Genomic DNA, 57,671 nt, shown 5'->3' with positions numbered 1-57,671 from the left:
AACTGCCATGCGTTGTTGAGGGTCAGCGCGTTGCCCAGCGGGACGAAGGTGACCCCGTCGGTGCTGTACGAGAACCGCGCCTGGCGGCCCGAGCCGGGCCGGACGTCGGCGTTGGCCCGCAACCAGATCCGCCCGCCGGAGACCGGGGCGCTGGCGATCTCGGTTCCGGTGCCGGTGGTGTTCCAGTTGTCGGTACCCATGGTCAGGCCGTTGGTCATGACCACGCGGGCAGCCCCGTTGTCCCGCTTGATGCCGATCCACGCCGAGGTGTCACGCAGCATCGCCAACCCGGCCCGGTCGCCGTCACGCATCGTGGAGTAGTCGAGTTCGATGGTGCCCGTCGAGGTCGGACCCTGGATCCGGTGGGTCAAGGTGTTGCGCGCCCGGTAGAGGTCGTTGGTCACCGACGCGGTCTGCAGGCGCAGCCCGTCGTTCACCGACCACCGGCTGTTGTCCGGGTTGTGGTTCCACTCGTACTGGACGCCGAGGGTGGTGCCGGGGAAGGTGTCGGTCCCGGTCAGTGGTTTGACGGGACGCAACGGCAGCGGGTTCGGGTAGTTGACGCCCCAGGAACCGTTGACCGTCTGCACCTGGGGCCAACCGTCGCTGGTCCAGGTGATCGGGGCCAGCGTCGGCATCCGGCCGCCGGGGTACGCGTCGGTGAACGCCATGTAGTACCAGGCGCCGTTCTGGGTCTGCACCAGCCCGCCCTGGTGCGGCACCCCACCGCCGGCGATCGGGCCCGGCATGTTGAGCAGCACCTGTCGCTGCTCGTACGGGCCGAACGGGCCGTTGGTCGACTTCAGCACGTACTGGCCGTTGGCCGGGCGGGTGAGCCAGATGTAGTACGCGCCGTTGCGCTTGTAGAAGCGCGCCCCCTCCAGCGTGCCGATGTTCGACGGCGTCTGGTACACCTGCTGGGCCCGCACCTGGGTGCGCCCGTCGGCCGACAACTGGGCCACGCTGATCGTGCCGTTGCCGTACGCGACGTACATGGTGTCGTTGTCGTCGATCAGCATCCCGGCGTCGTAGTAGCAGTTGGGGATCGTGGTGTGCCGGCTCCACGCACCGTCGACGGCGGAGGCGGTGTAGATGTGCGTCTGGGCGAAGTCGATGCAGCCGGCCCAGTAGAAGGTCCGGTTGCTCGGCCGGTAGTTCAGCGTGGACGCCCAGATGCCGTCGACGTATCCGTGGCTGCCGTTGGCCATGTCGTACTTCGTGCCGAAGTCCAGCCGGGGCACCGAGTGCCCGGCGAACTCCCAGTTCACCAGGTCCCACGACCGCAGCACGGGGGCACCGGGCGAGTAGTGCATGGTGGAGGCCGACATGTAGTAGACGTCGCCGACCCGGATGATGTCGACGTCGGCGAAGTCCTGCCAGACGACCGGGTTGGTGAAGGTGCCGCCGGGGTTGCCACCGTCGCCGACGCGGACCAACTGCCACTGCTGATGGCTGCCGTTGAAGTCGTCGTACTGCACGATGTTGCCGCCGTCAGCGGTGGAGGCGTTCTGCACCTCGACCACCTTGTTCGAGTTCCGGTTGATCAACCGCACGTACCCGTCGGCTGAGTCCGCCAGCCGGAACTGCTGGTTCGTCCCGTTGCCGTCGCTCCACTGCACGATGCTCGCGCCGTTGGCCGTGGAGAAGTTGTACACGTCGAGCACCTTGCCCGAGTGCCGGGACTTCAACCGGTAGTACCCGCCGCCGGAGTCGACGAACTGCCACTGCTGCCCGTTGCCGTTGTTGCGCGACCACTGCGTGATCCGCGCCCCGTCGTTCGTGGCCCCGTTGTACAGGTCCAGCACCTTGCCACTGTTGCGGTTCACCAACACGTACCACGCATTGGTGTCCACCGTCGCCGCCGAAGCCGGCGTCGGGGACACCGCGAAGAGGGCGCCTCCCACCAGCACCGCCACCACGGCGGCGGCAACCCGGGACAACCACTGGGGGCGCCTTGACGCAGCCCCGGCCGAACCACCGACGAAAACCATGATCCTCCTTAGGACTCGGCCGGAAGCGGAGCCGGCCGGCCACGCGGTCGTCTCAGCCACCAGACGTCCGGCGATTCCGATCCACCGCGCGTCGTGTTCGACGACGAGACGGCGCACCCGTGGGACAGGGGCGCAGCCTGGACCAGCTCTCCCGGGAGTGGTCGTCGCAAGATTGTTAGCGCTAACATTCGAGGCCGCTTGATGCCCACACAAACGACCCGTGACCCCGAGTTCCCTGAACCCGATCCGCAGGAGCCGAACCGAGGACTGCCCGTATTCCTCGTCCCACCTGACTCCACAAGCGTTTCGAGTATTGAACGAAACAGTTTCGTTGGCAAGCCGGGACGGGGCGCAAACATCGATGACCTTGCCGACGAACATCGCCCACGTGAGGCGAGCGGCCGAGCCCTCACCGGCCAAGAAAGCCGTCCGGGCCGCCCACGCACCGCCAGTGTCGCCCACGGCACCTAGGGACGCCGGGCACCCACCGACCCGGGCGCACGGACAGCCACGCCGCCCGGACCGCCACCGGCGGACCGTCCAGGCGGAGGCTCACCACCCGGCGAATGAGCGGACCACCGCGACTTGACGAACGACATGTTATCGCTCACAGTCGATGGCCAGGGACGGCACTCGGGGCTTACCGGGCGAGCCTGCGTCGTCACCGTCGAATACGCCGTGCGCCGGGCATGCGGACGTCGCAACCGTGCCCGCCGTCCGATGCCGTCGGCGGTAGTTCACGCTGGGCCGTTTCCCCGGCTGAGGGAGACGGCATCGAACTTCACCTTCCACGTAGGAGAGTCTCGTGAAGAAACGCAGGGTGACCAGTGCCGCCCTGGTGTCGGCTGGCGCTGTCGTGCTCGCCTCGACCGCGGTCGCCGGGGCACTGCCTGCCGGGGCCGCCTCCGCCGGCTGCTCGGTGGACCACACGATCTCGTCGCAATGGCCGGGCGGCTTCGGCGCCAACGTCGTCATCACCAATCTCGGTGATCCACTCACCAGTTGGACGCTGACCTGGAGCTACAGTGCCGGCCAGACCGTCACGCAGGCCTGGAACACGGCTCTCACCCAGAGCGGTACCGCGGTCACCGCCAGGAACGTCAGCCACAACGGCGCCATCCCGACGAACGGCACCACCTCGTTCGGCTTCAACGGCTCGTGGGCCGGCAGCAACCCCGATCCCACCGACTTCGCCCTGAACGGGGTGGCCTGCACCGGCGGCACGGCTCCGACCACCCCGCCGACCACGCCACCGTCCACCACGCCTCCCCCCAGCGGGCCGGCGGACATCACCGTCAACGGCACGACCAGATACCAGACGATCGACGGGTTCGGGGCCGCCACCCCGATCTGGGGTGGCACCTGGTCGGCAGCCGAGACGCAGACCCTGGTCGGGATGGGCGCCAACCAGCTGGGCCTGTCGATCGTGCGTACCGGTATCTCGCCGGTCTCCGGTGAGTGGCCGACACAGGTGAACGCCCTGAAGACGGCGAAGTCGTACGGGTCGGGTGTGAAGATCCTCGGATCGCCGTGGACAGCGCCGGCAGCGTGGAAGACCAACAACAGTCGGACCAACGGCGGCAAGTTGAAGACCGACTACTACGACGACTACGCGAACCACCTGAACGGCTATGTCCAGTACATGCGTGGCCAGGGGGTGACGGTCGATGTCACCTCGGTGCAGAACGAGCCGGACTGGCACCCGAACTACGACTCGATGGACTGGAGCGGCACCGAGCTGCGGAACTTCGTTCGCGACCAGGGCACGAAGGTGCAGAACACCAGGCTGATGGTCGCCGAGGCGGTGAACCTGAACTACGACTACACCGACCCGACGCTCAACGACACGACCGCCCGGAACAACATCGGCTACATCGGCGGGCACCTGTACGGCACCGAGGACTCCGGTCGACTGAAGCCGTACGCCCTGGCCAGCCAGCACAACAAGCCGGTGTGGATGACCGAGTGGAACCACCACGAGGCCGACGGCAGTGGCTCCAACATCTGGGGTGATCCGGGCAACCAGGCGGTCTGGAACGAGACGCTCGACGACATCATGCGCACGGTGCACAAGTCGATGGAGGCGAACTGGAGTGCCTACATCTGGTGGTACGGCAAGCGGTACTACTCCTTCATCGGCGACGGAGAGTCCGCCTACGGCACGACCGCCGGTGCTCCGCTCAAGCGCGGGTACGCGTTCTCGCAGTACGCCAAGTACGTCCGCCCCGGCTACCAGCGGGTCGCCCTGACCAAGAGCTCCAAGGCCGCACCGCTGGAGGTCACCGCGTACCAGGGCGACGGCAAGATCACGCTGGTGATCCTCAACCGCTCGGCGAGCGCGGTCGACGGTGCCGTGATCCAGGCACCGCAGAACGTGACGAGGGCGGAGCACTACCTCACCTCGCAGAATGCCAATGCGGCCGGTCGACCGACCAGCGTGAACGGAGGACAGGTCAGAGTCGACGTCGCCGCACGCAGCATCTCCACGGTCGTGCTCACCCTCTGAAGGTGCCGCACCGCGCCCGTCGCGTCGGGCGCCGTCCCTCCGCAGGACCCGGCGGCGGCGCCCCAGTGCACGAATCACGAAGGGAGTACAGCGCGTGAAACTCTATCGACGGCTCACCGCCGGCCTCGCCACCGCCCTCATGGCGGCCGGTCTGGCACTGGCGGCACCCGCCCTCACCCGACCGGCGTCGGCAGCCTCGTTGACCCAGGTCACCAACTTCGGCGACAACCCGGGCGGCATGCTGATGCACATCTACGTGCCCGACGTACGCCCGGCCGATCCGGCGATCGTGGTCGCCATGCACGGCTGCGGCGGCTCCGGCCCGGCCTTCCATTCGAGCAGCGAGTTCGCCTCGGTGGCCGACCGGCACGGCTTCATCGTCATCTATCCGAGCGCGACCCAGCAGGCCGGCTTCGGAAACTGCTTCGACACCTGGTCGGAGGCGGCCAAGCAGCGCGGCGGCGGCAGTGATCCGGTCTCGATCATCTCGATGGTGACCTACGCCCAGCGGCAGTACGGCGGTGACCCGAACCGGGTCTACGCCACCGGCAGCTCGTCCGGCGGCATGATGACCAACCACATGCTCGCCCTCTACCCGGACGTGTTCAAGGCCGGCGCCGCCTTCATGGGCGTGCCCTTCAACTGCTTCGCCAACGCGGCCGACTACCCGCCAGGAGCCAGCAGGTGCACCGGCGGAAGCATGGACCGCACCCCGCAGCAGTGGGGCGACGCGGTGCGGCAGGCCTATCCCGGCTACAGCGGCGTCCGACCCCGGGTGCAACTGTGGCACGGCACCAACGACACCCTCGTGCCGTACCAGTTGCTGCAGGAGTCGATCGAGCAGTGGACCGACGTGTTCGGCCTCAGCCAGACGCCGACGTCCACGGACACCCCACAGCCCGGCTGGAACCGCCGTCGCTACGCCAGCGCCTCCGGAGTCGCGGTCGAGGCGTACAGCATCCAGGGGGCCGGCCACAGCCTTCCCTCGGGCGGTATGGCCGCGGCCGCGATCGCGTTCTTCGGCATCACCGGACCGCCGCCGACCACCTCGCCCCCGGCCACCACCGCGCCGCCGACGAGCCCGCCGCCCAGCGGCGCCTGCTCGGCAAGCTACCGGCAGGTCGGCTCCTGGCCGGGCGGCTTCCAGGGCGAGGTCACCGTCCACGCCGGGACCACGGCCCTCAACGGCTGGACCGTCGGCATGGGCTTCCCCGGTGGCACCGCCGTGACCCAACTGTGGAACGGCACGCTCTCCGGCGCCGGATCGAACTACGCCGTCAGGAACGTCTCCTGGAACGGCGCGGTCGGCGCCAACGGCTCCACCGTCTTCGGCTTCCTCGCCAGTGGGTCGGGCGCAGCCCCGACCCTCACGTGCGCCAGCCCCTGACCGGCCGGCCGTGACGAGGGCACGCCCGGCGGTCACGACGCTCGTCCCGCCGGCGGCCCCGCCGTTCCGGCCGGTCGCCACCGACCGGCGCCCCCGACCCATTCCCACAAGGAGAACACATGTCCGGACCAAGGAGATGGCTGGCCGCCGTCCTGGGCGCCGTGGCGGTCGCGGCCGCCGTCGGCGGCGGTGTGGTCACACCACGACCGGCGCAGGCGCTGGACAACGGCGTCGCCCGCACACCGCCGATGGGCTGGAACACCTGGAACACCTTCGGCTGCAACATCAACGAGACACTCATCCGCCAGACGGCCGACGCGATCGTCGCCAACGGGCTGCGCGACCTCGGGTACAGGTACGTCGTCGTCGACGACTGCTGGTTCAACCCGGACCGGGACGCCCAGGGCAACCTGCAAGCCCACCCGCAGCGCTTTCCGAGCGGGATGAAGGCCCTCGGCGACTACCTGCACGCACGCGGTCTGCTGTTCGGCATCTACCAGGCGCCGCTCGACCAGACCTGCGCCCAGTACTTCGACGCCTTTCCCGGCTCCACCGGCAGCCTCGGCCACGAGTACCAGGACGCCCGACAGTTCGCCGCCTGGGGCGTGGACTACCTGAAGTACGACTGGTGCTCCCCCACCGGCACCATCAACGACCAGGTCGCCAGGTTCGGCATCATGCGCGACGCCCTGGCGGCCACCGGCCGGCCGATCGTCTACAGCATCAACCCGAACAGCATCCACGAGAAGACCGGGCCGCAGCGCGACTGGAGCGACGTGGCAAACCTCTGGCGGACCACCGAGGACATCACCAACGCGTGGAACACCGGCCAGAGCAACGGCTACCCGATGGGCATCCAGAACATCGTCGACGTCAACGTGCCGCTGGCCGGCTACGCCGCACCGGGCGGTTTCAACGACCCGGACATGCTGGAGGTCGGCAACGGCGGCATGACCGACACCGAGATGCGCAGCCACTTCGCGCTCTGGTCGATCATGTCGGCGCCGCTCATGATGGGCAACGACCTGCGTTCGCCCAGTTCGGCCACGATGGCCATCCTCAAGAACCAGAACCTGGTCGCCGTCAACCAGGACCCGCTCGGCCTCCAGGCCGTCCAGGTCACCCACGACGGCACCCGGCGTGTCCTGGCCAAGCGGCTGGCCAACGGAGATGTCGCGGTCGCGCTGCTCAACCAGGGCGGCACGACCACGACGATCTCCACGACCGCGGCGGCGATCGGCAAGACCGGCAACTCGTTCACCCTCCTCGACGCGTGGACGAACGGCACCTCGACGACGGCCGGAGGCATCTCTGCGAGCGTTCCGGCGCACGGCACCGTGGTGTACCGGGTCAGCGGCGGCGGCACCACCAACCCCCCGCCCCCCACCACGTTCCGGCTCCGCAGCGAGTCAGCCGGTCGGTGCCTCGACCTGGACAACTCCCAGACGGCCAACGGCACCGGAACCCTGATCTGGGACTGCCACGGCAACCCCAACCAGCAGATCAGTCAGAACGGCCAGACGCTGCGGATCCTCGGCAAGTGCCTGGACGTCCCGACGAACGCCACCAACGGCACCCGGGTGCAGATCTGGGACTGCAACGGCGGCACCAACCAGCAATGGACGTCGAACGGCAACGGCACCGTCAGCAACGTCCGCTTCCCGTCGCTCTGTCTCGACGTCAACAACGGCGGCACGGCCAACGGCACGGCGGTCATCCTCTGGTCCTGCCACGGCAACACCAACCAGCGGTGGAGCCGGGTGTGACCGCGACCGTCGACCACCGCTGGACAATCCTGGGGAGCACGTCGTGAAACTGGAAGTTGCGCCACGGGCCCGCAAAGGGCTCCGCCGCTCGATCGCCGCCATCGCGAGCCTCGCCTGCGCGGTCGCCCTGCTGCCGGGCACCGCACAGGCCGACAACCCGATCGTCCAGAACATCTACACCGCCGATCCGGCACCGATCGTGCACAACGGCCGGGTCTACGTCTACACCGGACACGACGAGGACGGGTCGACGTACTTCACGATGCGGGAGTGGCGGGTGTACTCGTCCGCCGACATGGTCAACTGGACCGATCACGGCGTACCCATGAGCCTCGCGACCTTCGCCTGGGCGGACGCGAACGCGTGGGCCGGCCACGTCGTACCCCGCAACGGGAAGTTCTACTGGTACGTGCCGGTGCGCCAGCGCTCGAACGGGCAGATGGTCATCGGAGTCGGCGTGGCGGAGAGCCCGACCGGTCCGTTCCGGGACGCGCTCGGTCGTCCACTGGTCGGCAACGGCGAGATCGACCCGCACGCCCTCATCGACGACAACGGGCAGGCGTATCTGTACTGGGGCAACCCGAACCTGTGGTACGTCCGGCTCAACCCCGACATGATCTCGTTCTCCGGCGGCCCGACGCAGATCCCACTCACGACCGCCGGTTTCGGCACCCGCACCGGCAACCCCAGCCGCCCGACCCTCTATGAGGAAGGCCCCTGGGTCTACAAGCGCAACGGCCTCTACTACAACGTGTTCGCGGCCCAGTGCTGCTCCGAATTCATCGCCTACTCGACCGCGCCCGGTCCCACGGGACCGTGGACGTACCGCGGGACCGTCATGCCCAGGCAGGGCAGCAGCTTCACCAACCACCCCGGTGTCATCGACTTCAACGGCGGGTCGTACTTCTTCTACCACAACGGCGCGCTGCCCGGCGGTGGCGGCTACACCCGCTCCGTCGCCGTGGAGCGGTTCACCTACAACTCCGACGGCACCCTTCCCACGATCAACATGACCACTGCCGGCCCTCCCCAGGTCGGCACGCTCAACCCGTACGTCCGGCAGGAAGCCGAGACCATCGCCTGGGGCTCCGGCATCGAGACCGAGCCGTCCAGCGAGGGCGGCGTGAACGTCGGATACATCGAGAACGGCGACCACATCAAGGTGAGGGGCGTCGCCTTCGGGTCCGGTGCCACGTCCTTCACCGCACGGGTCGCCTCCAACACCGGTGGCGGTCGGATCGAACTGCGACTGGACGGTACGAACGGCCCGATCGTCGGCACCTGCACCGTGGGCGGCACCGGAGGCTGGCAGAACTGGACGAGCACCACCTGCGCGGTGGGCGGGGCCACCGGTACGCGCGACCTCTACCTGCGCTTCACCGGCGGCAGCGGCTACCTGTTCAACGTGAACTGGTGGCAGTTCGGCGGTGGCGGCGCGGTGCCGTCGCACGGATGATCACCGAGCCGGGCCGGACGCCACGGGGTTGCGCGCCGGGTGGCGACGCCACGGCGGACGGGTCGCGACGTCACCGCGTCGCGCCGCCGACCCCGCTCGCCCGGTCGTGGGCCGGCTGACCGGCCGGACGGTCCCAGAACGGGTCGTCGCCGTCGTCGTCGGTGATCCGGGCCCGGGCCGCCAACGCCTGCCGCCGAGCCCGGCGGCGGGCCACGGCTGCGCCCAGCGCGCGGACCGGAGGCGGCAGCAGGTACGCCAGGAGCACCACGACGGCCAGGCCGACCGCGACCCAGGTCAGCACCCGGCTCAGCGTCCCCAGGCCGCTGGACGGCGTCTCGACCTCGGCGTTCACGCCCACTCCGCCGGGCAGCGGTGTCGTGACGGCGGCGACCGGGTCGACCAGGCGCTGGGCGGCGGTGTCCCGCACCTGCCTGGTCACGTCGGCGGCGTGCAGCGTGGGGTGGGCCGAGCGGACCAGGGCGACGGTGCCGGCCACGAAAGCGGCCGCGTACTCGGCGCCGGTGCCGGTGCGACCGATGCTCGCCACGTCGACGCCGGGCGCCAGCAGGTCGACCGCGTCGTCGGGCTGGTTCCCGGCCGGTTGCCGGTCGGCTCCGAGGGCACCGACCCGCAGCAGGCCGTCCATCGGGGCGACGCCGGCCGTCGCCGGCACCACCACCACGACGTTGCGCCCGATCGCGTCGCTGACGGCGGCGCGGATCGCGGGGTCGGTGGCGTCGACGCCGGCGTCGATCAGGACGACCTGGGCGCCGGACCCGGTGGCGACGTCGACGGCGGTCGCCGCGGTGCGGGCCCCGGTCCCCGCCCTGATCGGCACGATGCGGGCCGCCGGGGCCACGCCGAAGTTCCTGCCGTCGGCGCCGTCGTCGCCGGCGACGATTCCCGCCAGGGCGGTGCCGGCGCCCTCGCAGCCGGTGTCGGCGCGGCCGGTGCCGGCGGCGACGTCGGTGCCCGTGGAGACCCGGCCGGCCAGTTCGGGGGCCGAGCCGTCCACGCCGGAGCCGATCACCGCGACCCTGACGCCCGAGCCGTCCGCCTCGGGCCAGGCCCGGTTCGGCGCCAGCAGGGTCTGGCCCCACGCGGCCGTGGCCGCGACGGCTTCCTCGCGGGGGCAGGCCGAGGACTTCCCGTCGGCCGTCGGGAGCGGGCCGTGGCGCAGCCCGGTGCCCACCGCGTCCCACGGCAGGACCAGGTGCCAGCCGGCCCGCAGGCGACTCGGGTCCGAGAGGCGACCGCCGTCCGGCTGGACGCGGCCCGCGTTGAGGTCGAGGATCTCCCCCGCCCGGCCGGCGTCGCCGAGGAAGCGGGCCGAGATCTCCCAGAGGTTCTCGGGCGCGCCCTGGTAGGAGGAGGTCACGGTGTAATAGAACTGGTTGGCGGCGGCGCCCGGCGGCGGGGCCGCCCCGGCGGGGACCGTGACCACGCCGGTCACGGCGGCCACCAGCGTGGCCGTCAGTACGGCTCGACGGAGCATCATCGTCCTCGGCACCTCATCAGTCGAACTTCTTGACGAGCGCCCACTCGTGGTCGTCGCCGGAGCTGCACGGAAAGAGCGTCAGCGGCGCCTTGGGGTCCGCGTTGCCCTGGCTGGGGATGTCGAGGCACATGCCGGACTTCGTGGCACGCAGCCAGTAGTACTGCAACCCGCCGGAGTCGCGCTTCGGCTCCAGCCGGAAGTACTGGTTGTCGTGGTCGCGGCACTCGTACTGCTGCACGGCGGTGTTGGCCTCGACCTTCCCGCTGCCGGGGAGATCGATGCAGAGCCGGTCGTCGATGTTGCGGATCCAGTACAGCTGGTAGCCACCGGAGCTGTCGACGCCGCGCGGCTCGAACGTCCACTGCTGGTTGTCGTCCCGGTTCCTGGCGCACTCGAACTGGCCCACCGGGCCCTCGGACCGGCCCGGACCGAAGTTCGGCACGTCGACGCAGACCTTGTAACGGAGGTTGTAGATGAAGTACGGCCCGTAGCTGTTGCCCGGCCCGTCGCCCGCGACCGCCTTGACCGGCGGCTGGTCGCCCTGCGGGGCCTTGGTGCCGGCGGCCGGGTCCGGGGTCGGGGTGGCGGACGCCGCCGGCTTGTCGACGGGGAGGGCCCTGGGCGCCTGGAGGCGCGTGTCCTTGGCGTACTCCGCCTGCGTCTTCGCCACGATCTCGGCGAGCGGGGTGGCGCGCTCGCGGTCACCGGTGAAGGCGGCCAGGGCTGCCGGGTACTGGCCGCCGGACTTCTCGACCAGCTTGCACATCGTGCGGCCGAGCGCGGGGATCGCGACCGACGGGTCCCACGGCGTACGCTTCGCGGCCGACTTCCCGGTGGTCGTCCAGACCCGGGGCAGGAACTGCGCGATGCCCTGTTCGCCGGCGGGACCGAGCTTGTCGGGGTCGAAGCCGGACGTCGCCATGATCTGCGCCGCGATCCGGTCCGGCGGCATCTCGGGGCAGACCTTCCCGGCGGCGGTGACGGCGGCCACGTACGGCTCGGGCACCGGGACCACCGCGCCGCCGACGGCCGGGCCCGTGCTGGCCGGGGCCGCCGGAACGCCGCCGAAGGCGGGTTGCAGGGCGTACCAGCTGGCGTACCGGTCGACGGCGTCCACGTAGTCGCGCGCCCCGGACGGGACGGCGCCGGCCGCGATCACCTGGTCCATGCCGAGCCGGTGCGCCGCCAGCGCGACCCGCCAGGGGTCCTCGTCGATCTTCAGCGCCCGGGACTGGCCGACCAGCTGGCACATGCCGTGCGCGAGGGCCGTGATGCCGGCCTCGCGGTCGGACGGGTCGGCACCGGTCCACGGCGCGTACCTCTGCCACTGCTCGGGGGTCAGCGCCGCGACCCCGGTCGCACCGCCCTTGCGCATCTCGGCCACCGGCTCGTCGCGGAAGTTGGAGGCGACCATGACCTGACCGGCCAGCCGGGCCGGGGTGAGCGCCGGGCAGGAGGACGCCGCGCGTACGAGGATCCGCACGTCCGACGCGGCGACCCGGTTGCCCTCCAGCGGCTCGGCCGCGTTGGCCACCTGCCGCGCCGCGAACGCGCCGGCCCCGAGCAGGACGACCAGGGCCAGGGCGATGCCCAGGACCACCGGGCGACGCAACTTCGGCATCCCGAACATCTGGTACCGCTTTCCTTCCATCAGTCGGTGAACACCCGTGCGAGCACCTCGTCCTCGGTGGGTACGTCGACGCGGTCGGCCCAGCGCAGGGTGCCGACCACCGCGTCGAACAGCAGGACGATCGCCTGCACCAGCTCGTCCTCGACGTCGCCGTCGGTCAGCACGGTGAAGCTCAGCAGTCCCCAGACCCCGGGGGCGTCGGGGGCTGCCACGTAGTAGTTGACCCGCACGGACGGTGCCGTACGCCCGATGCGGTCGCTCTCGATGACCGTGCGGACCCGGGCGGCCGGGCAGCCGCCGACATCCAGGAGCATCCCCTCGGCACCGGCGTCGGCGACGATCGAGTCCAGCAGCGCCTTCGGGTCCTGCGGGTCGTCCGGGTCCTCGATGACGGTCAGCACCAGCGTGCCGGGCAGGCGTACGCCGTTGAACTCCGCCAGCGGCATCACGACCGCCCGCGCACCCTGCCGGCCGGCCTCGTCGGTCGCCTCGGTGAGTTCCCGGCGCAGCATCCGCCGCCACGGGCCCGCCTTGTCCCGGGGCAGCGAGTCGGGCAGGTGGTGCCGGATGATCTCGTCGATGATCCGGGTCCGGAGCCGGGCCGTCTCGGGAGTGGTGGGGATGTGCACCCAACCGTCGGGCACGGCGAGCTGAAAATCGATCACGAGAGTGCCCGCCCGGCCGAGAGGTCGAACCGCAGCTCGGCACTCTGTCCGGCGATCATGTGCATCAGCGCCTCGATCCCGTGGCCGATCGCCGCCATCTGCTCCAGGCCGAAGACCCGGGTCCGGAGCAGGACGTCCACGTCGACGTCCGCCTCCAGGCGCAGCGCCGCGTCGAGGCGGCCGTACGCCCCCTCCTCCTCGGAGCCGGCCAGCGCGAACACCCGGACGCCGTCACCGCGCTCGGTGCTCACGTAGTCCACCGTCGGCTCCCGGACGTCCCCGTCGAGCCCTTCGGCGCCGACCTCGGCCAACAGGTAGGCCGGGTCGTCGGCGCGGGCCCGCAGGAACTCGGCGACGACGAGCAGGGGCATCCAGCGCACCTTCTCGCCGGTGAACGCCGCGCCCCAGAGCAGGCGGGAGTTGCCGGCCAGGGCGTCGGCGCGCGCCAGCAGGTCGTGCGCCACCGCCTCGCCCAGTTCGCCGGCCGTGAAGGGGAACTCCTCCGGGGCGTCGGCGGGCCAGTCGGCGCGCGCGGCGGCGACCTTCTCGCCCGCCCAGGCGTCGACGAGGCCCGCCACGTACCCGGTCCACCGCTGCCGCTGCGTGTCGTCGCGCCCGGCGGCCGGCACCCAGTCCCAGAACCACGACACCTCGACGTCGGGCTCACTCGTCATCGTCCTGGCCTCCGACGTCGTCGATCACCTCGGTCTGGCGGCCACCCGCGAAGGCCAGGCCGGCGCCGATGCTGAAGAAGATGTTCGACCCGGCCCAGATCAACCACACCGGCTTGAGCTTCGCGCCCCCGGTGAAGAGGCCGACGAGGTCCTTGAAGCCGCTGATGCCCAGGAGCTTGGACTTGAAGTCGAAGACGAACTGGCGGAAGTTGCCGGTCCTGAAGAGGTTCGCCCAGACCGACCCGGCGCCCTTGAGGTTGGCCCAGTCCAGGCTGAAGAACCCTGGTCGGGGGGCCGAGGTGATGATCTGCCCCCAGTTGGGCAGCGGGATCGGGCCGCCCGGTCCCCAGACGCCCGGCTTGAACTTGAACGACCCCAGCAGCTTCGTGACGTTCCCGATCTGCTTGCCGAACTTGGCGAGGGCGAGGCCGACGCCGCCGAGGAAGAGCGCGAACGCCCCGAAGGCGACGTCGAGCGCGGTCCCCTCCCCGTACGCCAGCAGCACGCTGTCCGCTATCAGCGCGACGGCGCCGGCGGCTATGCCGGCGATCACGAGCAGGTTCACCCCGGGCAGCAGGAGGGCGAACGCGGTCAGGATCATGCCGAGGATCCCGAAGACCTTGCTGATGATGCTGAAGACGGCCTTGATCTTGTCGCTCGTGGAGTCGGTCAGGCCGTCGTCGTACCGGTTGCAGTTGACCGCGTCGCCGAAGCGCTTGCCGGCCACGTCGAGGGCGTCCAGCGCGCCCGTCAGCCGGTTCTTCGCGGCGGTCAGCTGCGCCGCCGCCTCGTCCTTGGCGCGCTGCTTGTCGGCGCCCTTCTGCTGCTCCTCCGGCCCGATCGTGCCGTCGGGGCCCTCCTGCGGGTCCGGCATGGCCTTCGCCCGGGACTCGGCGTGCTCCGCCTCGCCCTCGTCGCGCTGGGCGGCGGCGACCTCGGTCTTGGCGCGTTCGAGTTCGGGCTCGTACCTGCCGATCTCGGTGGCGACGTCCTCGTACCGCACGGCCGCCTTGGCGAGCTTGTCCTTGATCTTCTCGGCGTCCTCCTTGAGCGGCTCGACGTACTTGCCCCGCAGCCCGTCGCTGCCCGCGTCGACGATCTTGGCGAGCTTGGCGATCGCGTCGTCGATGGTGGTGGCGATGTGCGCGTACCGCTTCTGGGCCGCGTGGATCTCCTCGGTGTCGGCCCGGCTGAGGGTCTTCAGCCGCCCGTCGCTCACGGCTGCTTCTTCCTGAGGGACTCGGCCAACTGGCGCTCCGCGTCGGCCCAGTTCTCCTCGGCCGCCTCGATCTTCCCGCGGAACTCCTTCATCGCCTTGACCATCTTGTCCCGGCGGTGGACCCAGTTGTGGGCGAAGTCGCCCATCGACAGGTTGGCGTTGTGCTGCCCCCACTGGCCCTTGTAGTCGTTCTGGAAGTCCAGCGCCCCCTCGAACTGGCTGATCAGTTCGTTCAGGTCCCGGACCAGACCCGCCAGGTCCTTCACCACGATGTCGGCCATCACATCACCGTTCCCTCTCGGGTTCCGCCTCGAGCAGAGGTATCTGGACGGTCTGGAGTTCGCCGTCGCCCAGGTGCACCCGGGCGACGCCGGGCACCACCCGGTCGGCCAGCGCGGCCCGGCCCAGGCGGACCCCGACCAGGTCGCCCGCGCTGAGCGTCGGCGGGGACAGCAGCGCGCCGCGCCGGTTCTTCTTGACCTCGACCTGCCAGCCGGAGAAGCCCATGGCCACCGACGCGACGTCACCGGCGATGACGACCGCCCGCCGGCTCCCGGCGGCGCGGCGTACCAGCTGGCGCAGCCAGTCCCGGGCGGGCACGTCCCGCCACACCTCGGCGTCGTCGACCAGCAGGGCGACGGGGCCGTCGCCGGGGTCGACGAGGGCGGCGAACTCCTCCTCGGCCGGGCTGTCGCCGGTGAGGACCCCCCGGACGCCGGAGCGGCCGTCGAGGTCCCGCAGCGGCGACCGCATCGGGGCGCCGATGACCAGCTCGGTGCCGTAGCGCAGCAGCGACTCCGCCATCACGGCGAGCGCGGTGCTGCGCCCGGACCGGGATGGACCGGCGATCAGGAAGGTCGGCTGATCGCCGAGCAGGTCGGCGCCCACCGGCTCCAGTTCGTCGCCGCCGACGCCCAGCAGCGCCCACATCGGAGCCGGCGTGCCGACGAACTCCCACGCCTGGTCGAGCGTCAACCTGCTGGGCAGCACCGCGATCCGGGCGGGACGCTGCGCCTTCGGCACCGCCGCCTCGCGCTCGGTCAGCGTCGCGGCGAGCGCGTGCATCGCGGCGACCTGGGCCGGGCCCGCCGGGTCGGCGGCCACCAGGGCGACCTGCACCTCGATCGCGCTGACCGCGCGGTAGCCGCGCCCCGGCGGCATGCTCTCCGGGATCTTGCGGGGGTTCAGCCCGGCCAGGGTGGCGTCGGTGCGGTCCGAGAGTCGCAACACCAGCTTGTCCTCGCACAGGGAGCTGATCCGGCCGCTGAGCAGCATGTGGTCACCGGCCACGACCAGGTGTACGCCGGCGCTGGCGCCCTCCCGCATCAGGGTGTGCACGAGGTCGGTCAGCGCCCCGCCGTCGTGTTCGCTGAGGGTGCCCATGAACCCCTCCCAGCGGTCGAGCAGCAGGAGGATGTGCGGCAGGCGCTTGTCGGCGGGGCTGGCCGCGCGCTGTTCGGTCAGGTCGGCGAACCCGCCCTCGCCCAGTACGCGCTGGCGGCGCAGCACCTCCGCGTGCAGGCGGTGCAGCAGGCGGCTGGCGCGCTCGGTGTCCGCCCGCTGCACGACCGCCCCGCAGTGCGGGAACCGGGTGATCGGCAGCAGCGCGCCGTTGCCGCAGTCCAGCCCGTACAGGTGCAGGTCCGCCACGCTCGTCGCGGCGGCCGCCGCGGTGGCGATCGTGCGCAGCGCCTGTGACCGGCCCGACCGGGGGGCGCCGACGATGTGCAGGTGGCCGAACGTGGACAGGTCGATGGTCAGCGGCACCTGCTGCTGGGTGCGCGGCAGGTCCTGCACGGCCCAGGCGAACGACGGCTCCCCCCGCCCGTCGCGCAGCGGCTCGGTGGGCAGCTCCACGACCGGCGCGGTCGGCAGCGGCGGCAGCCAGGGGCGCCGCTGCGCCGGCACACCCAGCATGTCGCTCGTCTGCCGGATCGCCGCCACCAGCACCGACAGGTCGGTGGCCTCGTCGGTCTCGGCCGCGGCGCGCGGGCGCTGCGGCACCGGACGGCCCAGGTCGAGCCAGCCCACGGGATGCAGGAACGGCGCGGCCACGGCGTGGGCCGGGTCCTGCTGCGGACGGCGGCCACCGACCCGGCCGGTCTGGAACGGGATGAGCGAGCTGTGACCGAGCCGTGCGTAGGCGCGGCCGGGGTGCGCGGCGGAGATGCTCGCCGCCTCGCGGGCGTCGATGACGTCGGCGCTCTCCCCCGCGTCGGTCACCCGCAGCGCGACCCGCAGGTTGGTGTTGGCCCGGATCTCCGCGGACACCACGCCGGACGGGCGCTGGGTGGCCAGGATCAGGTGGATGCCCAGCGAGCGGCCCCGCTGGGCCACGTTGACCAGGCCGGTCACGAAGTCGGGCAGCTCCCGCGCCATCGAGGCGAACTCGTCGATGACGATGAGCAGGCGCGGGATCGGCTCCGGCACCGGCCGGCGGGTGGCGTAGTCGAGGTAGTCCTCCAGGTCCTTGGCGCCGACCGCGGCGAGCAGGTGCTCGCGGTGGGTCAGCTCCGCGGCGAGCGAGGTGAGGGCGCGCTCGACCAGGTGGGTGTCGAGGTCGGTCACCATGCCGACGGTGTGTGGCAGGTCGACGCAGTCCTTGAACGCGGCGCCGCCCTTGTAGTCGACGAGCACGAAGTTCATGGCGTCGGGGCGGTTCGCGACGGCGAGCGAGGCCACCACCGTCTGGAGGAACTCCGACTTGCCGGAGCCGGTGGTGCCGGCGACGAGGCCGTGCGGTCCGTGGTGGACGAGGTCGAGCGCGAACGGGCCGTCCAGGGTGTAGCCGACCACCGCGCGGGTGCTGCGCGGCGAGGTGGTCCACCGGGCGCTGATCGCGGCCACCGACGGGTCCTGGAGGTTCAGCACCTCGAGCAGGCGCGCGGCGGGCGGCAGCGCGGCCTCGCCGTGGCTGTCGCTCACGTCGCGCACCGGCGCGAGCCGGCGGCCCGTGGTGGCGAACCAGTCGTCGATCACCTCGTCGACCCGGATGCCGTCGATCTGCGCGGCCCGTTGCTGGCGCAGCGTGGTGGGCAGCCCGTCCCCGCCGACGACCACTGTCGTGCACTCCTCCGGCAGGGTGCGCTCGTCGGTGTCGACGCAGATGAAGTAGACGCCGACGGCCGGGCCGGCGAGCAGGATGGAGACGACGCCGGGCAACGCGCGCAGCCGCCGGGCGCCGTCCAGGACGACGACCACGTCGGGGTCGTTCGTCACGGCGTGGGAGCCGGCGTTCAGGCGGGCCTGCCGCCGGGCCTCGATCAGCTCGATCAGCTCGGCGATGCGGCGGGCGCTCGTCTCGGCGTCCGTGCCGAGCAGGGTGAGGGTCTGCTGCCCGAGGGACGGCCGGGTGTGCGGCAGCCAGGCGGCCCACTCCCACAGCGTGCCGCCCGCCGGGTCGGTGAGCACGTAGAGCTGCACGTCACGGGGGCTCTGCATGACGGCGAGCTGCCCGGTCAGCCAGCGGGCCAGGCGACGCGGCCACTCGTCGCGGCCGGCGATGCCGACGACGCCGGCCTGCACGATGGAGAAGGCGACCGGAACGTCGTACAGCAGCCGGGTCTCCACCCGGCGGCCGACGCCCTCCGCCTCGACGCTGATCGCGCTGGGCAGGTCGGCGGTGCCGACCCGGACCACGAGATGGTCGGGATCGGTACGGCGGCGCTCCCAGAGCCGGGCCCGCGGGCCCGTCGCGACGATCAGCAACTCGGCCGGGTCCGGGGCGCTGACGCGGCGGTCGTAGCGCTCCAGCACCAGCGTCTCGCTGATCTCGGCCTCGATCGCGGCGACCCGTTCCTCGTGCTCGGCCAGCTGGCTGCGGTGGCTGCGGCTGCCCTGCCGCCGGGAGGAGTACCAGTTGGCGACGACCATCAGCGGCGACATCGCCGCGAACATCAGGTACATCGGGTTGCGCAGCACGAGCGCCATGACGCCGCCGAACACCGCCGGCACCGCGGCCGCCAGCCAGGGCAGGGCGTTGGTGTGCGGCGCCTTCGGCGCGGCGGGGATGCGGAACTTGTCCGGCCGGATCGGCGGAAGCAGCCGCGGCGGGCGGTTGTAGTCGAGGTACTCGCTCTCCGGCGACGGCTCGACGACCGCGTCGGGGCAGCGCACCGGGTGCGCCTCCAGGATCGTACCGCCGGCGGCGAGCTGTGCCGTCTCCCGCCAGGTGACCTCCTCGCCGGGCAGCGCCTCGCGGTCCAGCAGCAGGTCGTCGGCGAGGCCCCGGACGTGCACCTCGGCGTCGAAGGTGACCCGGACGACGGCCGCCACCGGCGCCACGTCGTCGCCCAGGCGTACGGCGCAGGTCGCCGACGAGCCGACGCGGTGCTCGCCCGGGCCGAGCGACCAGACCCGCCCGGCGCCGACACCGACGACGGCCCGGATCGTCACCAGGCCGCCGGTGGTGTACGGAGCCGGGCCCGGCCCGCCGAGCCACAGCACCGAACCGTCGTGCACACCGCTGGCGGACAGCGGCAGGTCGGGATCGAGCAGCCGGTCGTCGAGGTGGACCAGCCCGGCGTCGGGGACGGGACCGTGCGGGCGGTACGACGGGTCGAGGTTGTCCAGCAGGTTCTTGACGATGTCCCGCACCGGGGTGGCGGGGTCGGCGTCCACGACCACGTCGGCCGACCACGCCTGCGGGGACGCCAGGGTGATCAGCATGCGCACGGCGTACCCCTGATTACTTGTTCAGCGAGCCGGCGAGCTGGGTGTCCATGTCGCGCAGCGCCTGGACGGCCTTGTCGAGCCACTCGGAGAGCTGGTCGAGGGTGTCCATGACCTGGCCGGCGGCGTTGACGAACTCGGTGTGCACCTCGTCGAACCTGCCGGACGCCTGGTCGGTGACGAAGCCTGAGGCGGTCAGGTTGTCCACGATCGACTTGCACTCGGTCAGCCGGGAGTCGATCTCGTTCTTGTTGTTGCGCATCCGGGTCGCGCTGTCCGACATCTCCGTGTAGGTGATGTTGAGGTTCGCCATGGGGTCGTCCCTTCGAATGGTGCGAGCACGAGCTGCCCGCCCGGCCCGCGCTCGGCAACGCGGACCAACGTAGGAACCAGGCGCGGTCACAGTCCAGAGCGGAGTCCCCGTCCTGGGTCCCTGGGCCCAGCGCCCTCGTTGACAGCCGCCGGCGCGCCACCGACGATTCCAGGGCCCGAGAACGAGGAGTGGACGATGACCTGGCTGGGACGTTCCCCCGGTGACCGCCGCTCGCCCGAGCCGGCCGCCCACGAGCGGGCCGGCGCCTGGACGGTCGACCGGGCGGTACGCGTCCTCGCCACCGGGTGCGCCGAGCGGCAGCGCCCCGTCCCCGCGGTCGGCGCCGTGCTCCTGGGCCCGGAGGCCGTCGTACTGCGGTTGACCACCCCCGACGAGGCCCCGCCGCCCGGGTGGACGGCCGGGGACCACGGCCGTACGTGGCAGGCCTCCCTGCGGTGGTTGGCGCACGCGGCGGTGGACGACCGGCTGCCGGACCCGCTCCCGCTGCTCGTGTCGCTCGGCGTGACCGAGGGCGGGCGGCTGCTGCTCAACCTCGCGCGGGCGGACGGGATCGTCGGTGTCGGCGGCGACCTCGCGCTGGCCCACAGCCTCGTCCGGTCGTGGTCGCGGCGGCTCACCACCGGGCCGTGGTCGACCGGCATCCGGGTCGTCCGGGTCGGCTTCGAGCCCGAGCCCGACTTCGCCGGGCTGGACGTGTCGCGGCTGGTCGAGGCGGTGCCCGTGCTGGACGCGCCGGAGGGCGGGGTCCTGCTGTTCGCCGGCCCGCCCGCGGGCCGCGACGCCTACCAGGTCGAACGACTGCTGGCCGAGCCGGTACGACGCTGGTCCGTGGTGGCCGTCGGCGCCGAGGACGCGACCTGGCGGTTCACCATCGGCATGGACGGAACCGTCGACACGGGCATCCTGGCCGACCCGGTGCGGCTGCGCCCGTAACCCTGCCGCGCGCCGCCGGTCGCCTGCCGCCGGTCGCCCGCCGCCGGAATGTTCGGGCAGCGCCGGGGCGTCTGGAGCAGCCGTGTGGAGCGGACGTGAAGCGATCGTGAAGCGATCGTGAAGCGGGCTGCACCAGACTGAGCGTCATGATCACGATTCCCGGGAAGCCGGGGGCGGCCGGTGGCCGGGTACGCATCGCGATCTCCAGCCCGGAGATCCTCGCCCACATCCGCCGCGAGTTCGCCCGTAAGGGCCTGAACGTGGAGATCGACGGCCTGCCCTCGGTCGACGTGGTCGTCACCCCGGGCGGCGGCGCCCCGCCGGCGACGGGTGCGCTCGCCGACGCCCTGAACGGGCTGGCCGGAAAGCGCACCCGGCACCAGGGCCCGGCCACGGCCCGCTACCGCCTGGCGCTGGTACCGCGCGACCGCCGACCGGCCCCCGCGCCCGGCTGCGGACGCGGCCCGGTCGCCGCACCGTCGCGGGCGCACGGGCACCCGCCGCTGTCGCCACGCGAGGCCGAGGTGATGGACTCGATCAGCAGGGGGATGCGCAACGCCGACATCGCCGCGTCGCTGCGGATCCAGCAGAAGACCGTGAAGAACCACGTGAACCGCATCTTCACCAAGCTCGGCGCCCGCACCCGGATCGAGGCGGTGCTGATCTGGCAGCGCGAGCGGGCGTCCGGCTAGATCTCCAGGCCCGCCAGGAAGGCGCGCACCTCGGCCGCCTCCTCGGCGTCCAACTGTTCCAGCCGCGCGAGGGCCCGGCGGGCGAGGTCGGCCGCGCGTACGCCGTCGTCCGGGACCCCGCCCGGAGCGCTCGCCCGCGCCAACCCGAACAGGGCGAGTCCCTCGTGGTAGAGGTCCCCGACGTCCTGGCTGATCCGCAGCGCCTCGCCGAACGACTCCTCGGCCGCGGCCTGCTGCCCGAGGCCGTGCTGCGCCAGCCCGATGTTGATCAGCAGGTTGGCCTCGATGATGTGGTTGTGGGACCGGCGGGCGTACTCCAGGCCCGGCAGCCCGTCCCGCATCGCCTCCTCCCACCGCCCGGTCTCGGCGTTCAGCTCGCAGAGGACGTCGTGCGTCGCCGCCACGTAGTAGTCGATCCCCTCCCGGTACGCGAGCGTCAACGCCTCGCGGGCCGGGCCACGCGCGGCGTCGTACTCCTTCGCCTCGCGCAGCGTCGACGCCAGGTTGCCGAGCAGGCTGATCCGGTGCTTCCAGTCGGCCGGGTCGTCGAGGAGCTCCAGCCCACGGTGCAGCTGCCGCACCGCGACCTCGTTCTGCCCGAGCCGCGAGTACGCGACGCTGCAATGGTTGAACAGGATCGCGCGGGCGACGTGGTTGCCGGCCGCCTCGGCGGAACGCATCGCCACGCGCAGCAGGTCCAGCCACTCCAGCGGCTGGCCCGCCACGTAGAAGTAGTCGAACATCAGGCACGTCAGGTGCCAGGCCGAATCATGCTCCCCGTCGGGGTGCGCGGCCCGGACGAGCGCGACGACGTTCGTCCGTTCCGCCTCGCACCACCGCAGGCGGTCCTGCTGGCCCTCGAACCGGATCGGCGGGACGTCGCTGCGCGGCGGCTCGACGGGCACGTCGCGGCGGGAGCTGCCGCTGCCGCCCCACGTCGACAGCGTGACGCGGTACCAGGCCAGGACCCGCGCCAGGGCGTCGCGCCGCTCGCCCGGCGTCAGCCCGCCGGAGAGTTCGGCGGCGTACACGCGGGTGAGGTCGTGCATGGTGAACCGGTCGCCCTCCTGTTCCAGCAGGCAAAGCGCGCCGAGCCTGCCGAGCAGGACCTCGGCGGACCCCACCGGGAGGCCGAACAGGGCCGCCGCCGTGTGCCGGGTCACGCTCGTGCCGGGGAACACGCCGAGGAGCCGGAACGCCCAGGCCGCGTCCTCGCCGAGCGCGGCGAACGACCAGGACAGCACGGCGCGTACGGAGCAGAGCGGGTCGTCGGCCAGTTGCAGCCCGTCCAGCCGGTGCTGGACGTTCTCGAGCTGACCCACGAGGTCCCCGATGCGCGCGCCCGCCGTCGACACGACCTGCTCGGCCGCGATCTGGAGGGCGAACGGCGACCGGTCGCAGAGCGCCATGAGCCGGCGGGCGGGTTCCGGTTCGGCGCGTACGCGGTCCTCCCCGATCGCCGTGCAGAGCAGGCTCAACGACTCCTGGTCGCTCAGGGCCCCGAGCGGGATCCGGCGCGCGGCGTGCCGGACGGCCAGCCCCGAGAGACGGTTGCGGCTGGTCACGATGACGAAGCAGGTGCCGGCGCCGGGCAGCAGGTCCTCGACCTGGTCGGCGGACTTGGCGTTGTCGAGGACCAGCAGCATGCGCTTGTCGGCCAGCAGGCTGCGCCACAGCGCGACGCGCTCCTCGCGCCCGCTCGGGATGTGCCGGACGCCGACGGAGGCGAGCAACTGGTGCAGGGCGTCGTCGGGCGTCAGGGCGGCGTGCGACGGGTCGAACCCACGGAGGTTGATGTAGATCTGCCCGTCCGGGTAGCCGTCGCGCAGCATGTGCCCGCCGCGTACCGCCAGCGCGGTCTTCCCGATGCCCCCGACGCCCACGATCATGACGATCCGCCGCCGTGGCCCGCCGCCCCCGGTGGAGCTCTGCAACACGGTGAGCAGCTCGGCGGTCCGCCCCACGAAGGCGTCGTTGTCCGGCGGCAGCTGGGCGGGCCGCACCAGCTCCTCGGTCCGGCGCTCGTCGGCCCGGCGCTCGTTTGCCCTGCGCTCGTCGGCCCGACGCTCTTCGGCACGGCGCTCTTCGGTTCGTCGGTCGTCGGTCAGGATCTTGGCGTAGACGTCCTGGATGGCCGGCGACGGGCTGATGCCCAGGTCGGCGGCCAGCGCGCGGCGCAGGTTCTCGTACTGGGCCAGGGCCTCGGCGGTGCGCCCGCTGCGGTGGAGCGCTCTCATGAGGACGCCGCGGAGCCGCTCGTCGAAGGGATGGGCGGGTACCTCGGCGAGCAGCCGGCCCACCATGTCGGGGAGCGCGTCGAAACCGGCGATCTCGGCGTGCTCGACCAGGAGTTGCAGCCGCAGCTCGGCGAAGCGGTCGCGGGCCCGCGCGACGAACGGTCCCGGCACCCCCGCGAGGAGGGTCCCGGCGTTCCACACCGCCAGGGCTTTCTCGTACGCGTGCAGGGCACCCGGGGTGTCACGGGCCGCCCGCGCCCGCTCGGCCAGATCGTGGGCGTGGGCGGCGTCGAAACTGTCCCGGTCGAGCCGCAGGCAGTAGCCGGTACGGTCGCTGGCCAACACGTCCTTCGTCGGCCCGAGCGCCCGGCGCAGCCCGGAGACGTACGTGTGCAGGCTTCCGGCTGCCGTGGCGGGAGCCGACTCGCCCCAGACCCGATCGACGAGTTCGCCCCGGGAAACGGTCTTCCCCGCGCAGAGGGCCAACACGGCGAAGGCGGCGCGCTGCTTGGGCGGGCCGAGTTCGATCTCTTCGCCGTCGACGTGGGCGCGGAGCGGTCCGATGCCCTGAACCCTCAACCTGCCGTCACTCACGCGGCCCTTTCCGTACGGGCCCGCCGTCGTCGTCGCGGCCAACAGGTAACTCCTCGCGGTCGGCGGTCCCGACCCGGACTCCGCGTCGGCGCCGGACGAACCGGACGGCCGTAACGATAGCGGGTCATCGGCGCCGCCCTCACAGGACGGCGGGTCGCGCCGGGCGGCTCACCCAACGAATCTCGACGCCATCCAGCTCGCCACCGCCCAGGTTCTGACCGACGGGTCCGGCACGACACTCATCGCCTTCGTCAGGCTGGACGTGGGGTCCGCCATCGCATGAGAACCACACGTGATCATGCTGCGTCTGCTACGTCATCGCTCTCGCGATGGGATATCCAGGATGGCGTCGCGCGACGAACGCCTCGTACGCCTCCCGATCGTCCGGGTTGGAATCGTCGCCGGACAGACCGGCCTCGAAGGCGGAGACAAGGGTCTCCAGCCATGCCTCGAGGCTGGGGTAACGGATGTAACGGTGATGGTCCTCGGCCTTGAACTCGATGATCTGCCCGGGTGCGCCGCCGGGACCGCCGGCGGTGTCGACGCACAGATGGTCGCCGTAGATGTTGCCCAGGAACGGAACCCAGCCGTCGCCCCACAGACCGGCGAAGTCGTCGTTCTCGACCAGCCAGGCCATGTCGTCGAGGGTGTCGAGAATGGTCCGGGCGGACATCAACGACCACAGGTGCTCCAGGTGGTCGTCGCTGTCGTCGGGCTGGCCGTCCCGCCAGGTCAGCAGCTCCCGCAGCAGGGCGGGAAGTTCGCCGCCGGCACGGCGCGCGATCTCGTCGATGACGTCAGAGGATGCACCGGGTTGCAAGCTCGCGTGGTAAGTGGGCCGGTTGGCCTGGAGCCACCGGTCGAGTCGTGCGATGAGGGGGTGCATCCGGCCAGCCTAGGAGTTTTCCGGACTCGGCTTCGCGATCGATGCCAAGATCCGATCGCGGTCCGCCATGAACCGACCATCGAGTTACGAGACGTCCCTTACGACCTCGTGCACAGTTGCGAATCCTTGGGCATCGATGATCGTTGTTTGTGCCACGGCTGGCGCCACGGTGGCAGGCCCGCCACCGTGACCGGCCGACCGGCAGGGGTTCGTGGTGCGCCCGCCGCCGGGTGGTGGAGCGGACCCTGGCCTGCGCCGGCATGCTCGGCCGCCTCACTTGAGGCGGCCCTGCCACCGCTAACAACGCCGAACCTTCAACACGCCCGACTGACAGACACGCGAAACGCTCTCTCAGCCACCAGTGTTCGGCAGTGCCGCCCACTCCGCACGAATCGCTGTCGCACCGGTCGGGCCGGACTTGTTCACAATCAACGTGAAGCCGTTCTGAGTCACGTACTTGGCGCCCACGTGATAGAACGAGTTGGCGCCGGACGACTGCGACACGAGCACGACGGGAGGCGAGTCGAACGGCGTCTTGAAAGCCACCGGCGTTTCCACGGGATCGGTGCTCGAGCCGACCTGCACGACGCGCTTGCCGGTCTGGATGTCCTGGTTCATTACGTCTCCTGACTCCGTCCATGAGAAAAGCCGCCTCCGGAATGCACCATTGACCTTGTCGACGATTCCGAGGGTGAGGGTCGCACGCCCAGTGGCGTCGCGGAAGAGGCTTATTCCCTCGGGTTCGTGGTACGCGGTCGCGCCGCCAACGGCGCTGATATCCCTCGGGGGGCGCGCGAGCGTGCCGTCAGACCAACGGAACTCCTTGAGAACGTTGTTGGATCCGTCGGAAGCGCCGTACAGCATGAAAAATGTGTCGCCATAGTCGCAGAATCCCTGGAAGCCAGGATTGTTGGGAAACTCCCACGGGACATCGATCGGACCCGCAAGAATGTTGTCGATACCGGCGGTGACCTCGGAAAGCCGTCGCTTGACGAGGACGTCGCCGGCGAAGCCGGTCCGGTTCCCCCGGAACGTCATAAGGTCGTTGTACTCGTCGATAGCGGGGATCGTGTACATCGTCGAGAACTTGTTGATCACCTGTGCGTCGCTGAATGGTCGTGTCGCGCCGGCCGCATACGGGATGCGCACGAGCTGCGAGCCGCCGGTGCGTGTCCACGCGAGCCAGACGTAGAGGGTCGCCCCGTCGTGTTGCAGGGCGAACGACGTGCCGTGACCAGCCTGTGTGAGTCGCATCGAACTCACCAGTGTCCCGTCGGCTCGGTGTCGCGAGACGATGCAATCCGACGGCGTCCCCGCCGGTGCAGCCGTCGGTTCGGAGACATACCAGTCTCCGGTCGACGTATCCTTGACCGCGCACTGTGAAACGGTGCCGAGTGGCGTATCGAGGTCGTTCACGTACGCGGGAGTGGTGAAGATGTTGATGGGATTGAACGGCCCTGCGGCGGCGGCCGCGGTTGCGCCGAGTGCAGGTGAAGTCGCGATCGATAATGGTGCGGCTCCAACGGCGGCAGCGAGCACGCCCCCGGCGCCGAGCCGCAGCGCATTTCTTCGCGACCAGTCGCGACGCTCAGGCATGCGGAATGACCTCCTTCAACGAGAGTGCTGTACGAATGGCTGACAGATCGGGCGGGTTCGCTGTCCTTATAGGATGCCGCGCTTCGCTGCGGACCCGCCGGTGGCAACAAGAGTGACGGCAGCAGTCCCCGCTCCGATGGCAGCCCGACGGCTAAATTTCTCCACTGATTTCAGCTCCGATCTTCTCACCTGCTGGCCCTCTGTGAAGCCGGTCAACCCTTCGACGAAGATGCCCGCTATGAGGGTAGGCGAGCTGAATTCTTTGTGGACCACGCCAGCCTGGTCAAGGTAGTCAGCGATAATGTGCTCGCAATGTACGCACAATGTGCCCACCTCGGGACTGGCCGGTGGCCGCCGATGGCGCTATCCAGGGCCGTGACAGGCGGCCACCTCCGCTCCAACTAATGGAGAGGGATCAGGTGTCGGCGTGCGAAGAACCGTGGCGCCAGTTCCGCGACCAGGCCCGTAATCACCTACCGAGACAAGCCTGTCATTCGAGGGTTCATCATGATCGCAGCGCCAGCCGTGGCACAGACGACGATCATCGATGTTCAAGGATTCGCAACTGTGCACGAGGTCGTTAGCCTCGCAGTGGGAACCTCCTCGATCAGTGACGTCCGGCGCCCGCTTCCTTCATTTCACAGGTGGCTGTCCGCCTTAAGGCTGCCTACAAAGGCGTCCCACGCTGCCGGTTCGAAGGTCAGCGTCCCGGCTGCCGGGGCCTTCGAGTCGCGGACGTCCACCCGAGCGCCCCGGTCGCGCACCTCCACGCACTGGCCGTTGCTGCCGGAACGGCTCGACTTGCGCCAGACGTTACGCTCCATCCGCGCTCAACTCCCTGATGAACTTGATCGACTCGGCCGGCGACATCGCCAGCATCGTCAGATTGTCGTACGCCGCCGACAACCGTGCCAGATCACGGCTCGACTCGAGGAACAGCTCGCCCGCCAGGGTCTCGATGTAGCCCAGGGGCGGCTCGTCGCGCTCGAAGCTGAGCAGCGCAAAGCCGCTGCTGTCTGCCAAGTGCGCCCCAGCTTCGAAGCGCAGCACCTGGATAGTGACGTTAGGCAGCCGACTCAGCGTGACCAGGTGGTCGAGCTGCTCGCGCAGCACGTCCGGGCCGCCGACCTCCGTCCGCAGGGACGCCTCGGACAGGATGGCGTGCATCCGCAGCGGTCTCGGCTGCCGGCGCAGCACCTCCTGCCGGGTGATCCGGGCGGCGACCCGCTGGTCGACCGTTTCCGGGTCATCCTCCCGGCCGATGACGTTGACCTCGCGCGCGTAGCGCTCGGTCTGAAGTAGACCGGGCACCAGCATCGGCTCGAAGTTCCTGAGTTCGACGGCCTCGGTCTCGTACGCGATGTAGGTCGCGTACTTGCCGCCGACGCGCTGCCACCAGCCCTCCTCGCGCAGGCCACGTGCCTGCTCCAGCAGCGAGGTGCCAGGCTCCTCGTCAATCTTGACGCCATACGCGACAAGTAGCTCCATGACGTCACCGACGCGAGGCTTGATCTCGCCCGACTCGATCCGACTGATCCGTGACGGCGAGCAACGGACGACCTCCGCCGTCCCCTCGCCGGTCAGTCCCCTTGCTTCACGAAGCTTGCGCAGCTCCCGGCCGAGTCGGCGCGATCGCGGTGTCGCGGGCGTGAATCGAGGCATGCCCTGATTCTGCGTCAGCCCGCCTGGGATCCGTTGTCCCGACTCACATGTGAATCCGACACTCGCCCATCACGGAGCTTGCCCAGCATCACTTGATGCGGCAGAGTGATTACCGTACGCAACCAACCGCTCTCACAGCTCGCATGGCCGGTTGTGGGCTACGGGCGCGGCCCGGTCCCGCCTTCCACCTCGTCAGAAAGCGAGGTCCTGGTGATCTCCGAAGTGCTGTCCATCGTGTTCGGTGGTCTGATGCCGGGCTTCCTGCTCGGGCTCGTCGCGTTCAAGGTCAAGTCCCGGTGGTGTCCGCGCTGCGGGGAGTCGACCGAGGCGATGCGGCCGGTGGAGCGGGAGTGGTGACCGGGCCGGAACGGCGCAACGGCAACGAGCTGCCGATCGGGCGGCGGGTGGCACAGCTGCGGGCCCGTCGGGGAATGAGCCAGCAGGTCTTCGCCGACCGGATCCGCAGGTCGAAGAGTTGGGTGGACAAGGTGGAGCGCGGCGTGCGTACCCTCGATCGACTTTCGGTGATCGAGACGGTCGCCGGGGCCCTCGGCGTCGCCCCGGGCGTCCTGCTCGCCGGCACGGTCCGGCGGGCAGCCGGCGCCGACACCGGCGGCGCCGTGGATGAGGTACGGGCGGCGCTGGCCCGCTACGACTTCCCCGGCGCCGGCAGCGACGGCCAGCCGCCGTCAGTGCAGGATCTTGACCACCAGGCAGGGTACGCGTGGACGGCGTACCGCAACGGCCATCACCCCCAGGTGTCGCGGATGCTGCCCGACCTGCTCGACGGCAGCCGCCGGGCCTGCCACCCGCAGTCGGGGAACGCGCCCGCCGCCGACCTGCTGGTACGGGTGTACCGGCTCGCCGCCCAGGTGCTCGTCAAGCTCGGCGAGGCCGACCTGGCCTGGCTGGCCGCCGACCGGGCGATGAGCGCCGCCGCCGGCGACCCACGCCGTGCCGGCCTCGCGGCGGTCTCCCTCGCACAGGCGCTCCGGGCCCTGCGGCGGGGCCGGCTGGCGATGACCGCCACCCGCACCGCCGTACACCATCTCGACCTGGCCCGGTCCCCCGACTGCCCGGCAGGCGGGCCCGCCCTGGCGGGAACCCTGCTGACCGAGGCCGCCCTCGCCGCCGCCGCGTGCGCGGACGCCGTCGCCGCCGGCGACCTCATCGGGCGTACGGCTCACCTCGCCGCCGCCCACGACGGGCGGCACCACGCTGACCTCGACGGCATCGGGTTCAGCCCGATCACCGTCGAACTCGCCCGTGCCCTGATCGCCATGCACCTCGGCGACCATCGCCAGGCCGTCACCATCCACCGGGAGGCCACCGGTGACGACGCCTGGCACCTGCTCCCCGCCGAGCACCGGGCCGCTCACCTGATCGACATCACCCGCGCCCACCTCGACCTCGGCGACCCCGGCGCCGCCGGCCGCGCCCTGGTCGCCGCCGACGCCATCGCCCCCGCCGAGATCCGGCTGCGCCCCGCCGCCCGAGTCGCGCTGACCGCAGTGCTCCGCGCCGGCTCTCCCGCCGCCGACGTGACCCGCCTCGCCGCCACCATCGGCCTGAGCTGACCTGGTGCAGCGGCGTCTCAGCTGCTTACTGAATGGCGGCACACCGCCGAGATCCACTCGGACCCCGACCTGCACCGGATCCTGGGCACATCCAGCACCACCAGCCATGGTTGGAAGCCGGTCAGCAAAGTCCCTGCGTTTGCTTGGTTGCGCCCTTCGATGAAGGCCACGACGCTGGCGAAGTCATCTCGGATGAGCCACATCCTGGGGCGTGCGCGGATGTTGGCGAACAGGTCCCGGTAGCGTGATCATGATCGTCACCGCCGAATTGTGCCTGGCCGTTGGCTATTCACGCACCCTCGCGGTGTGCGGTCTCCTCGGCCGGGCATGCTCGCTCCTGCCCGAGGTTCGCGCCGTCATCCTGGCTGACCAGGGTTTCTGTATGGTGGGCCGGAGGTACCACCATGCGAACCACACCGCCACGATCGCTGGTGACCCGCTACCCCTCCGTTTGCCCAGCTCACGGGCATCGGAGGGTGCCCGATGAACCCGGCCCGACCGACCGATCCACCGGTGCGATTCGCCGATGCGGAAGAGATCAACCCGTTCCAACTCCTTCTCAATCTTCCCGACCATGCCGTCGCTCGGACGCCGGGATCCGGACTCGATGATGTCCTGGCGGAGCTGGCGTTGTCTGGTGCGATGGTGTTTTGGTGGACTCGCTGGCAACCCTCGATGATCCACGCTGCCCTGCGGGCGGGCGCGGACCTACCGGACATCGTGAGAGCGACCGGCCGCGGCGCGAGCGACGTCGGCCGACGGTGGCGGCGATGGGCTGATGTCCAGACGCGGCTGGACATCGGCGGACGTCCGTCCGTGGGTCCCGTCGAGGTCCGGGCCATCGAGCGACGTTTCGGGCTGGGGGTGGTTCGATGACGCCGACCCGGCTTGCCCGAGACGTGAGCACGGTGGCGGTGGCCGGGATCGCTGCCTGGTCGTCGTGGAGTCACATGGTCGCCGTGGCGTTGAGGTTCGGGGAGCGTCCCGAGGTCGCCTATGTGCTGCCGCTGTCGGTCGACGGGATGCTGGTTGTCGCGTCGGCGGCCATGGTCGAGGATAAGCGCGCCGGTCGTCGGGTGCGCTGGTCGGCTCGGACGGCGTTCGCCGTTGGGGTGGCGGCCAGCGTGGCGGCGAACATCGCCGCCGCCGAGCCAAGCCTCGGAGCGCGGATCGTGGCGGCGTGGCCGGCGGTGGCGCTGCTGCTGGTCGTGGAGATGCTGACCAGAGCGCAACCGGTCTCACGTGACAGCCAAGGCGGGACGAGGGCTGCTTACCCGCAGAAAGAGCCGCTGGCCTCCGGCGCCGCGCCCGTGCCATCGAAGTCGCGCCTAACGGACCTCTTGCCTCCGGTCGGGAACGCGCAGGCTGGCGCCGTCGGCGGTTCGGCGACTCGTCAGGTGCCAGGATCTGCGCCCCAGCGCACTGGACGACGGAAGCGAACGGCCGAGCGCGGGCAGCGAACGGTAGATGTTGTAGCCCGGCTGCGCGCCGAGCGCCCGCAGGCCAGCCTGCCGGAGTTGGCGTCGGCCGCGGGGGTATCCGAACGTCATGTCCGACGCCTCGTTGTTGCAGCCAAGGCCGGGGAGGCGGAAGACGAAGCAGGTCGTCCTTGACTAGTGGGGACCGTTGCCTCAGTCGCTAGGGGCCCGGCCTACGACCTGCCCGATCAACCCACAGTCCAGCGCGTCCAACTACTTCAGCTCGACCGGCTGGGCTTCCTCAACCGCCTCCAAGAGACGATGACGTCGTTCATCAGGTGCTACTTCCATGATCGGGAGTTACACGTTGACCGTACAGACGCTCTCCTGGTGATCGCCGGTTGTCGACACGGGACCGTACGATCGCGCGGTAGCCGAATCACTCGCGATCCGTGAGACCGGGGAGAACCGTGCCCATCATCAACGTTCCGCTCGACGTGCCGGATGACATCTTCGCGGGTATCACGGCCGGTGAACTGACCAGGCACGGCGGTGTGGTGCGGAACCATGCGGGTGCCATCTTGGTGCACCTGAAGGACGGGCTACGTTCGGCGGAGACGCAGCGAGCGGTCTCGAAGGGTGCCGCGACAGTTCGGAAAAGCTCCAAGGTCACCGCTGTCGGGCTGGGCGTCGCGGCGGTGGCGGCGGTCGGTGTCGCGGTGTTGGCGGCTGCAACGAGAGTAAAGAAGCAGGGCAGTCCCCAGGGTGCCGAGCTGGAGATGCCGATCTGCATCCAGAGGTTCACCGTCTCGCTGCGTGCGTACTTGGACGCGGCTCGCGACGGACGCCTCGGCGAGAAGGACGTCGAACGCCTGGTTTCGGATCTGGATGCGGTCGAAGCGGAATCCGATAGTGGCAGAATCACCGTTGATTTCTCAATCGGCCAATGGAAGGCGCTCGTTCAACTGGTGGCCGATTACACGAGGAGACTCGCCGAAGCGAATCGGGTCGAGACGAGCGATCTTCGAGAGCTGGCCCACCCGCCTGACGGCGATGTTGTCTTGGGCCTACGTCGCCACCTCGAACTCCAAAAGCAAATCTTCAAGAACGCCGCATAGCCAACAGCGCGAAAGTGACTACCGCGTCAGGCAACTCGAGCGGGCCGACCGGGATGGATATGCAGCCGTTCTCCGCGATGCGACATGACACCGCGGTGGCGGGATAAATAGTTATTACGATGCAGCCCTGCCAATTATACAAAGCTGCAGGTAGGCGGCAGGAAGTCCACCGCTGGTTGACATTGGCGACTTGGGGCTCTACCGACGCTTACCCAGACCGACCGGGCCGGCGTTCGGCACATAGCCATCGCGAGCCATCCTCTCACGGCGCCAAACCTCATCACGGCGCCGCCTCTCAAGCCGCTGGCGCCGCTTCTGCTCACACTCCTCGCACACTGTAAGCGCGCCGCGCAGTTTGGAGCCAGACACAAGGGTGGCATCCGAGATGCCCACGCCGCAGACTGCAGACATGGACAGCTTATTAAGTCTGTGTGCGACAGGCGGCGATCCTCCGTTCCCATCCGAGCTGGGTGCCGAAGGAGGGATGATAGCCCAATCCATCTACGCAATGTACACGTCAACGTCCCGCTGAGCGATCCTACGAACGGTTGTAGACGGGTCCGAGCATGGTGCGTTTCGGGCATCGTGATAGGCGGACGTGGCTGCCGTTGCTGCTGCTCTGGCCGCGTCCATTGGGTCAATTGGTCTGCCCGGTCGGTAGGTGCCGGCCGATGTAGCCGACATAGATCTGTCCGCTCTGCGCCGTGTCGTCGTAGTAGTGCATGCGGGGGCTGATCATCGCGAACTGAACGATCTTGAAGTGTGCACCCATGAAGATCCTGCCCGCTTGAACAACGGAGGTTGGTACGGGGAGAAGCCGCTTCCTCCGGAACGCCGGGTTGGTTCGGACCTCCTCGCTCTCGTCACGGGCGTGTCGTCGCGTCGGCCACTCGTGGCAGCCATCTGGAGTGTTCTCCAGGAAGCCATGCACGTCTCGAGCCCAGCGCCCGTCTGCCTTCGCCGCTGCATAATCCTGGAGCACCAACAACGCGTCCCAGGTCTTCGAAGCCCAGGCGCCCAGGGGGTCGTTGCTGTCGAGTTCCTCAGCGCAGTCAGGATCGCCCGTGAACACGACGTGCTGGAGTCTTGGCAGCCAACGGAGCAACTCACCGAAGCTGTCCGGCCGGGAGACGTCCGCTTCCGATGGCTGTGCCGTCCAGGCCACCTCTGCTTGCCCCATAGAGGCGAGCCGGTGGCGCAGCGTCCGTTCAGTTTCCGCGGACCGGGTCAGGCGTTCAACCGCGTCCCGGTTCTCGATCTGCTCATCATCCAGCTGCCATTTGACGTCGTGATACGCCTTCTGTGTCTCATCGAGTTCGGCCTGGAGCTGCGCGAATCGGGATGCGATGTCTTTCTGCGCCTCCTGCGATGACCGACCGACCTCCATCAGACGCACGATCTCGTCGATCCGGTCGACGGTCAGGTCATCGACCCCTACCTTGATCTTCAGGTAGTCCAGCAACATGCTTTGCTGCGCGCTGGCGTCATCTTGCCGGCGGTCACTCTCTCGCGTCTCGACGGCCGCTGCCTGGGGTTGCGACGGAACGAGTGATGGCCGCTTCGAACTGACGTCGCCGAGCCGGTGCACCAACATGTCGTCGGCGATACGTTCCAGCATTCGGTGTACCCGCGCCACCGATGCGGGTAGCGGTTGTTCGAGAGCCTGCAGTTGGGCGTTGGAGGCGAGGACCCGCGCGAGTCGGGGCTGTTCGTTGTCGTCGGCGATCCGTTCGGCGCTCAGCACCCGGTGCCGCAGCCCGTCGACGACGGAGTCCGGGTGCACCTGGGAGCGATAGGTACGAAGCCGGCCGGGCAGTACGGCGTGGGCCTGGCCGAGCCGGTCGTTGAGCAACTGTGTGGCCTCCCCGTCCAGCACGTAGCACGAGGCCATGCCGTTGGTGAACCGGGTCAGATTGGCGATCCGGTTAGTCCATGGGACTGACGGCAGCGAGTCGTCGTTGCCTGCGACGAAGACGACACCTCGTCGGTCGGTGTCGATGAGGGCTCGGTGGACCTCGTCGACTTCGTCGCCGCGGATGACGATTGGTCGCGTCGTCAGGCGTGCGGCACCGTCCCAGGCATCGATGATTTCGAGCATGGGGGCGAGAAAGCGGGGGGTGCCTGCGAGGCGGGGGCGGCTGCGTGGGTCCTCGCTGTCGGGGTCGGGGGATTCGATGTCGATCCAGGCCCAAGCCGCCCGCTCTCTCGCGTTCGGCGAGTGTACGGTCAGTTGGATGATCCACTGCCCGTCTAGCTTCGTTTCGACGATCCGTACGCGCGTTGACGTCGATCCATCCTGCCCCTCGTGCTGCAGTAGGAGGGCCCTGACGTTGTCGCCGATGGTCGTCCACCGATTCTCATGAAGCGCAGACGGATCCCAGCCCTTGGGTCCCGCGATCCAGCGGTCGAGTTGTTCCCGTACCAGTGGCTGCAGATGGTTCCGTTCGCGGTGGGTCGTAAACACAGACCTAAAACCGAGCATTGCGCCGTCCCGAGGGGTTACAGGCGAGAGGGCTGCGCCGAACGCGTCGCCGCACTCGCTCGATGCGGCCCCGCTGACCTCCGTCTGCTACTCCAGCACCTGGTCTTGGTTCGGAAGCTGGAGTAGCAGCGGCGGTGTCGAGGCCGGCATCTGGACAAGGAGAGGTCAATCCGCTTGCTTGCTGATCACCGAGATGAGCTGTTGGTCATGGTGCGGATTCCAGGTCATTGAGGAGCGCGTGTACAGGTGCCCAGCACATCCGCACCGTGTCCAGATCGGGCACGAGCCCGTAGTCGATCTGGTGACGAGGGTGCACGAAGTTGCGGTAGTCCCGGACCTTCTCCATGAAGTCCTTGGCGTCGGTCTGGACCCACTTCTGTCGGTGCGCGTACTCGAGGAGCAGGTGAAGGCCCGCTCGTTCGGCCCGAACCCGTCGGCCGTTCCGGTCGACCAGGCCGCTCCTGCGCACGGTCTTGTCGCGATCAGTCACCACGACGTGCAGCAGGCCTTCTACGAAGCTGCCGATGCCGATGATCGCCAGTGCGTAGGCTCCGTTGTTCTGGCAGATCGACGCTTCGTCGGCGCGCGCCATGAGGATGTCGGTCGCCTTGCTGTTGGGGGATAGTCGTCGCACTCGCTCGTGGAGGTCCGGCGGCGGCCCGTACAGGGGAACGTCGCTGCTCTGGCTGATCTGACCGAGCACGGGGCGCCCGCCGACGTAGGTGATGGTGAGCTGCTCGGGAGCCAGAAGGCGGTTCAGCTCTTGCGCGATCGGTTCGGCGGCCTCGACGCCGCCGTCGTACTCCAGCGGATCACCGATGCGACAGAGCAGCCGGTCGAGGGCGGCGGCATCATCGGCATGGCAATTGAGTACTTCAGTCAGCCAGGGGATGCGCGGAGAGCCGTCGTACTGCGGATCGCCAGGCCACCGGACCCGGTGCAGGAACCGCTCGACCTGCGTACCGGTCCGCTCGTAGGGACCATCGACGTCGCAGATCAGGCGGGCGACGCGTTCCAGAGTGAGCGGGTCGAGGGCAATCATCGGGATACCTCCCGGTCGGCGCGCTGCTGCGCGATGTCGAGTGCTTCGGTCAGGCGCTGGAGAATGATTGAGCCGCGCTTGCGGAAGCCAAGTTCGCTCATGGCCTCCTGGAGGCGCTCATCCCGATCACGCTGAAGCTGGTCGCTCACAAGCCAGGTGCAGATCTGTACCAGCTGTTCCCGCGTGTATTCGGTGATCCGCAGACCGATCGGCACGTCGGGGCGGGGGCCACGGCGGGTCGCCGGCGGCGTCGATGGCTCGGCGGGCCGGCGTGCCGGCGGTACGGGGTGGCTCTTCGCGGCGTGGTTGGCGCGGTCGACCGCCTGCTTCCAGCGGGCGATGAGTCGGGCTGTCTGGCCTGCCGGATCCACGTACCAGTCGGTCGACCAGATGCGGTGGAACTCCCACCCGAGGCGCTCGAGGTGTTGCTGGCGCAGCCGGTCCCGGTCCCGGGCGCTGTGTGCCTGGTGGTACGAGTGACCGTCGGTCTCCACAGCGAGGACCATGCGGCCGGGCTGGTCTGGGTGGGCGAGGGCCAGGTCGATGCGGTAGCCGGAGACGCCCCACTGCGGCACGGCGTTGATGCCCTGCTGCTGGAGAGCCTTCAGGACGCTGCGTTCAAGGCCGTTGAGCTCGACCCCGGTGTGCTGTCGCGCGCCCAGGTCGCCGCCGAGGTCGACGAACTCGAGGTAGCGGCGGAGCAGTTCGGGTCCGCAGTTCCGTGTTGCCGCGGTCTGGTTCGGGTCCATGTCGTGGTGGGAGAAGGCGCTCACCACGGTCATCCGACTCCGCGCTCGAGTGACCGCGACGTTGAGGCGCCGCTCACCACCCTCCTGGTTGAGCGGTCCGAAGCGCAGCGGAAGTCGACCGTCTCTGGTCTTGGCGTAGCCGATACTCAGGATGATGGCGTCCCGCTCGTCGCCTTGGACGTTCTCCAGGCTCTTGATGAAGAACCGCTGGCTCGCGGCCCGGTCCTGGGAGAAGAAGTCGTCGAGGTGCTCATGCTCTCGGCGTCGGCTGCGCAAGGTCGCCTCGATCCGCAGGGCGTGCTTCTGCCCCATCGTGATGACCCCGAGGCTCTCGTTCGGTCGCTGCTCGGCATGCTCGAGAATCAGCTCGACCGCCCGGTTGACCTCCTCCGTTGATGAGCCGCCCTGCCCAGGGGCGACACGGCCATCCACCGTCTCCAAGCGCAGCGGGCTGTCGACCTGCACGCCGGGGAACGTAACGAGGGACCGGTTGTAGATCTCGACGTTCGAGAACGCGATCAGGCGCTCGTCTCGGCTGCGGTAATGCCAGGTCAAGCGGTACCGGTCCGAGATGAGGCCGCCGAGGACGTCAAGAACGGACTCGTAGTCCTCAAGGCTCTCGTCGCCGAGATCATCGTCTTCGCCAGCCGGGCTCTGCTGAACGAGGCGCCGGAAGAACGGCGTGGGTGGGAGCTGCTTCGGGTCGCCGGCCACTACGAGCTGGGTGCCCCGCATGATCGAGGCGACCGCGTCGTGCGGCTCGATCTGGCTCGCCTCGTCAAAGATCACCACGTCGAACGACCGCTCGGGCGGCAGGATGCGGCTGACCACCAGTGGTGACATGGCCCAGCACGGGAACGCGGCGAGGAGCACCTCCGGTGCGCTGCTGAGCAGCTTCCGGAGAGAGAGGTGCCGGCTCTTCTTGGCCGCCTCCCGCCGGACGAGGCCGTTCTGGTCGGGATGGGCGTCTCGGGCCTTCCGCAGGTTCACTGCCACGTTGCGGCGCACGTGCCGGGCGGCCATCTCGATGTGCCGGCTGTCCGCAGCGCGGAAGTCCTGGACCACCGCGGCGTGCTGCTGCCCGACGAACTGACCGAGGTACGGGACCCGCATGCGCATCTCGTCGAGGACCACCTGCAACCAGGAGCGCAACAGGGTGTCGGCTGCCTCGTCGCTTGAGACCTGCCGGTGGGCCAGGTCATCGAGCATGTGGCTCAGCCCCAACGAGCGGAACAGCTGCTGCTGTTTGTTCAGGTCGGGCATCAGGAACAACGTCTCGCGGTCGGCGTTCAACTCGGCGAGCGTGTTGGCCGCAGTGGTCGTGGTTCCACGCTCAAGGCCGTCGATCCGGGCACATGCCGCCACCGCGGCGAGGTGGTTACGCACCTGTGTGAAGGACGACATGCACAGGTCGGCGTCCGCCAGAGCAGTGGGTGCGCTGTCCTGACGGCTGAGCTTCCGCCACCGCTCGCGCTGGTCCACTGCGGCGACCAGGCCCTGATACATCTCGGATCGGCTCTTGGGAGGGGCCGGACAGGTCCGTCGCAGCTCGCGGCGCAGTTGGAACCGGCGGAAGATCCCGAGCGGCTCCGAGCGGCGCGGCCGGGATCGCCCTGGTGCTGTCGCGTAGACGAGATCGTCCAGATCCGGGCCGAAGACCTGCTCGCCGTAGCTGGCGATGGTGCGGTCGACCTCGCTGAGCAGGTCGAACAGATCCTTCCACGCAGCGAGGTCGTCCGGCACGTCCAGCCCCGCGCGGTCGACCAAGTTCCGGATCTGGCGCTGTGCGCCCTGCAGGGCGCCGGCCGCGAGTTCGTCGAGATGCACCAGCACCCTGCCGACATCGTCTGGAGTGCGGATGGCGGCCTTCGCCCACGGCGACTCTCCGCGCCAGATCCTCAGCCCGCCACGATCCACGAAGGTCCGAAGGTCCTCCCGCGCGGACTCAAGCCTTGACCGGTCAAGGTTTCGCAGCTCGGAGGCGCGCAGGTTGTAGCCGCTGACATCGAGAGTCGGAAGCGCGAGGAGCTGCTCGATGACCTGAAACGCACTCACCCCCCAGGGCTGCCGTACTTCGTGCAGCTCGGCCGGGTGCCGTTTCGCCGCGGCCCGGCGGCTGTGCAGGCGGCGGTGCAGATCGTCGGTGTCGACGGGTGGTTCAGCGCCGGCTTGAGTGAGGACATTGGCGATGCGCTGGGCGACCTGCCGCTTGCTGATCTTGCGGTCGTGCAGGTCGAACACCAGGTTGTCGAGCCCGACGTCGCCAAGGCGGTTCATCACCGCTTCGATGGCAGCCCGCTTCTCGGAGACGAACAGCACGCTGCGGCCCATCGCGGCCATGTACGCGATGACGTTCGCGATCGTCTGACTCTTACCCGTGCCGGGTGGACCCTCGATGACCACATGCCGGCCAGACAGCACCGCGTCGATCGCCGACTGCTGAGACGAATCCGCGTCGTGGACCAGGAACTCCTTGGCCGGATCAATCCGATCGGCACTGGAGCTGGACCCCTGAGATGGCTCAGTGCGCAACTGTTGCCGAGCGTCGCGGTCGCCCGCCATCGCGCCGATCACTGGGTGCGATGCCAGCAGCTCGGCCGAGTTACGCAGATCCTTGACCATGGCGAGCTTGTCGAAGCTGAAGACGCCGGCAACAACTGCGGGCTCGAGCCGGAGAGACAGGCCGCTGGGAGCGGCTGCCTCGGCGATCAGCTCGTAGGCGGCACTGAGCTGCTGGTCCGGATCAGCGATCTCGGACAGCATCGCGCTCAGCTTCTCGCCGAGGACGCTGATGTCCGCCTCCACGCCGTACTGCCGTTCCAGCGCGTACAGGAGTACGGGATTGATCTCGGGTGACTCCGATAGCTCCAGCGTGAAGTCGTTCTCGGTCGCCGTCCTACTGTCCAGCGCAAGCTGCTGCAGGATCAACGGCGCCCGCAGCGGTTGCATCGGCACGGAGCCGCGGGTGTACGGACCGACCATGCAAAGCAGACCGCGGGTCACCCAACCAGCCTGGATGCCCTGCTCCTCCTCCAGCTCGACCAGCTTCCGGCGGAGACTGCGGGCAGTGTTGCAGGCGGTGGTGTGCCGGTCCTGGTCCGGGAACAGCGTCCGTAGGCGAACCTTCTGTCCCCGGAGCAGATCGGCGACCACTTCAGCAGCCGCCTCGGCGAGATCGAGGGTGGTGGTCTGTCGCTCCTTGAAGTAGAGCAGCGTGTTGCGCGGGCCGAAGTCGATCAGTTGGTCTGCCCATCGGCCGGCGGCCTGTTGAACGAGGTGGAGCACATCCGGTTGGGTCAACAGCATCTCGTCTCCAAGTCAGTCGACGTACACCAGTGCTGATCCGCCGGGCCGTCGGCCCGAGGCAAAGCCCTCCAGGATAGGGCGCATGACACGTTCATCTATGCATCAGATTTCCGACACCGACGTCATCGGGACGACCCCACTGAGTAACCTCCACCTCCTTGCCCGGAGTGCGGCCGCGCCTCGTCGGCACATCGAGCAGGCCGAGATGTTGCAGTGCCGGGGCGCGGCTTGGCGCAGCTGAAGGCCAACTCGAACAGGTGCTGCGTGGCGCGGGAGAGGCCGTAGCGGGCGATCCTCGCCGGGACGTGGTCTTCGATTCATCGATGGAGCAAGTCAGGGTCAGCGGGGGACGGCGACCGACGACTTCGGCGGCTCCTGAGCGCGAAGAAAGTTGGTGGCATCGACGGTGGCACTGACCAGGGCGCACGTCGTCGCGGTGAGGGCGAGCCAGAACGCCACGGTGCTCTTCCAGTCCTCGGCGATCTTCACCGTCACCACCTCGGTGACCTCGGTAGCCTCGGTAGACCGGCTCCGCCGACTGCTCGGGTCAGGCTGACGACGCCAGCCGAAGCGGGCGAAGAACTTTACCCAGGTGTGGTTCGACCGGCCGCAGCCGAAGATCACTCCGTTGACCTTGCGTCCGCACCGGCCGCCGTTCTGGGTGGTCACGCCGCACGTCGTCGGCGCCTTCACGGCGAGCAGCCAGGCCGGGATGGCGATCGCGATCGACGCCGACCAGGCGAGGCTGATGAGGTCGAGCGTGATGAGGTAGTAGACGACGCCGACGATGGCCAGCGCTTCAACGACGAGGATCAGCATGGCCTGATCTCGCTTCAGCATTTAGGGGCCTCCGAGTGGTCAAGGAGCGCGACAAGGTCGAGGAGTTCGGCGCGGAGCCGGGTCAGCTCGGCGGCGGTGACGCCGAGTTCGTAGTGGTGGTGGTGACCGGCGCGGGACAGCGCCCACCACAGGTAGCTGGCCCGGCGCCCAAGGTCGGGGCCGGCGTAGTGGGCGAGCAGCAGCAGCTTCGGTCGCTGCACCCGGGTCCGTCCGATCTCGGGGCAGACGCGAGCCCAGTACCGGTCCATCGCTGCTTCCAGTTCGTGGCGAAGCAGCCACGCGCACGCACGGGGCCAGGCTCCACGGGTGCCTCGGATGACGCTGCTGAGCATCCGGTCGGCGGTGGCGAGGTACAGGGACGTCGTCATCGCAACCGCCCCACGAGCGCAGCGGTGTTGGCGACCATCGCCCGGACGGGCATGCTCCGGTGGCCGTGGACCGCATCCGCCACCGCTTTGACCGTCCGGGTGGCCTGCGTGCCGTAGTCACGGTCGAGACGAGCGAAGAGCTCCGGTCGGGGTACGAGGCGGCCGAAGAGCCCGAGGCTGAGCCGGTCCTTGACGGTGTGCGCCCGGCTTAGCCCTTCCTGGATCTGCTGGTAGGGCGTGCCGCGCCGATGCTCGGCGGCCCGGTAGCGATCCATACTCACCGACTCGATCGCGGACCGGCAGAACCCGGCGACCATCAGGTACTTCGCCTCGTCCGCGATGTCCGCGGCGACCAGGGCGCGGGCATCGTCGAGGTAGCGGTCCGCTGGGTCGCAGACCTTGCGGACCTCGACGATCGAGCCCTGGCGGCGAGTGACCTCCCGGACGTCGGCCTCGATGTCGAGGCGGCGGATCGCTTCCGGCAGCCGATCGTCGTGGGTGAACACGATGACCTGCCGGGTCAGGGCGATCTCCCGCAACACCTCGGCCAGGCCGTCGATCTTGGTGGGGTCCATGCTCTGCACCGGGTCGTCGATGATCACGAACCGGTACGGGCTGGTGTCGGCGCAGGCACGGGGCAGGAAGACCGCCAAGCCGAGGGCATGCAGCTCACCCTGGCTCATCACAGCGAGCGCGCTGGACTCGACGCCGTCGGCGGCTACGGGGAACAGGACCCGGCGGGTGTTGTTCACCCCTTCCATCCGCAGCCGGCGCAGCTCGACGTTGCTCTCCTGCCGCAGCTTCTGCCAGATCCGGTCCGACTGCGCGGCGAAGCTGCCCAGTCGGTCGGCCCGGATCGCCTTCTCGGCGGTGTCGAGAGCCGCACGAGCCTTGGTGAGCAGAGCCAGGGCCGGCGCCTCGGCGCGGACCATGGCCGCGGCGTCGACCCACCGGCGGATCGCGGCACTGGGCTCGCGCCAGGCGTCGTGGCGCTGGGCGAGCCAGCCGGCCGCCGCCTTCACGAGGGTGGTGTACGCCGCGACGACACTGTCCCAAGCGGCCCGATCGGGGCCGAGCCCGGCGAGAGCTTCGCGCATCGCCACGCTCTCCCCAGGGATGTGGGGCGCCAGCGCCGCAGCGGCCGGTTCCAGCAGCCGGTGGATGTCACCGAGCAGCCCGTCGACCGTACGCCGGGCGTGCGTGTGAGCCTGCTGGGCCGCGCGTGCCGCCGCAGCGACCGCGGCCATCGTGGCGAGTTCCTCCTCGACCTGCGTACGCCAGTCCTGGTCCAGGGTCCCGACGCGGCACACCGGGCAAGGGCCGTTCCCGCGATCGTGGTGCACGTCGAGCGCGGCCCGCAGCAGCCGAGCGCTCCGATCCGCGGCGCCGCTGTCGGTCGCGGTCGCCTCACGCATCGCCGCCGCAGACTCGGCGAGGGCAACCAGCGCCCCACCCAGGTCGGGCAAGTCCTGCTCAGCGAGCCGCCGGGCGGCTGCCGCTGCAGGTTCCTCCGACGTGGCGGTGTCGCCGCAGGCGAGGTCAGCCAGCAGGGTCAGGTTTGCGCGGAGCGGACGGGCACCGAGCGCGCTCAGGGCGTCGCGGGCGCGGTCATCGTCGATCTGGCCGAGCTGTTCGCGCAGCTCGGTGAAGGCCGCCTTGACCGCCTTGGCTCGGTCGAAGTAGACCTTGCGCCGCTGCTGCAGCCGGGCGTCGGTGTCGCGTAGCGGGCCCAGGCCGAGGATCGGCGCGATCGCGTCGTACAGTTCGGCCGGCTTCGCGGTGATGACCCGTTCGAGGTCGCGGGCGGACAGGAACGGCCGGTACCTGGCGGCCTGACCGACCCACTGCGGCACCTGATCGGGCGGCATCGCGGCGCCGCCCGTGGTCGTGGTGACCGTCGCGGAGGTCAGATCCGTGGCCCCAGCCGGCCAAGTGCGGTGGGTCGTCACCTGCTGGCCGGAGTCGAGCCGAAGGCTGAGGCGGATCTCCGATGCGCCGTCCTGGTGCAGGTTCCGCCAGCCCTCGCGGAAGGCCGGCGGGCGCTGCGCCCAGCGCAGAGAATCCTCGGTCAGCGCGTACTCGACGGCCTCGGCGATGCTGGACTTCCCGGAGCCGTTGCGACCCACGAACACGGTCAGCCCGGTCTTGGGCAGCCGCCCGACCGTGACCTGCTGGCCGATCCCGCGGAAGCCGGCAACCCGGACCTCTTCCAGGAATGCCAGCGGTGTTGCACCGCCCGTCTCACCCGGCTCGGGCGATGGCGGAAGGGCCTCGCCTCGCAGTACGTCATCGAGAACCTGCTCGCCGTGGAAGGCGGCAAGAACCAGGTCGCTGACCGGGCCGGGCACCTGGGACCGCTGAAGGCGGTCGGTGAGCTCCTGGTAGAGCGTGAGCGTGTCGTTCATCAGACCCCCTGATGTCGTTGGCGCATCGAGGGAACCGCAGATTGGTCGCTTACACTGCCCTACACAGTGTTATCCCGGGATAACAGATTTGCGTTCTTCTCTGGGAATCCGGGACTCGTACTGTGACCGCCAGAGCGAGGAGGTGAGCCATGGAGGCGGAGTTGATGTCGCAGCGCGAGATCGCGCTGCTCGCGCGAGTCAGAAAGCCTGCGGTCACAACTTGGCGCCGGCGGCACCCCGACTTCCCTGCACCGGTGCCGGGCAACCACGGCCAGCCCCTCTTTCCCGCAGACGCTGTCGTGGCTTGGCTACTCCGGACCGGGCTCGGCCACGCCGACCCGGACACCCTGCGCGCCGAGCGGTCCATGCACACGCTGGCGGCGTACGCCCGGCGGCACGGCGGCCGACGCACGATCGTTGTCCTCGGCGCCGCGCTCTGCCTCCGCCACCTCACCGGCCAGGCACTGCCCGCCGATCCTCTGCCGCTGGCTCGGCGCCTCGATCCCGAGGACGAGTTTCTGCTGCACGAGCTGGCCGATGCCCCGGAACCTACCGGGCTCGCGCAACTGGTCGAGCAACTGATCGAGGGTGCCTTCGACCCCTGGCACAGCTGTCAGTTCCTGCTCAGCTCCGCCAACCGCCTCGGCTGGCCCGACCTGACAGCGGATGCACTCACTCCGGAGACGGTGGCTCTGATCTGCCGGGTGGCCGACGTGCCGACCCGGCTGCGGACCCACCGTGCCCTCACCATCGCCGACGGCAACGCAGGCGTCGGCGACCTACTGACAGCGCTGGTGACCGACCAGGACCGCGACAATCTGCGAGTCAACGCATCCGTCGCCGACGAGGAATTCGCCCGCCTGGTGCGCCGGCAGTTACTCCTCGCCGAGTTGCCCGAGTTCCAGTTCGAAGTGCGCGCCGATGAGCTGAACGAGGAGTTCGCCGAACCGGACCTCATCGTCACTCGGCTCCCCTACCAACCGGCGGAGAGCCGAGAAGCCCTCGCCGACCTCGACCGGGTTGAAGCGATCGCCGATCTGCTCGGTCCTGGCCGCACGGCCATCGTCGTCGGCCCTGCCAGCAGCCTCGTTGACCAATTACGGGACGGGCCAGCGGCGTTGCGCCGGTCCGCGCTGCTGAGCAGCGGCATCGTCGAGGCAGTTGTGCAACTGCCGGGCGGCGTCTACCCGGCCAAGCCAGGTCATCGCGCCGCCCTGTGGCTGCTGACCCGAGACCCGCTCCCCACCACCAAGGGCCGCGTGCTACTCGCCGACCTCAGCGGTCACGCGCTTGACCAATCCACTGTCGAGTCCGCGGCCGAGGACATCCTCCTCTGGCGCGCGGAGGGGCACCGCAGCGACGGCCACGACCCGCGCACCGGCCGAATCGTTCCACTGGAGAGCCTCGACCTGCGCCGGGCTGCCGCGCTCCGGCTGCCCGGACCAGCATCAGTCACCCTGCGCGCCCGCCTAGCCGCCGACCGCCCCGCACTCGTCGGCGAGGTCGAGGGGCGTCTCACCGACGCTGAGCAAGAGGCCGTCCGGTACGGGAACGAGAACGGCTTCCTGAACACCGGAGCGGTGCAGCGCGAGGGAACCAGGCCGAAGGAGCTTTCTTGCGAGGCGCTACGAACGGCTCGCCGAATCCGCTCCCTCACCGGGCATCGCCTGGACCCCGAGCATGTCGGACCGCGAGGTCACCATCGGGTAATCGGCGCGGCAGAGGCACTCGGGCAGGGGTCCAAGCGCTGGATGGACCGCCTCACTCTCGCCGCGCAGTATCCGCAGGTCGCCCTCACCGAGCCTGGTGACGTCGTGGTCACCAGCGTTCCTCGATTCGGGGTCCTCCTCGACGACGACGGCTTCTCGGTGATCGAGTTCCCGGCCCGCGGCCTGCGCATCTCTTCTGGCGACCCGCTCACCCCCCGGGTGCTGGCTGCACTCCTGAGTACCGCCCGCAACATGGCACGCAGCCCTGGTGCAGTGCGGGGCCCGACACTGATGGACGCCACGATCCCCGACCTGGCCCGGGAAGAGGCAGCCCGCCTAGACGACGTGCTGCGCCGTCTGGAGGAACGCGAACATCTACTGCAACGGCAGGCCGACCTCTTGGCGACGTTGCGTGAACTTATCGTGACCGGGTTTGCCGATGGCACTCTCACGACTCTGTACGGTACGAACTCCTGAACGAGAGAACGGAACACATAGTGCCCCCACGTAAACGCGCCAACGGCCAGGCCGAGCTGTTCGGCGTGTCCAGCACCAAGCAGATCCAGGACATCCTGTGGAAGGCCGCCGACAAGCTGCGCGGCTCCATGGACGCCGCGCAGTACAAGGAGTTCGTCCTCGGCCTGGTCTTCCTCAAGTACGTCTCCGACGCGTTCGCCGAGCGCCGCGACCAGATCGCGGACAGCCTCGCCGACATCCCGGAGAATCGCCGTGCCGAGTTCCTCGACGAACGGGACGAGTACACCAGCGCCAACGTCTTCTGGGTGCCGGAAAACGCTCGTTGGGACTATCTGGTGGAGAACGCCCCCAGCGGCGTCGGCGAACTGCTCGACAACGCCATGGACGCGATCATGCAGGAGAACAGGGCGCTGACCGGCGTCCTCCCGAAGATCTTCAATCGGGACAACGTCGACCAGAAGCGGTTGAAGGAACTCGTCGACCTGATCAGCGACGCCCGCTTCACCGGCCACGGCGACCGCAAGGCACAGGACGTCCTCGGCGAGGTGTACGAGTACTTCCTGGAGCGCTTCGCCCGCGCCGAAGGCAAGCGCGCCGGTGAGTTCTACACCCCGTCCAGCGTGGTGCGGGTTCTTGTCGAGGTGTTGGAGCCTTACGAGGGCCGGGTCTACGACCCGTGCTGCGGATCCGGCGGCATGTTTGTACAGTCCAAGAAGTTCGTCGAGGCCCGCGCCGGCCGCGACCACACCCACGACATCGCCGTCTACGGGCAGGAAGCCAACGAGCGCACCTGGCGGCTGGCGAAGATGAACCTCGCCATCCACGGCATGGACCCGGTCGGCATCGGCGACCGCTGGGCCGACACATTCGCCGACGACAAGCACCCCGACCGGCGGGCCGACTTCATCATGGCGAACCCGCCGTTCAACATGAGCGACTGGGCGCGCAAGGTGGGTGACCCGCGCTGGCGCTACGGGACGCCGCCGCAGAGCAACGCCAACTACGCCTGGCTCCAGCACATCCTCTTCAAGCTCGGTGACCGGGGCAGTGCCGGCGTCGTCCTTGCCAACGGCTCGATGTCCTCGAAGCAGTCCGGAGAAGGCGAGATCCGGCGCGCGATGGTTGAAGCCGACCTCGTGGCCTGCATGGTCGCTCTCCCACCGAACCTGTTCCGCACCACCGCTATTCCGGCCTGCCTCTGGTTCCTGACCAAGGACAAGACCCCGCAGGGCGCGAAGGCGCTGACCGACCGGCACGGCGAAATCCTCTTCATCAACGCCAACGCCCTCGGCACCATGGTCGACCGAACCGAACGCATTCTCACCGACGACGACATCGCCAAGATCGCCCACACCTACCAAGCCTGGCGCGGAACCAAGTCCGCGAAGACCAAGGGCCAGATGTACGAGAACGTCCCCGGCTTCTGTTACTCGGCGAAGCTCGACGAGGTGGCCGCCAACGACTACGTCCTCACCCCTGGCCGCTACGTGGGCGCTGCGGAAGCCGAAGAGGACCCGGACGCCGAGCCGCTCGCAGACCGCATCGAACGCCTCACCAAGGAGCTGTACGCCCACTTCGACGAGTCCACCCGCCTCGAAACTGCCGTTCGCGACCAGCTCGGGAGGCTTGATGTCTGACTGGCCCTTCGTAGAATATCGAACCCTCTCGTCGTCAGAGCGATCTGCCTTCTCAATGGGCCCATTCGGCTCGAAGATCACCAAGGAAAACTACGTCGCCGCAGGGGTACCGGTAGTGCGTGGCGTAAATCTCGCCCGCGGCATCTTCGTGGATGACGATTTCGTCTTCATTGATCAAGAAAAAGCTGATGAACTTATTGCCGCGAACGTAAAACCTGGTGATCTGATATTCACCCATCGGGGGACCATTGGCCAAGTCTCAATGCTGCCGAGAAAGCCGCGGTTTGACCGCTACGTTATCGGTTCAAGCCAGGTCAAAACCCGACTAGACGAGTCGGTCGCGCTGCCCGAGTTCTACTATTACTGGTTCATGTCCCCCGAGGGCCAGAGGTCTATCCTCGCTAATACTTCGACAGTCGGAGTGCCTGGAATCGCCACCCCTTTGACATCGATCAAGGGATTGCGCGTCCCGCTGCCGCCGTTTTCGGTGCAGCAGGCGTTAGCAGCAGTATTGGGAGCACTGGACGACAAGATCGCGGTCAACGACCGCGTCGCCGAATGTTCGCTGGCGCTCGCTGATGCGCACTTTGATCTTGCAGTGAAAGGACTCCCCACCGGGCCGGAGACTTTCGGCTCCATTGCTCAGGTAGGTGGAGGCGGGACGCCAAGCACCAAGGTTCCGGAGTACTGGGAAGGCACCATCCCTTGGGCGACGCCGTCGGACGTAACAGCGCTAGGAGCACCGTATCTCCTCGGCACAAGCCGGAGGATCACGGTTGCGGGCCTCGACAACTGCGCATCTGTATTGTATCCGGCAGGCTCTATCTTCATGACGTCGCGGGCTACTATCGGAGCATTCGCGATTCCGCAGGTTCCAATGGCAGTAAACCAAGGTTTCATCGTGGTGGTCACACGCGACGAAGAACTCATGATGTGGTTGTTCCACGAAATGAAAGACCGCGTCGGCGAGATGCGCAGCTTGGCAAACGGATCTACATTTCTCGAGCTAAGCAGGAAGAACTTTAAGGCGATGGCCGTTCGACTGCCACCATCTACAGCGCTCAAAGAATTTGCAGCAAAAGTCATCCCGCTACACCAGGTCGCTGCGGCTGCCACAGCGGAGAGCGCAACCCTCATCAAGTTGCGGGACACCCTACTGCCGGAGCTGATGTCAGGACGGTTGCGGGTCAGGGACGCCGAGAAGGTTGTCAGAGAAGCGGTTTAGGTAAGTAAACGGTTCACGGGGAGGGGTTGTGATGGGTGCGGGCGGGTGGATGAACGAGGCGGACTGGGAGGCGCTCGCGCTGGATCACCTCGGTGAGCTCGGGTGGGAGCCGGGTGCCGGGAAGGACTTCGCGCCGGGGTCGGGGCAGCGGCAAACTTGGGCCGATCTCGTGCTCGTCGAGGACCTGCGGGCCGCGATCGAGCGGCTCAACCCCGACCTCCCGCCCACGGCGGTCGCCGACGCGGTGCGGGCCGCCACCGACGTGGCCTCCCGGGAGGCGTTCGCCGAGAATCGAGAAGCGCACAAGCGGTTGGTCCACGGCATCCGTTCGGTCCCCTACACCGACGCGTTCGGTGCCGAGCACAACCCCACCGTGCGCCTGGCCGACCTGGACGACCCCCGCCGCAACGTCTACCGGGCGATCAACCAGGTGACGATCGTCGACGGCGACTTCCGGCGCCGGTTCGACATCGTGCTGTACCTCAACGGTCTGCCGGTCGCGATCGTCGAGCTGAAGAACGCCGCCGACGAGAACGCCACGCTGACGGGCGCGCACGCCCAGCTTCAGGCGTACCTCGCGGAGTTCCCGCTCGCCTTCCGGCACGCCGTGCTGTGCCTTATCTCCGACGGGGTCACCGCGAAGTACGGCACCCCGTTCACCCCCTACGAGCACTTTGCGCCGTGGAACATCGACGACGAGGGGGAACGCGTCGACACCACCTCGCCCGGCTACGACGGCCCGGAGGCGCTCACCGTCGCCCTCTACGGACTGTTCAACCAGCGGCGCTTCCTGCAGCTCACCGGCGGCTTCGTCAACTTCACGTCGAAGGCGAAACGGATCGCGAAGGCGCACCAGCACTTCGCGGTCATCCGGGCCGTCGAGTGCATCGTGCGGGCATCGCAGAGCGACGGGAAGGCGGGCTTCGTCTGGCACACCCAGGGCTCCGGCAAGTCCGAGGAGATGGTGTGCACGGCGGCGTTGACCGCCCGGCACCCCGCCCTGAAGAACCCGACCATCGTGGTGCTCACCGACCGCACCGACCTCGACGACCAACTCTTCGACACGTTCGTCGACAGCCAGACGCTGCTGGGCCAGGAGCCGGAGCAGGCAGACACCCGCGCGGAGCTGCGGGACAAGCTGTCGAACCGGAACGCCGGCGGCATCATCTTCACCACCTTGCAGAAGTTCGGGCGTACGAAGGAAGAGCGCGACGCCGGCCGGCCGCATCCGCTCCTTTCCGGCCGGCGCAACATCCTGGTGATCGTCGACGAGGCGCATCGCAGCCACTACGACAGCCTGGACGGCTACGCCCGGCACCTGCGTGACGCGCTGCCGCACGCCACGTTCATCGCCTTTACCGGCACTCCGATCTCCACCGCCGAGGTAAACACCCGCGCCGTCTTTGGCGAGGAAGTCGACAGGTACGACCTCAAGCGTGCCGTCGACGACGAGGCGACCGTACGGGTCTACCACGAGCCGCGGATCATTCCGGTGTCGCTGCCGCCGGACATCAACCCGGAGAGCATCGACGAGCAGGTGGAGAAACTCACCGCCAGCCTGGACGACGCGGAACGGCGCAGGGCCGAGGCGTACGCGGCCACCATGAACACCGTCTACGGCGCCCCCGACCGGGTCGAGACCCTCGCAAAGGACCTCGTCGAGCACTGGGAGAAGCGGCGGGAGCTGATGCGACCGCAGCTCGGCGGGCCGGGCAAGGCGATGCTGGTCTGCGCGACCCGGGAGATCTGCGTCCGCGTCTTCGACGCTCTCAAGGAGTTGCGGCCCGACTGGGCGGACCCTGCCGTCGACAAGGGCAAGATGAAGATCGTCTTCCATGGGGTGCCGAGCGACGAGGCAGATCTTCGCCCGCATCACCTACGCCCGTCGCAGCAGAAGACCGTCCAGGCCCGCGCCAAGGACCCGGACGACGAGCTGGAGTTGCTGATCGTGCACTCGATGCTGCTCACCGGCTACGACGCGCCGCCGATCCACACCATCTACATGGACCGGCCGATGAAGGGCGCCAACCTCATGCAGGCGCTCGCCCGCGTCAACCGCCGGTTCCGGGAGAAGCAGGACGGCCTGCTGGTCGGCTACGCCCCGCTGACCGAGAACCTGCGCAAGGCACTCACCGAGTACACGTCCAGCGACCAGAAGGACCAGACCCTCGGAAGGGAGATCGACCGGGCGATCAGCGAGGTGTATAACGAAATCTCTGTCCTCGAGGCCATGCTGACCCCGGTCAAGTGGCGGGAGATCCTGGACGACGAGACGGACCCGACCCGCTGGCGTCGGGCGGTGAAGAAGGCCGCCAACTTTCTGCGCAACCCACGTACCCCCGGCAACGACGTCGAACCCGGCACGAAGCCGTTGCACCGGCGGTTCCGTGACTCGGCGGGCCGGCTGGAACGCTTCTATACGCTCTGCGCGACCAGCCGCGACTTCGCCGAACGCGCCGGTGACATCCAGCGGATGCGCCGCGACATCCATTACTTCCGGGACGTCCGGGTCTGGATCGTCAAGGAGGAGGCCGCCGACCGAGAGGCCAAGGGTCTACCCAACACGGCCGAGGTGGAACGCTACCTCTCCCAGCTCGCCGCCGAGGTGGTCGACGCCGCCGACATCACCGACATCTACGAGGAGGCAGGCCTCGGCAAGCTCGACATCACCGAACTCAACGGGGTGGCGTTGCAGCGCCTGCAGGACTCCGAGACCCCGCACCTGGCCGCCGCGGCGCTGCGCCGGCTGATCGAGCGAAAGATGCTTGAGGTCACCAAGCACAACGTGGTCCGTCAGGAACGCTTCTCCGCCCAGCTCGAAGACCTGATGAACCGCTACATGCGTCAGCAGCTGACCAGCGCGCAGCTCATCGTCGAGCTGGTCGAGCTGGCCAAGCAGGTGTCTGCGGACGCCCGGCGCGGCCAGCAGTTCGACCCTCCGCTCAACCACGCCGAACTGGCCTTCTACGACGCCGTCGCCCAGAACGGGGCGGCTACGGAGCTCATGGGCGTCGGCACCCTGGCGGAGATCGCCCGGCAGCTGGTCAAGTCGATCCAGTCGTCGATCACGGTGGACTGGTTCTCCCGTGAGCCAGTACGCGCCAAGCTCCGCAGCCACATCCGCCGCCTTCTGGCCCGCTACGACTACCCGCCGGACCACGAACGCGCCGCCGTCGACTTGGTCATCCGCCAGATGGAGACCTTCGCCAACGAGTGGGCTCCGGGAGGGCAGGCCGCCCAGCGGTGACAGGCGGCGGCCGGCTGCCTGGTGCTGGTGATGCGGCGGCTTAAGCATGTCCTCGCTGTGGCAAAGACCACCCCACCACCGCCACTCAGCACGCTGAGCAATACGGGCTGACTGCCGGTGGCGTCATCGGATAGGTCTGCGCCAGAGATCGCGGTCCATCGGTCCTGGGAGACGTTGGCATGGAGTCGGTGGCGTCAGCCTTCGGTCGGGCGGTGACGGCGCACCGAGAAGCGGTGTCGCATGCGGAGGCCGCCCGTGCGCGGCTGCGCGCTGGTGCCGGCGGGGACGGCGTCTCGGCCCAGGCCAGCGAAGATGCCCGGCGTTTCGCTGCCGGTACGCAGCGAATGGCCGAGGGACTGACGCCGGGCTGGCTCGGTTGCCGGTTGGACGCTGCCGCCGCGAGTCATCCGGCAGGTGTCGATGCGGCTGTAGGTCGTCCGCTTGCTGTTCGGCTGGGCGAGGCGTCAGCGGTTGCCGGCAGCCTCTTCGGTGTGGTGGGGCGGGGGGAACAACCTGCTCAACAGCGCGGTGCGTGCGTGCCGGCAGGCGCCTGTCCGCCTCGAAGAGGACGTGGATGAGGTCAAGCAGGCCCAGTACCTCGTCGGTAAGCACTTGGTGGCGGTGGCGACGGCCGGTGGCTGAGCGCCGGCCGTCGCCGCATTCCGCCATGTAGTGGATTCAATGGAGGGTCAGCCAGCCGACGGGTCGTGGGGTGCCGGCTCGTCGGCTTGCGGGAGCCGCTGGGTGGCGGGATGGCGGGGACCGCTGTCGCTCTGCTCGTCGGGAGTCGGCTCGACCTTCCGCTTACCCTTGAAGGGCTGATGCGGAAGTTCGATGCCGATTGCTCGGGCGTGCTCGGCGAGGATGCCGCCGGCTTCGGCGAGCAGCCGAGAGCCGTCACGGAGCTTGACGATTCCTTGGGCGTAGTTACCCAGCACCCGGTTGACCAGGGGGTTGGTGGCTCCGGTGGTCAGGGCGCGGAACTCGGCTCGGGCGTTCTTGGCGTCCTGGATGACGACCTTGGTCAGGTCCTGCTGTTGGCTGATGGAGACGTGCAGGTCTCGGAGCGCGGCGGCGAGGTCGGGCAGGGTCACGATTGGTACCTCCGGATGATGTCGGCTGCGGGATCGGGGCCGGCGGTGATTCGGCGGGCATTGATGAGCTGAGGTCGGGTCGCGCCGGGTGTTCTTCGGGGTAGGCCGCCGTAGCGGGTGAAGGTGTCGGCGGCTTGCTCGTTGGTGGGCAGGGGCCGATGAGGGGGCAGCGCAGGCAGTAGCCGGTGGCGCTGGAGGTGACGTGCTCATCGAGCGCTCGCTGCGCGACGGTGAGTTGGTCGATGGCCGCTGCGGACAGGTAGACGGTGGCGGACATGTCATCCCTGCGGATGTGGGAGGGCGGCGACGCGGGCGAGGACTTGCCGGAAGCGCCCGGCTCGGCCGTGCGAGGTCAGTTCGATGCCTTCGAGCCACACCCACTGGCCGTCGTACCAGAGGCTGAGATCGAGGCGGACGCAGACGATCCGCAGCCGGAGCGGGCCGCTGCCGTGCTGGTAGTCCTGTTCGCGTAGGTGCACGACGTCGCCGGGTGCGACGGCGACTACAGGTGCGATCGGCGTGGGGGTCACAGTCCGCTCGTCCAACCCGTTCGGCCGGGATGCGTGCGGGATCTGCGGCCTCCGCAGTCGGGGCAGTTCAGCGCCGCCCCACACCGTCGGCACCATCGGGACTTGACCTTGAACAGAAACAGTCCGGCGGCGAAGCCGAGCATCGCGACCACCACCAGGACGAGGGATGGAACCACTGCGTTGCCTCCCTGACTCGGCCTCTCGCGGGGACGCAGCCCGCTCGGGTGACGGGGTGCGTCCCGTCGAGAGGCGTCCAAGGCCGGACGGGCGGTTGGGGCCCCTGGGAGCGCGAGCCCTTCGCCGTACCGTGCGGCTTTCGTGGGCCGCACCGGCCTGACATGCTCATGCCCATAGTGCCTATGCACTAGTGAGAATGCAAGGATTGCATTAGCACGAAGGTCACTTGCCCGGCCTGCCTGGATGTTGCATCCGCACGGCGGGCACACTTTGACTACGACAGGAGCGAAGGGACATGGAGTTGTCAGCTCGACGGCAACCACCCACCGTGCGCCTCCGGCGGCTCGCGGCGGAGCTGCGCGGACTGCGCACCGCGGCCGGCCTCACCCGCGACGAGGTCAGCGAGCAGACCGGCATCAACCCCGCCACCCTCTACCGCATCGAGACGGCCAAGGTCCGCCCGCAGCGGCGCACCCTGATGGCGATGCTTGACAAGTACGGCGTCACCGACGAGGACAAGCGCAGCGAGCTGATCGCCCTGTCCCGCCAGGCCGCGCAGCTGGGCTGGCTCCAGGCGTACGAGTCGGAACTGCCGGAGCTCTACACCACGTACATCAGCTTCGAAGCCGAAGCCCGCTCGGTCCGCAACTACGAGTCGCTCTTCGTTCCGGGCCTCCTGCAGACCGAGAACTACGCCCGCGCCGTGATCCGGGGTGTGTTGCCGCTGGCGACCGACGCGGACGTGCAGGCCCGGGTGGAGGCGCGCATGCAGCGGCAGGAGTCGCTCCGCAAGACGGAGCCGCTGCGCCTCTGGGCGATCCTCGACGAAGCCGTCCTGCACCGGCTGACTGGCGGACCAGCCGTCATGGCCGAACAGCTCGACGCCCTGGTGAGCGTGGCGGGCCAGCCGCACGTCACCCTTCAAGTCATCCCGTTTACCTCGGGCGCGCACGCCGGCATGCCCGGCTCGTTCGTCGTCATGGACTTCCCCGACCCGGCCGACCCCGCCCTGGTGTACGTCGACAGCATGGCCGGCGACCTGTTCCTCGAACGGGAAGCAGACGTCCGCCGCTACACCAGCACGTTCGAACACCTCCGCGCTACCGCACTCGACCCAACCAGCTCGATCAACCTGATCCAGGAACACGCCGCGGCAATCAGTCAGGGAGGAGGTACGGGATGACCTCAGTCGACCTGTCCCGCGCCCAGTGGAAGAAGAGCACCCGATCCAGCGGGAACGGCCAATGCGTCGAGGTCGCCAACCTCGCCGACGCGGTAGCTCTCCGGGACAGCAAGGACCCGACCGGGCCGGCCCTCCTGTTCTGCCGGGATGATTGGACCAGCTTCTTGGCCGGCGCCAAGTACGGCCACTTCAACCAGCAGTAGGCGAACGCATCCGTCGGACGGGCCCAGCCGATCGTCGGCGACCATGGGCACGGTTCTGTATGGCTGCTACTTGCGCCACCAACTGGGGCGGCCGCGCATACCGTGGTGCCAGGCGTCGGCCTGAACTCGGGTCGCGTCGATGGCCTGCTGGTCGCGCTCGGAGCGGTACTCGCGGTGGGGCTGATGCGGGCTCCAGTCGCCGATGAAGGGCCGTAGGTCGTCGGGTTTGGGTTCGATGTCGAAGTCGATGCCAGCGAGGGCTCCGTCGCCGCAGGTGGGATCAAGGCGGGCTGCCGCGGCTCGCGCCCAGCCGATCCATCGGGCACGGTTGTCCAAGTCGTCCGGCCTGTCGGAACCGGCTACTTCGAGGGCATCGCAGAAGGCGCGGATCTCGTTAGCGGAGATCCAGGAGTCGTAGGCTCGCCGGAACGCCTTCTTGCGTAAAAGCTCGGCGGCCTGGGGACGAGCCTCGTCGAGGGCCGCTTGCCAGCGGCGACGCTCATCTGCCCGCTTCCTCTCTTGCTCAGCAACGTATTCGTCGTGAGCACGCTGAGCAGCCTGCTTGGCTTCCTCGTCGGCGGCGATGCCGGCTTCGACGTCGCTGATAATGCGGGGAAGGCGTTTCTCCAAGAGGGTGCGCTTGTCGTCGGCCCAGCTGTCCTTCTTGTCCCAGCCAGCGCGGGCAATTTCCAACCGCAGCCGTCCGGAGGCGACCCGGTCGGTCTTGGGGAGCACCATCCACCGGTTGCGGCGCAGCTGCCGGGCCTCCTGCTCGGTGGGGACGTGGGGGATCTCGTCGTACTCCTCGATCAACCGGACTCTGCGACGGGTCTTGTCGACTTGGAGGTAGACCGACGGGTTCTTGGTCTTGGTGTTCACCCAGACCCGGTGGCCCCGCCGTCGGGCCTCGGCGGCGAGGCCGCGGATCAAATCCAGCGCCCGAGGGACGGATGCCTTCGTAACCTCCAGTCCGGCCGGGTTCTTTTCCAGCGCGGCGAACACGAGGTTCGGGTCGGTGGTGACACGGCGTGTGTTGAGCCGGATCCGGTTCCAATCCCTGTCGTTCGGGTCGTCGTCGCTGGATAGCCGGATGATCAGGTCTCCGGCGGCGCGGCCGGTGTGCTTGAGGTGGAAGCCGGCGGGTACAAAGCCGTGCTGCTTGGCCGCGTGGATGACCCGCCGATACAGGGCACGTTCCTCGAAGTCGGGGCTCTCGACTCGCACGGTTCCGCCCTCGGCCTGCAGGCGTTCCACGAGCTGCCGGGCCTGCTCGACCGTTGCGGTGGTCGGAGGCTGCGGCGAGTCGGCCGATGTGGCGCCGCCACCGACTCGCGGCCGGCTCGAAGCCGACTCACTACGCTTGGCGGTGATAGCGGTCCGGGTGCGCTGGCGGGGTGTCGCCCTGCCGGGCTGGAGCCGGTCGGGGTGGTCGGGGTGGATGCCGTTGTCGTGGTAGAAGCGGCCGGCGTCGGTGATCTGAGCCCGCCATACGCCGCCCCGGCGGCTGATGTCGACGAGCCTGCGCGTCTGCAATGCCCGAGCGGAGTGGCGCTGGTCGAGTCCGTCGGGGCCACTGAGGTCGTCCCCATCACCGATGCGCCGTAGCAACAGCAGTTGATGTTGCTTCAGCGGATCCCATCTCTGCACCCTCCCGACCTTCGGCGGCCTGGGCCTGATCCGCAAGTACGACACCCTGTCTCAGTTCGATGAGGTCTCATCGACCCACGCGGCGCGCCTCCCTCCTCCGAGGTGAACCGGGACAGCCGTGAAACAAATACTCGCGTATCGTCGATACGCGATTTGTTTGTCGGCCTGCTCCTCCTAGTTTCGAGTGCGGACAACAAACCACATAGGAGGAGGCATGGCGTTGAGGCTGGTGCAGCTGGTCGGTGATCTTCCCGGGCCGTACATCATGGGCGCCATTCTGTTACCGGTGCTGTTCGTCGGCTGGGTCATCGTTAGCGAGCGGCGGACCCGTCACCTCACGCAGCTGATCCGCGCGGTGCGGGGATCGGTCCGCCCTGGAGGCGGCTCCCGTGGCCGTAGCCGAGAGGAGCGCTGACGATGTCCACCTCGGAGCTGTTTATGACGAAGGAGGAGGTGGCTCGCGCTGCCGGCGTCACCACCCAAGCGGTGAGCAACTGGGCGCGTAGGCACCCCAACTTTCCTCAGCTCGTCCGGCACGGATCCCAGGATGGCTATCTGACGTCGGCGGTGGCGGCGTGGTTCGATGGCCGCCAGATCCCACGTCCCGTATTGCTGCCGGGCGAGCGCCTAGGAATCACCTACGGGGAACGGTTCCGCTCCTCGGTGGGATACCCGGCATCACCGAATGCCAACGATCCAACCCAAGCGCCGGTTGCGGAGTCACTCGACGAGGATCTGTGGGCGCCGCTGGAGCCGCTACTACGCAAGAGCGAGGTACCGGCCGCCTTCGAGGCCGTCGTCTTGTCCCTGCTGTGCCTGCGCGATATTTCTCCTGCCGAC

At 69.1% G+C, this 57,671-nt stretch carries 43 protein-coding genes and 1 pseudogene (2 of these 44 cut by a window edge); 21 read left to right on the top strand and 23 right to left on the bottom strand.

Annotated elements, in window-relative coordinates; all coding sequences use genetic code 11:
• Positions 1-1,991, bottom strand: the 5' portion of a protein-coding gene (locus tag ACGFIR_RS21685; RefSeq protein WP_393001707.1) for an RICIN domain-containing protein. 94 nt of this gene lie to the left of the window's left edge; only the first 1,991 of its 2,085 coding nucleotides appear in the window; its start codon is at positions 1,989-1,991; the stop codon falls past the left edge of the window.
• Positions 1,992-2,796: 805 nt separating this feature from the next.
• Between ACGFIR_RS21685 and ACGFIR_RS21680 the strand changes: the two genes are divergently transcribed.
• From ACGFIR_RS21680 to ACGFIR_RS21665, 4 genes are all read left to right on the top strand, one after another.
• Entirely contained in the window at positions 2,797-4,497 is a 1,701-nt protein-coding gene (locus ACGFIR_RS21680) for a cellulose binding domain-containing protein (protein ID WP_393001705.1), read from the top strand.
• A gap of 94 nt (positions 4,498-4,591) precedes the next feature.
• On the top strand, positions 4,592-5,884 hold the full coding sequence (locus ACGFIR_RS21675) for a PHB depolymerase family esterase (RefSeq protein ID WP_393146758.1): 1,293 nt from the start codon (positions 4,592-4,594) through the stop codon (positions 5,882-5,884).
• Between the two features lie 119 nt (positions 5,885-6,003).
• Positions 6,004-7,650 (top strand): glycoside hydrolase family 27 protein, encoded by a 1,647-nt coding sequence (locus ACGFIR_RS21670; protein WP_393146756.1) that lies wholly within the window; start codon positions 6,004-6,006, stop codon positions 7,648-7,650.
• Between the two features lie 43 nt (positions 7,651-7,693).
• Positions 7,694-9,106: a glycoside hydrolase family 43 protein gene (locus ACGFIR_RS21665; RefSeq protein WP_393146754.1), complete on the top strand. Its 1,413-nt coding sequence runs from the start codon at positions 7,694-7,696 to the stop codon at positions 9,104-9,106.
• Between the two features lie 70 nt (positions 9,107-9,176).
• Here the strand turns inward: ACGFIR_RS21665 and ACGFIR_RS21660 are convergent, their stop codons facing one another.
• The 8 genes from ACGFIR_RS21660 to ACGFIR_RS21625 are packed head-to-tail and all read right to left on the bottom strand — an operon-like array spanning position 9,177 to position 19,776.
• Positions 9,177-10,604, bottom strand: coding sequence for a S8 family serine peptidase (locus tag ACGFIR_RS21660; protein WP_393146752.1), 1,428 nt, complete (start codon positions 10,602-10,604; stop codon positions 9,177-9,179).
• A 16-nt stretch (positions 10,605-10,620) separates the two neighbouring features.
• Complete coding sequence (locus tag ACGFIR_RS21655; RefSeq protein ID WP_393146750.1) at positions 10,621-12,255, bottom strand: RICIN domain-containing protein; 1,635 nt, start codon at positions 12,253-12,255, stop codon at positions 10,621-10,623.
• Positions 12,255-12,899, bottom strand: a complete 645-nt coding sequence (locus tag ACGFIR_RS21650; RefSeq protein WP_393146748.1) for a hypothetical protein — start codon at positions 12,897-12,899, stop codon at positions 12,255-12,257. Before ACGFIR_RS21650 ends, ACGFIR_RS21655 begins: the two co-directional genes overlap by 1 nt.
• The gene (locus ACGFIR_RS21645; RefSeq protein WP_393146746.1) at positions 12,896-13,573 is read right to left on the bottom strand and encodes a hypothetical protein; all 678 of its coding nucleotides are present in this window, start codon (positions 13,571-13,573) and stop codon (positions 12,896-12,898) included. The genes ACGFIR_RS21650 and ACGFIR_RS21645 overlap by 4 nt, the downstream gene beginning before the upstream one ends.
• A complete protein-coding gene (locus ACGFIR_RS21640) occupies positions 13,563-14,792 on the bottom strand; it encodes a hypothetical protein (RefSeq protein WP_393001689.1) in 1,230 nt (409 codons plus the stop codon). The genes ACGFIR_RS21645 and ACGFIR_RS21640 overlap by 11 nt, the downstream gene beginning before the upstream one ends.
• Positions 14,789-15,073, bottom strand: coding sequence for a hypothetical protein (locus ACGFIR_RS21635; protein WP_393001687.1), 285 nt, complete (start codon positions 15,071-15,073; stop codon positions 14,789-14,791). The genes ACGFIR_RS21640 and ACGFIR_RS21635 overlap by 4 nt, the downstream gene beginning before the upstream one ends.
• A gap of 4 nt (positions 15,074-15,077) precedes the next feature.
• A complete protein-coding gene (locus tag ACGFIR_RS21630; protein WP_393146744.1) occupies positions 15,078-19,460 on the bottom strand; it encodes an FtsK/SpoIIIE domain-containing protein in 4,383 nt (1,460 codons plus the stop codon).
• 19 nt (positions 19,461-19,479) lie between these two features.
• Positions 19,480-19,776, bottom strand: coding sequence for a WXG100 family type VII secretion target (locus ACGFIR_RS21625; RefSeq protein WP_393001683.1), 297 nt, complete (start codon positions 19,774-19,776; stop codon positions 19,480-19,482).
• 195 nt (positions 19,777-19,971) lie between these two features.
• Between ACGFIR_RS21625 and ACGFIR_RS21620 the strand changes: the two genes are divergently transcribed.
• Both ACGFIR_RS21620 and ACGFIR_RS21615 read left to right on the top strand, forming a co-directional pair.
• Complete coding sequence (locus ACGFIR_RS21620) at positions 19,972-20,730, top strand: hypothetical protein (protein ID WP_393001681.1); 759 nt, start codon at positions 19,972-19,974, stop codon at positions 20,728-20,730.
• A 146-nt stretch (positions 20,731-20,876) separates the two neighbouring features.
• Positions 20,877-21,422 carry a LuxR C-terminal-related transcriptional regulator gene (locus ACGFIR_RS21615; protein ID WP_393001679.1) on the top strand — a complete coding sequence of 182 codons (546 nt, stop codon included), beginning with the start codon at positions 20,877-20,879 and terminating at the stop codon, positions 21,420-21,422.
• Here the strand turns inward: ACGFIR_RS21615 and ACGFIR_RS21610 are convergent.
• The 5 genes from ACGFIR_RS21610 to ACGFIR_RS21590 all read right to left on the bottom strand — a co-directional run bounded on the left by ACGFIR_RS21610 (position 21,419) and on the right by ACGFIR_RS21590 (position 28,397).
• Entirely contained in the window at positions 21,419-24,253 is a 2,835-nt protein-coding gene (locus ACGFIR_RS21610; protein WP_393146742.1) for a BTAD domain-containing putative transcriptional regulator, read from the bottom strand. The genes ACGFIR_RS21615 and ACGFIR_RS21610 overlap by 4 nt on opposite strands.
• Positions 24,254-24,563: 310 nt before the next feature.
• Positions 24,564-25,139 (bottom strand): SMI1/KNR4 family protein, encoded by a 576-nt coding sequence (locus tag ACGFIR_RS21605; protein ID WP_393146740.1) that lies wholly within the window; start codon positions 25,137-25,139, stop codon positions 24,564-24,566.
• Positions 25,140-25,490: 351 nt separating this feature from the next.
• Positions 25,491-26,735: an H-type lectin domain-containing protein gene (locus tag ACGFIR_RS21600; RefSeq protein WP_393146738.1), complete on the bottom strand. Its 1,245-nt coding sequence runs from the start codon at positions 26,733-26,735 to the stop codon at positions 25,491-25,493.
• 638 nt (positions 26,736-27,373) lie between these two features.
• Positions 27,374-27,559 (bottom strand): DUF397 domain-containing protein, encoded by a 186-nt coding sequence (locus tag ACGFIR_RS21595; RefSeq protein ID WP_393001671.1) that lies wholly within the window; start codon positions 27,557-27,559, stop codon positions 27,374-27,376.
• Positions 27,549-28,397: a helix-turn-helix domain-containing protein gene (locus ACGFIR_RS21590; protein WP_393001669.1), complete on the bottom strand. Its 849-nt coding sequence runs from the start codon at positions 28,395-28,397 to the stop codon at positions 27,549-27,551. The genes ACGFIR_RS21595 and ACGFIR_RS21590 overlap by 11 nt, the downstream gene beginning before the upstream one ends.
• A 210-nt stretch (positions 28,398-28,607) precedes the next feature.
• Between ACGFIR_RS21590 and ACGFIR_RS21585 the strand changes: the two genes are divergently transcribed.
• The 5 genes from ACGFIR_RS21585 (at position 28,608) to ACGFIR_RS21565 (ending at position 32,510) form a co-directional block, all read left to right on the top strand.
• Positions 28,608-28,754 carry a hypothetical protein gene (locus ACGFIR_RS21585; RefSeq protein ID WP_393001667.1) on the top strand — a complete coding sequence of 49 codons (147 nt, stop codon included), beginning with the start codon at positions 28,608-28,610 and terminating at the stop codon, positions 28,752-28,754.
• The gene (locus ACGFIR_RS21580) at positions 28,751-29,974 is read left to right on the top strand and encodes a helix-turn-helix domain-containing protein (protein ID WP_393146736.1); all 1,224 of its coding nucleotides are present in this window, start codon (positions 28,751-28,753) and stop codon (positions 29,972-29,974) included. Before ACGFIR_RS21585 ends, ACGFIR_RS21580 begins: the two co-directional genes overlap by 4 nt.
• Before the next feature lie 483 nt (positions 29,975-30,457).
• Complete coding sequence (locus ACGFIR_RS21575) at positions 30,458-30,850, top strand: hypothetical protein (RefSeq protein WP_393146734.1); 393 nt, start codon at positions 30,458-30,460, stop codon at positions 30,848-30,850.
• Complete coding sequence (locus tag ACGFIR_RS21570) at positions 30,847-31,587, top strand: DUF2637 domain-containing protein (RefSeq protein WP_393146733.1); 741 nt, start codon at positions 30,847-30,849, stop codon at positions 31,585-31,587. Before ACGFIR_RS21575 ends, ACGFIR_RS21570 begins: the two co-directional genes overlap by 4 nt.
• 275 nt (positions 31,588-31,862) lie before the next feature.
• Positions 31,863-32,510, top strand: coding sequence for a hypothetical protein (locus ACGFIR_RS21565; protein ID WP_393146731.1), 648 nt, complete (start codon positions 31,863-31,865; stop codon positions 32,508-32,510).
• Positions 32,511-33,147: 637 nt separating this feature from the next.
• On the opposite strand, the gene ACGFIR_RS21560 is transcribed toward ACGFIR_RS21565, so the two are convergent.
• From ACGFIR_RS21560 to ACGFIR_RS21535, 6 genes are all read right to left on the bottom strand, one after another.
• The gene (locus ACGFIR_RS21560; RefSeq protein ID WP_393146729.1) at positions 33,148-34,974 is read right to left on the bottom strand and encodes a hypothetical protein; all 1,827 of its coding nucleotides are present in this window, start codon (positions 34,972-34,974) and stop codon (positions 33,148-33,150) included.
• Between the two features lie 223 nt (positions 34,975-35,197).
• On the bottom strand, positions 35,198-36,034 hold the full coding sequence (locus ACGFIR_RS21555; RefSeq protein ID WP_393146727.1) for a hypothetical protein: 837 nt from the start codon (positions 36,032-36,034) through the stop codon (positions 35,198-35,200).
• Positions 36,031-40,089, bottom strand: a complete 4,059-nt coding sequence (locus ACGFIR_RS21550) for an AAA domain-containing protein (RefSeq protein WP_393146725.1) — start codon at positions 40,087-40,089, stop codon at positions 36,031-36,033. The genes ACGFIR_RS21555 and ACGFIR_RS21550 overlap by 4 nt, the downstream gene beginning before the upstream one ends.
• Before the next feature lie 339 nt (positions 40,090-40,428).
• A complete protein-coding gene (locus ACGFIR_RS21545; RefSeq protein WP_393146723.1) occupies positions 40,429-40,908 on the bottom strand; it encodes a hypothetical protein in 480 nt (159 codons plus the stop codon).
• A 14-nt stretch (positions 40,909-40,922) separates the two neighbouring features.
• Complete coding sequence (locus ACGFIR_RS21540) at positions 40,923-41,297, bottom strand: hypothetical protein (protein WP_393146721.1); 375 nt, start codon at positions 41,295-41,297, stop codon at positions 40,923-40,925.
• Positions 41,294-43,702 carry an AAA family ATPase gene (locus tag ACGFIR_RS21535; protein ID WP_393146719.1) on the bottom strand — a complete coding sequence of 803 codons (2,409 nt, stop codon included), beginning with the start codon at positions 43,700-43,702 and terminating at the stop codon, positions 41,294-41,296. The genes ACGFIR_RS21540 and ACGFIR_RS21535 overlap by 4 nt, the downstream gene beginning before the upstream one ends.
• 149 nt (positions 43,703-43,851) lie before the next feature.
• Between ACGFIR_RS21535 and ACGFIR_RS21530 the strand changes: the two genes are divergently transcribed.
• The 6 genes and pseudogenes from ACGFIR_RS21530 (at position 43,852) to ACGFIR_RS21505 (ending at position 52,639) form a co-directional block, all read left to right on the top strand.
• Entirely contained in the window at positions 43,852-45,888 is a 2,037-nt protein-coding gene (locus ACGFIR_RS21530; protein ID WP_393146717.1) for an SAM-dependent DNA methyltransferase, read from the top strand.
• A gap of 20 nt (positions 45,889-45,908) precedes the next feature.
• The gene (locus tag ACGFIR_RS21525; protein ID WP_393146715.1) at positions 45,909-47,525 is read left to right on the top strand and encodes an N-6 DNA methylase; all 1,617 of its coding nucleotides are present in this window, start codon (positions 45,909-45,911) and stop codon (positions 47,523-47,525) included.
• A complete protein-coding gene (locus ACGFIR_RS21520; RefSeq protein ID WP_393146713.1) occupies positions 47,518-48,750 on the top strand; it encodes a restriction endonuclease subunit S in 1,233 nt (410 codons plus the stop codon). The genes ACGFIR_RS21525 and ACGFIR_RS21520 overlap by 8 nt, the downstream gene beginning before the upstream one ends.
• A 31-nt stretch (positions 48,751-48,781) precedes the next feature.
• Entirely contained in the window at positions 48,782-51,997 is a 3,216-nt protein-coding gene (locus ACGFIR_RS21515; protein ID WP_393146711.1) for a type I restriction endonuclease subunit R, read from the top strand.
• A gap of 179 nt (positions 51,998-52,176) precedes the next feature.
• Positions 52,177-52,494: pseudogene (locus ACGFIR_RS21510) on the top strand (cell division protein FtsK); the annotation flags it as partial.
• A complete protein-coding gene (locus ACGFIR_RS21505) occupies positions 52,439-52,639 on the top strand; it encodes a hypothetical protein (RefSeq protein ID WP_393147303.1) in 201 nt (66 codons plus the stop codon). The pseudogene ACGFIR_RS21510 and the gene ACGFIR_RS21505, both read left to right, overlap by 56 nt.
• Before the next feature lie 47 nt (positions 52,640-52,686).
• Here the strand turns inward: ACGFIR_RS21505 and ACGFIR_RS21500 are convergent, their stop codons facing one another.
• Positions 52,687-53,091 carry a hypothetical protein gene (locus ACGFIR_RS21500; protein WP_393146709.1) on the bottom strand — a complete coding sequence of 135 codons (405 nt, stop codon included), beginning with the start codon at positions 53,089-53,091 and terminating at the stop codon, positions 52,687-52,689.
• Between the two features lie 278 nt (positions 53,092-53,369).
• Positions 53,370-53,621: a hypothetical protein gene (locus ACGFIR_RS21495; RefSeq protein ID WP_393146707.1), complete on the bottom strand. Its 252-nt coding sequence runs from the start codon at positions 53,619-53,621 to the stop codon at positions 53,370-53,372.
• A gap of 472 nt (positions 53,622-54,093) precedes the next feature.
• On the opposite strand from ACGFIR_RS21495, the gene ACGFIR_RS21490 reads away from it, so the two are divergent.
• Both ACGFIR_RS21490 and ACGFIR_RS21485 read left to right on the top strand, forming a co-directional pair.
• Positions 54,094-54,981 (top strand): helix-turn-helix domain-containing protein, encoded by an 888-nt coding sequence (locus ACGFIR_RS21490; protein WP_393146705.1) that lies wholly within the window; start codon positions 54,094-54,096, stop codon positions 54,979-54,981.
• Positions 54,978-55,184: a DUF397 domain-containing protein gene (locus ACGFIR_RS21485; RefSeq protein ID WP_393146703.1), complete on the top strand. Its 207-nt coding sequence runs from the start codon at positions 54,978-54,980 to the stop codon at positions 55,182-55,184. The genes ACGFIR_RS21490 and ACGFIR_RS21485 overlap by 4 nt, the downstream gene beginning before the upstream one ends.
• 66 nt (positions 55,185-55,250) lie before the next feature.
• On the opposite strand, the gene ACGFIR_RS21480 is transcribed toward ACGFIR_RS21485, so the two are convergent.
• Positions 55,251-56,831 (bottom strand): hypothetical protein, encoded by a 1,581-nt coding sequence (locus ACGFIR_RS21480; RefSeq protein ID WP_393146701.1) that lies wholly within the window; start codon positions 56,829-56,831, stop codon positions 55,251-55,253.
• A gap of 214 nt (positions 56,832-57,045) precedes the next feature.
• Between ACGFIR_RS21480 and ACGFIR_RS21475 the strand changes: the two genes are divergently transcribed.
• Both ACGFIR_RS21475 and ACGFIR_RS21470 read left to right on the top strand, forming a co-directional pair.
• Positions 57,046-57,246 carry a hypothetical protein gene (locus tag ACGFIR_RS21475; RefSeq protein WP_393146699.1) on the top strand — a complete coding sequence of 67 codons (201 nt, stop codon included), beginning with the start codon at positions 57,046-57,048 and terminating at the stop codon, positions 57,244-57,246.
• Positions 57,247-57,248: 2 nt separating this feature from the next.
• On the top strand, positions 57,249-57,671 hold the beginning of the coding sequence (locus tag ACGFIR_RS21470) for a class I SAM-dependent DNA methyltransferase (protein WP_393146697.1). Its footprint extends 1,239 nt past the window's final position; 423 of the gene's 1,662 nt are visible here — the first part of the coding sequence; the start codon lies at positions 57,249-57,251; the stop codon falls past the right edge of the window.

Origin of the sequence: Micromonospora sp. NPDC049051 (genome assembly GCF_043197575.1) — a bacterium.
In the GTDB taxonomy this organism is placed as follows: Bacteria; Actinomycetota; Actinomycetes; order Mycobacteriales; family Micromonosporaceae; genus Micromonospora.
The sequence above is the reverse complement of the archived record's forward strand: the minus strand, read 5'-3'. Positions and strand labels throughout refer to the sequence as shown.

Coding starts and splice junctions, on each gene's coding strand:
- ACGFIR_RS21605 (WP_393146740.1), bottom strand. CDS start 25,139: ATGCACCCCCTCATCGCACGACTCGACCGGTGGCTCCAGGCCAACCGG.
- ACGFIR_RS21555 (WP_393146727.1), bottom strand. CDS start 36,034: ATGATTGCCCTCGACCCGCTCACTCTGGAACGCGTCGCCCGCCTGATC.
- ACGFIR_RS21520 (WP_393146713.1), top strand. CDS start 47,518: ATGTCTGACTGGCCCTTCGTAGAATATCGAACCCTCTCGTCGTCAGAG.
- ACGFIR_RS21575 (WP_393146734.1), top strand. CDS start 30,458: ATGAACCCGGCCCGACCGACCGATCCACCGGTGCGATTCGCCGATGCG.
- ACGFIR_RS21545 (WP_393146723.1), bottom strand. CDS start 40,908: ATGCTGATCCTCGTCGTTGAAGCGCTGGCCATCGTCGGCGTCGTCTAC.
- ACGFIR_RS21630 (WP_393146744.1), bottom strand. CDS start 19,460: ATGCTGATCACCCTGGCGTCCCCGCAGGCGTGGTCGGCCGACGTGGTC.
- ACGFIR_RS21475 (WP_393146699.1), top strand. CDS start 57,046: ATGGCGTTGAGGCTGGTGCAGCTGGTCGGTGATCTTCCCGGGCCGTAC.
- ACGFIR_RS21615 (WP_393001679.1), top strand. CDS start 20,877: ATGATCACGATTCCCGGGAAGCCGGGGGCGGCCGGTGGCCGGGTACGC.
- ACGFIR_RS21635 (WP_393001687.1), bottom strand. CDS start 15,073: ATGGCCGACATCGTGGTGAAGGACCTGGCGGGTCTGGTCCGGGACCTG.
- ACGFIR_RS21530 (WP_393146717.1), top strand. CDS start 43,852: ATGGAGGCGGAGTTGATGTCGCAGCGCGAGATCGCGCTGCTCGCGCGA.
- ACGFIR_RS21590 (WP_393001669.1), bottom strand. CDS start 28,397: ATGCCTCGATTCACGCCCGCGACACCGCGATCGCGCCGACTCGGCCGG.
- ACGFIR_RS21660 (WP_393146752.1), bottom strand. CDS start 10,604: ATGATGCTCCGTCGAGCCGTACTGACGGCCACGCTGGTGGCCGCCGTG.
- ACGFIR_RS21655 (WP_393146750.1), bottom strand. CDS start 12,255: ATGGAAGGAAAGCGGTACCAGATGTTCGGGATGCCGAAGTTGCGTCGC.
- ACGFIR_RS21550 (WP_393146725.1), bottom strand. CDS start 40,089: ATGCTGTTGACCCAACCGGATGTGCTCCACCTCGTTCAACAGGCCGCC.
- ACGFIR_RS21600 (WP_393146738.1), bottom strand. CDS start 26,735: ATGCCTGAGCGTCGCGACTGGTCGCGAAGAAATGCGCTGCGGCTCGGC.
- ACGFIR_RS21485 (WP_393146703.1), top strand. CDS start 54,978: ATGACCTCAGTCGACCTGTCCCGCGCCCAGTGGAAGAAGAGCACCCGA.
- ACGFIR_RS21515 (WP_393146711.1), top strand. CDS start 48,782: ATGGGTGCGGGCGGGTGGATGAACGAGGCGGACTGGGAGGCGCTCGCG.
- ACGFIR_RS21535 (WP_393146719.1), bottom strand. CDS start 43,702: ATGAACGACACGCTCACGCTCTACCAGGAGCTCACCGACCGCCTTCAG.
- ACGFIR_RS21625 (WP_393001683.1), bottom strand. CDS start 19,776: ATGGCGAACCTCAACATCACCTACACGGAGATGTCGGACAGCGCGACC.
- ACGFIR_RS21570 (WP_393146733.1), top strand. CDS start 30,847: ATGACGCCGACCCGGCTTGCCCGAGACGTGAGCACGGTGGCGGTGGCC.
- ACGFIR_RS21490 (WP_393146705.1), top strand. CDS start 54,094: ATGGAGTTGTCAGCTCGACGGCAACCACCCACCGTGCGCCTCCGGCGG.
- ACGFIR_RS21670 (WP_393146756.1), top strand. CDS start 6,004: ATGTCCGGACCAAGGAGATGGCTGGCCGCCGTCCTGGGCGCCGTGGCG.
- ACGFIR_RS21645 (WP_393146746.1), bottom strand. CDS start 13,573: ATGACGAGTGAGCCCGACGTCGAGGTGTCGTGGTTCTGGGACTGGGTG.
- ACGFIR_RS21620 (WP_393001681.1), top strand. CDS start 19,972: ATGACCTGGCTGGGACGTTCCCCCGGTGACCGCCGCTCGCCCGAGCCG.
- ACGFIR_RS21540 (WP_393146721.1), bottom strand. CDS start 41,297: ATGACGACGTCCCTGTACCTCGCCACCGCCGACCGGATGCTCAGCAGC.
- ACGFIR_RS21595 (WP_393001671.1), bottom strand. CDS start 27,559: ATGGAGCGTAACGTCTGGCGCAAGTCGAGCCGTTCCGGCAGCAACGGC.